At 45.6% G+C, this 57671-nt stretch carries 43 protein-coding genes and 1 pseudogene; 27 read left to right on the top strand and 17 right to left on the bottom strand.

Annotated elements, in window-relative coordinates; translation table 11 throughout:
- Positions 1-508: 508 nt before the first annotated feature.
- From QUB51_RS11885 to QUB51_RS11905, 4 genes and pseudogenes are all read left to right on the top strand, one after another.
- Positions 509-2650 carry a hypothetical protein gene (locus QUB51_RS11885; protein WP_333208738.1) on the top strand — a complete coding sequence of 714 codons (2142 nt, stop codon included), beginning with the start codon at positions 509-511 and terminating at the stop codon, positions 2648-2650.
- Between the two features lie 47 nt (positions 2651-2697).
- Positions 2698-4626, top strand: a complete 1929-nt coding sequence (locus tag QUB51_RS11890; protein WP_333231916.1) for a DUF3685 domain-containing protein — start codon at positions 2698-2700, stop codon at positions 4624-4626.
- A gap of 131 nt (positions 4627-4757) precedes the next feature.
- Positions 4758-5205, top strand: a pseudogene (locus QUB51_RS30395) (DUF6932 family protein).
- Positions 5202-5735, top strand: a complete 534-nt coding sequence (locus QUB51_RS11905) for a DNA-binding protein (RefSeq protein ID WP_333231912.1) — start codon at positions 5202-5204, stop codon at positions 5733-5735. Before QUB51_RS30395 ends, QUB51_RS11905 begins: the two are co-directional and overlap by 4 nt.
- Positions 5736-5863: 128 nt before the next feature.
- Here QUB51_RS11905 and QUB51_RS11910 read toward each other — a convergent pair whose 3' ends face one another.
- The gene (locus QUB51_RS11910; protein ID WP_445251266.1) at positions 5864-6214 is read right to left on the bottom strand and encodes a DUF6984 family protein; all 351 of its coding nucleotides are present in this window, start codon (positions 6212-6214) and stop codon (positions 5864-5866) included.
- Between the two features lie 246 nt (positions 6215-6460).
- On the opposite strand from QUB51_RS11910, the gene QUB51_RS11915 reads away from it, so the two are divergent.
- The 3 genes from QUB51_RS11915 to QUB51_RS11925 all read left to right on the top strand — a co-directional run bounded on the left by QUB51_RS11915 (position 6461) and on the right by QUB51_RS11925 (position 10445).
- Complete coding sequence (locus tag QUB51_RS11915; protein WP_333231908.1) at positions 6461-6946, top strand: CRR6 family NdhI maturation factor; 486 nt, start codon at positions 6461-6463, stop codon at positions 6944-6946.
- Between the two features lie 384 nt (positions 6947-7330).
- Positions 7331-8863, top strand: coding sequence for an NAD(P)/FAD-dependent oxidoreductase (locus QUB51_RS11920; RefSeq protein WP_333231906.1), 1533 nt, complete (start codon positions 7331-7333; stop codon positions 8861-8863).
- 367 nt (positions 8864-9230) lie between these two features.
- On the top strand, positions 9231-10445 hold the full coding sequence (locus QUB51_RS11925) for an FAD-dependent oxidoreductase (protein WP_333056291.1): 1215 nt from the start codon (positions 9231-9233) through the stop codon (positions 10443-10445).
- 146 nt (positions 10446-10591) lie between these two features.
- On the opposite strand, the gene QUB51_RS11930 is transcribed toward QUB51_RS11925, so the two are convergent.
- The 3 genes from QUB51_RS11930 to QUB51_RS11940 form a co-directional block, all read right to left on the bottom strand.
- Positions 10592-11464: a pentapeptide repeat-containing protein gene (locus tag QUB51_RS11930; RefSeq protein WP_333056290.1), complete on the bottom strand. Its 873-nt coding sequence runs from the start codon at positions 11462-11464 to the stop codon at positions 10592-10594.
- Positions 11465-12747: 1283 nt separating this feature from the next.
- Positions 12748-13425: a 5'/3'-nucleotidase SurE gene (surE, locus tag QUB51_RS11935; RefSeq protein ID WP_333261815.1), complete on the bottom strand. Its 678-nt coding sequence runs from the start codon at positions 13423-13425 to the stop codon at positions 12748-12750.
- 64 nt (positions 13426-13489) lie between these two features.
- Positions 13490-13615, bottom strand: coding sequence for a hypothetical protein (locus QUB51_RS11940; protein ID WP_333208747.1), 126 nt, complete (start codon positions 13613-13615; stop codon positions 13490-13492).
- Between the two features lie 675 nt (positions 13616-14290).
- On the opposite strand from QUB51_RS11940, the gene QUB51_RS11945 reads away from it, so the two are divergent.
- The gene (locus tag QUB51_RS11945) at positions 14291-19561 is read left to right on the top strand and encodes an AAA family ATPase (protein ID WP_333298231.1); all 5271 of its coding nucleotides are present in this window, start codon (positions 14291-14293) and stop codon (positions 19559-19561) included.
- A 398-nt stretch (positions 19562-19959) separates the two neighbouring features.
- On the opposite strand, the gene QUB51_RS11950 is transcribed toward QUB51_RS11945, so the two are convergent.
- The 3 genes from QUB51_RS11950 to QUB51_RS11960 form a co-directional block, all read right to left on the bottom strand.
- Complete coding sequence (locus tag QUB51_RS11950; protein WP_333055090.1) at positions 19960-21255, bottom strand: dihydrolipoamide acetyltransferase family protein; 1296 nt, start codon at positions 21253-21255, stop codon at positions 19960-19962.
- Between the two features lie 173 nt (positions 21256-21428).
- Positions 21429-21869 (bottom strand): YlqD family protein, encoded by a 441-nt coding sequence (locus QUB51_RS11955; RefSeq protein WP_333054966.1) that lies wholly within the window; start codon positions 21867-21869, stop codon positions 21429-21431.
- A 154-nt stretch (positions 21870-22023) separates the two neighbouring features.
- Positions 22024-23973, bottom strand: a complete 1950-nt coding sequence (locus QUB51_RS11960) for a long-chain fatty acid--CoA ligase (protein ID WP_333261812.1) — start codon at positions 23971-23973, stop codon at positions 22024-22026.
- 135 nt (positions 23974-24108) lie between these two features.
- On the opposite strand from QUB51_RS11960, the gene QUB51_RS11965 reads away from it, so the two are divergent.
- Positions 24109-25104, top strand: coding sequence for a leucine-rich repeat domain-containing protein (locus QUB51_RS11965; protein ID WP_333054968.1), 996 nt, complete (start codon positions 24109-24111; stop codon positions 25102-25104).
- 8 nt (positions 25105-25112) lie between these two features.
- Here QUB51_RS11965 and QUB51_RS11970 read toward each other — a convergent pair whose 3' ends face one another.
- Positions 25113-25415 (bottom strand): UPF0175 family protein, encoded by a 303-nt coding sequence (locus tag QUB51_RS11970; RefSeq protein ID WP_333054969.1) that lies wholly within the window; start codon positions 25413-25415, stop codon positions 25113-25115.
- 468 nt (positions 25416-25883) lie between these two features.
- Positions 25884-26021 (bottom strand): hypothetical protein, encoded by a 138-nt coding sequence (locus QUB51_RS11975; protein ID WP_333054970.1) that lies wholly within the window; start codon positions 26019-26021, stop codon positions 25884-25886.
- Positions 26022-26800: 779 nt separating this feature from the next.
- On the opposite strand from QUB51_RS11975, the gene QUB51_RS11980 reads away from it, so the two are divergent.
- Complete coding sequence (locus QUB51_RS11980; protein ID WP_333261809.1) at positions 26801-29968, top strand: ABC transporter transmembrane domain-containing protein; 3168 nt, start codon at positions 26801-26803, stop codon at positions 29966-29968.
- 173 nt (positions 29969-30141) lie between these two features.
- On the opposite strand, the gene QUB51_RS11985 is transcribed toward QUB51_RS11980, so the two are convergent.
- Positions 30142-30288 carry a hypothetical protein gene (locus QUB51_RS11985; RefSeq protein WP_333231900.1) on the bottom strand — a complete coding sequence of 49 codons (147 nt, stop codon included), beginning with the start codon at positions 30286-30288 and terminating at the stop codon, positions 30142-30144.
- Here QUB51_RS11985 and QUB51_RS11990 point away from each other — a divergent pair.
- The 7 genes from QUB51_RS11990 to QUB51_RS12020 all read left to right on the top strand — a co-directional run bounded on the left by QUB51_RS11990 (position 30288) and on the right by QUB51_RS12020 (position 37246).
- Positions 30288-32096 (top strand): HlyD family efflux transporter periplasmic adaptor subunit, encoded by a 1809-nt coding sequence (locus QUB51_RS11990; protein ID WP_333054975.1) that lies wholly within the window; start codon positions 30288-30290, stop codon positions 32094-32096. The genes QUB51_RS11985 and QUB51_RS11990 overlap by 1 nt on opposite strands.
- A 59-nt stretch (positions 32097-32155) precedes the next feature.
- Positions 32156-32626, top strand: a complete 471-nt coding sequence (locus QUB51_RS11995) for a HetP family heterocyst commitment protein (protein WP_333054976.1) — start codon at positions 32156-32158, stop codon at positions 32624-32626.
- 723 nt (positions 32627-33349) lie between these two features.
- The gene (locus QUB51_RS12000; protein ID WP_333054977.1) at positions 33350-33610 is read left to right on the top strand and encodes a hypothetical protein; all 261 of its coding nucleotides are present in this window, start codon (positions 33350-33352) and stop codon (positions 33608-33610) included.
- A 109-nt stretch (positions 33611-33719) separates the two neighbouring features.
- Positions 33720-33980: a hypothetical protein gene (locus tag QUB51_RS12005; protein WP_333054978.1), complete on the top strand. Its 261-nt coding sequence runs from the start codon at positions 33720-33722 to the stop codon at positions 33978-33980.
- 128 nt (positions 33981-34108) lie between these two features.
- Positions 34109-34348, top strand: a complete 240-nt coding sequence (locus QUB51_RS12010) for a hypothetical protein (RefSeq protein WP_333054979.1) — start codon at positions 34109-34111, stop codon at positions 34346-34348.
- A 149-nt stretch (positions 34349-34497) separates the two neighbouring features.
- Positions 34498-36420 carry a hypothetical protein gene (locus QUB51_RS12015; protein ID WP_333054981.1) on the top strand — a complete coding sequence of 641 codons (1923 nt, stop codon included), beginning with the start codon at positions 34498-34500 and terminating at the stop codon, positions 36418-36420.
- Between the two features lie 85 nt (positions 36421-36505).
- Positions 36506-37246, top strand: a complete 741-nt coding sequence (locus tag QUB51_RS12020; RefSeq protein ID WP_333208756.1) for a peptidylprolyl isomerase — start codon at positions 36506-36508, stop codon at positions 37244-37246.
- 609 nt (positions 37247-37855) lie between these two features.
- On the opposite strand, the gene recQ is transcribed toward QUB51_RS12020, so the two are convergent.
- Positions 37856-40051 (bottom strand): DNA helicase RecQ, encoded by a 2196-nt coding sequence (gene recQ / locus QUB51_RS12025; protein ID WP_333054987.1) that lies wholly within the window; start codon positions 40049-40051, stop codon positions 37856-37858.
- Between the two features lie 97 nt (positions 40052-40148).
- Between recQ and QUB51_RS12030 the strand changes: the two genes are divergently transcribed.
- Entirely contained in the window at positions 40149-40433 is a 285-nt protein-coding gene (locus QUB51_RS12030; RefSeq protein ID WP_333037862.1) for a DUF427 domain-containing protein, read from the top strand.
- A 333-nt stretch (positions 40434-40766) separates the two neighbouring features.
- On the opposite strand, the gene QUB51_RS12035 is transcribed toward QUB51_RS12030, so the two are convergent.
- Positions 40767-41432: an L-threonylcarbamoyladenylate synthase gene (locus QUB51_RS12035; protein WP_333261804.1), complete on the bottom strand. Its 666-nt coding sequence runs from the start codon at positions 41430-41432 to the stop codon at positions 40767-40769.
- A gap of 75 nt (positions 41433-41507) precedes the next feature.
- Here QUB51_RS12035 and larC point away from each other — a divergent pair, with 75 nt between their 5' ends.
- Together larC and QUB51_RS12045 are read left to right on the top strand one after the other, a co-directional pair.
- On the top strand, positions 41508-42944 hold the full coding sequence (gene larC, locus QUB51_RS12040) for a nickel pincer cofactor biosynthesis protein LarC (protein ID WP_333231896.1): 1437 nt from the start codon (positions 41508-41510) through the stop codon (positions 42942-42944).
- Positions 42945-43195: 251 nt separating this feature from the next.
- A complete protein-coding gene (locus tag QUB51_RS12045; protein ID WP_333205591.1) occupies positions 43196-43759 on the top strand; it encodes a Uma2 family endonuclease in 564 nt (187 codons plus the stop codon).
- Positions 43760-44048: 289 nt separating this feature from the next.
- Here QUB51_RS12045 and QUB51_RS12050 read toward each other — a convergent pair whose 3' ends face one another.
- Both QUB51_RS12050 and QUB51_RS12055 read right to left on the bottom strand, forming a co-directional pair.
- Positions 44049-46397: a PhoX family phosphatase gene (locus QUB51_RS12050; RefSeq protein ID WP_333054991.1), complete on the bottom strand. Its 2349-nt coding sequence runs from the start codon at positions 46395-46397 to the stop codon at positions 44049-44051.
- Between the two features lie 372 nt (positions 46398-46769).
- A complete protein-coding gene (locus QUB51_RS12055; RefSeq protein ID WP_333054992.1) occupies positions 46770-47237 on the bottom strand; it encodes a hypothetical protein in 468 nt (155 codons plus the stop codon).
- Between the two features lie 274 nt (positions 47238-47511).
- Between QUB51_RS12055 and folK the strand changes: the two genes are divergently transcribed.
- The 5 genes from folK to QUB51_RS12080 all read left to right on the top strand — a co-directional run bounded on the left by folK (position 47512) and on the right by QUB51_RS12080 (position 51809).
- Positions 47512-47994: a 2-amino-4-hydroxy-6-hydroxymethyldihydropteridine diphosphokinase gene (gene folK, locus QUB51_RS12060; protein WP_333054993.1), complete on the top strand. Its 483-nt coding sequence runs from the start codon at positions 47512-47514 to the stop codon at positions 47992-47994.
- Positions 47995-48181: 187 nt separating this feature from the next.
- Positions 48182-48730, top strand: coding sequence for an NUDIX hydrolase (locus tag QUB51_RS12065; protein ID WP_333055091.1), 549 nt, complete (start codon positions 48182-48184; stop codon positions 48728-48730).
- Between the two features lie 149 nt (positions 48731-48879).
- A complete protein-coding gene (locus QUB51_RS12070; RefSeq protein WP_333261821.1) occupies positions 48880-50325 on the top strand; it encodes an FAD-binding domain-containing protein in 1446 nt (481 codons plus the stop codon).
- Positions 50326-50532: 207 nt separating this feature from the next.
- On the top strand, positions 50533-51144 hold the full coding sequence (locus QUB51_RS12075; protein ID WP_333054994.1) for a Uma2 family endonuclease: 612 nt from the start codon (positions 50533-50535) through the stop codon (positions 51142-51144).
- A gap of 17 nt (positions 51145-51161) precedes the next feature.
- Positions 51162-51809: a Uma2 family endonuclease gene (locus QUB51_RS12080; protein ID WP_333261800.1), complete on the top strand. Its 648-nt coding sequence runs from the start codon at positions 51162-51164 to the stop codon at positions 51807-51809.
- Between the two features lie 102 nt (positions 51810-51911).
- Here QUB51_RS12080 and QUB51_RS12085 read toward each other — a convergent pair whose 3' ends face one another.
- Positions 51912-52361 carry a hypothetical protein gene (locus QUB51_RS12085; protein ID WP_333054996.1) on the bottom strand — a complete coding sequence of 150 codons (450 nt, stop codon included), beginning with the start codon at positions 52359-52361 and terminating at the stop codon, positions 51912-51914.
- A gap of 97 nt (positions 52362-52458) precedes the next feature.
- On the opposite strand from QUB51_RS12085, the gene QUB51_RS12090 reads away from it, so the two are divergent.
- Positions 52459-52785 (top strand): hypothetical protein, encoded by a 327-nt coding sequence (locus QUB51_RS12090; RefSeq protein ID WP_333054997.1) that lies wholly within the window; start codon positions 52459-52461, stop codon positions 52783-52785.
- 15 nt (positions 52786-52800) lie between these two features.
- On the top strand, positions 52801-54936 hold the full coding sequence (locus QUB51_RS12095) for a pentapeptide repeat-containing protein (RefSeq protein ID WP_333054998.1): 2136 nt from the start codon (positions 52801-52803) through the stop codon (positions 54934-54936).
- Positions 54937-55102: 166 nt separating this feature from the next.
- On the opposite strand, the gene QUB51_RS12100 is transcribed toward QUB51_RS12095, so the two are convergent.
- On the bottom strand, positions 55103-56677 hold the full coding sequence (locus tag QUB51_RS12100) for an FAD-dependent oxidoreductase (RefSeq protein WP_333231893.1): 1575 nt from the start codon (positions 56675-56677) through the stop codon (positions 55103-55105).
- 248 nt (positions 56678-56925) lie between these two features.
- Positions 56926-57624: a Uma2 family endonuclease gene (locus QUB51_RS12105; RefSeq protein ID WP_333055000.1), complete on the bottom strand. Its 699-nt coding sequence runs from the start codon at positions 57622-57624 to the stop codon at positions 56926-56928.
- Between the last annotated feature and the right edge of the window lie 47 nt (positions 57625-57671).

The following is a 57671-nucleotide window of genomic DNA, read 5'->3' on the forward strand; positions in this document are numbered from 1 at the left end:
CTTAGTTGAATCCCTCCCACAATTCATGTGCAGAGTCAATTCTAAAATCTAAAATCTAAAATCTAAAATCTAAAATTATTGCTGGGCGGTTTAAACTGCTGAGTCTGGTCAGGAAAATTCTGACCCGGATTTAATATGAGAGCTTAGTTGAATCCCTCCCACAATTCATGTGCAGAGTCAATTCTAAAATCTAAAATCTAAAATCTAAAATCTAAAATTGCTAGACTGACGGGCTTTATACTGTTTTTTCTGCTAAACTGCCCCGGAATATGTCAATAAATGTTTGATAACTGGTATGATTTACGTGCTTCGAGAGCATAAAATACTCGGAAGCAACCAGTGGGGCCAGACACAAACCTCACTATAAAACGCCGTAGAGGGAAAGATTGCCAGTACCTTGAAGGAAGTTCTCGATCTCCTTAACAGGAGTCAGAAGCCCACATCACAATCTATAGATTTGATGTAGGAGTGTCACATTCTAGAGCGCATTACAGGACAGGCTGAAGTAATGGCGAGACGACAATCTGACCAATTCCACACACCACCGCAATACAACCCATCCCCTAAACCGACGGCACAGTTCAGTGCAGAGGCGACAGGCGATGCGAGTTCCTTCGTAACGGCTGCGCCGACCGAAGGAAAAAGAACTTTTTGGCAGTGGCAGCTTATCTGGCTGAGTCTCCTGGTGGGATTTGGAGTAACGGGGGCCGCTGCATTTCTGTGGTTGCTGACGATGCCTCCACCGCCCAATTGCCAGCAACTGTCGCCGCTGGCGGCGGACGGAGAGCGACTTTACTGCGCTCAGCAAGCTGCTAAGTCGGGCAAGCTAGAACAGCTAGAATCGGCAATGGCATTGGTGCAGGCTTGGCCGAAAGAACATCCGCTATACTCGCAAGGTCAACATTTGATAGGGGAATGGTCGAAGGCCATTCTGGGATTTGCCAGGGCAAAAATTGAGAGGGGCGATTTGAAAGGTGCTCTGGAGATTGTGGCGAAAATTCCGAAAACCAGTCGGTCTTACCCCGAAGTAGAAGAGGCTGTGACTGCTTGGGAAAAAAATTGGCAGGAGGGCCAAAAACTCTACGATACAGCCCTAGCAGCTTTGAAAAGTGAGGATTTAAGGAAGGCTTGGGATTATGCTCAAGCTTTGTTCAAGCTGGAAAATATTTTCTGGAGTCAGAAGCGTTACAACGAGCTGATAGGGCAGATTTCTTTGGAAAGAAACGGCTGGCAGCGCTTGCAAGAGGCTAGAGATTTGGCGAAGGACGAGACTCCGCAAAAGTTCGCTGAGGCGATCGTCCTAGCTCGAAAAATAGACTCGCAGCTTTTTGCCCGCGCTAAAGCTGAGAAGGAAATTGAGGGCTGGAGCCGGACTTTGCTGGCAATGGCGACTAAGCGGTTGGGGGCGAAAGATTTGCCGGGGGCGATCGAGGCTGCTTCAGTTGTGCCGCAGGATTCCCCGCTGTTTGCGGAAGCTCAAGATTTGATGCAGTTGGGTAGGGCTCAGGCAGTGACGTGGAACCAGTCGATATCAACTCCGCTGCCGCAACACATTTTTAGCTTGCTGGAAGGGAAGGGGGCGGCGAGCCAAATAGCTCCGGGTCGCCCTCTGTATAAGCAAGCTCAAGTTCAAATTGAAAGTTTGCAGGTGCAGTTTCAAGATTTGCTGCGTCTGCAAGTGGCCAGCACGATCGCGAGTTTCGGTCACATAGGGACGTTTGGACTCGCGATCGAGCAAGCGCAAACTATCGGAATCAATCAGCCGCGGCGGATTCACGCTCAAACTTTGGTGGCTGCTTGGCGCCGAGAAATTCAGCGGATAGAAGACCAATCTTTTCTGACTCTGGCGAAGCAGTTGGCAGAAACGCAAACGGTTGAAGGACTCAAGGGCGGCATGGCTCAGTTAGTCCTGGTTGCTCAAAACCGGCCCCGCAGAATAGAAGCGCAAACTCTCTTGGCTGAGTGGACGAAACGCATAGAAGTTATTCAAGATCAGCCTTTTTTGGATGAAGCGATCGCCCTGGCGAAGCAAGGAAAACTTAGTGCTGCTATTGAAAAAGCTTCGGCAATTAAGAGCGGTAGGATTTTGTACGCGAAAGCTCAGGATAATGTCTATCAGTGGGTGAGCGAACTGCAAGTGGCTCAAGACAGACCGATTCTAGATCGCGCTGCGGAATTGGCATCTCAAGGCAGTCTAGGAGCGGCGATCGATACTGCTTCCCAAATCGGTTACGGTAGGGCGCTGTATTCAGAGGCGGCAGGTGCGATCGGGCGCTGGAGTGCTGAACTCAGAGCCAACAGTGCGCCCCCGCCGGAACCCGCTCGCGAGTACGCGCCGGAGCCCGCTCGCGAGTACGCGCCAGCTCCAGCAGAGGAGTACGCGCCAGCTCCAGCAGAGGAGTACGCGCCAGCTCCGCGACAGGAGGAGTACGCGCCAGAGCCAGAACCTTACTATCCGCCTGCGAGAGAGCCGGAACCGGAACCTTACTATCCACCCGCTCCGGAGCCGGAACCTTACTATCCACCCGCGAGAGAAGAGGCGCCGGCCCCGGCTCCGGAACCGGCTCCTCCGGCTCCAGCTCCAGAACCGGCGCCACCCTCGATTCCTGAATCGGTTGGGCCTCCTGATGCTAATTTGCTCCCGGAGTAATTGGGTTTTCGCGCGATCGCTCTCTAAAATCTCAAAACTAAAATCAAGTGAGTAATTTCCAAGTGCTGACGATCGAAGGCGACCCCATTTTCCGGCTGGGGCTGCGAATCGCTTGCGAGCAGTATCCAGACTTGCAAGTTGTTGCAGAGGTTTCAACCCCAACCGAGGCTTTGCGAGTTCTAGAAACTCGCTCGCTCGACTCTGGAGCAGCCAAGAAGCCCGCAGATTTGGTAATTTTGGCTGTTGAGACCCTAAATTTGCGATCGGGTCAAATAGAGGCGGTGGCATTTTGTCGCCAACTCAAAAGTTTGTACCCCAACCTGCCTCTGTTGCTGCTAGGCGGGCAGCTGACACCGGATCTGTTGGCGGAGTTACAGGCGACGGGCGCGAATGGCTATTGTCCTAAAGGTAGAGATATTTCCCTGACAATCGAAGCTATTCGCGCTGTGGCGTCTGGTTGCACTTATTGGGCGCCGGATGCGAGAGCTAACTCGGAAATAGAACTAAACGCAGCGGTGGTTCAAACAGTAGAAAAATCCGCAGTAATTGTAGATAAAAATGCAGAGAATTCGACAGTTGATACGCCAGTACACAAAAAAATGCTGGCTCATTTGTGCCTCTCTGGACTGCGCGAAATAGATGCAACTTTGGCGGTTGTTCAAGCTGATTTGCAAGAGATCAGATCCGCCGAACCGACAGATTTGCCCTCTATTTTAGATGGGGTTGTACTCAGCGGGCGCCGCAGGGAATTGCTCGCAGCTCGCTGGATAGTCAGTCAGTTATTATTTGAAGGGAAAGGGGAGAAGGCAGAAGGCAGAAAGCAGAGGAAAGAAGGCAGAGGGGAGAAAGAAGAAATTAGAGGCGAGAATTTGTTAAAGAATTCTCAATCGCAATTAGCGAAGTCCCAAGTTTTGGCGGGATCTTTGGTGGTTGCAACTAATTGGCAAGGTAGCTTGTTTGACTCGGCGGCAGCTAAATTGCAGTTTGATTTGGTGAATTTGACTGGCTTGCCTTTGGAAATCGATATTTTGCGATCGACCAAAAAGCGTGAATTGATGACTTCCATCCTGCGGAAGTTAAAGGATTTGCTGGAGGAATTGCGCTTTTCGCAAGTGCAGGAAACTCAATTGTCGCAAAAAATGCCTGCTATTTTACGGGATTTGTGGCAGGCGACAATCATAGATTTTTTTGGCAGATACTATACACTGCAAACGGAAGAAAATATGGTTTTTGATGGCAGTCAAACCAGCTTGACACTGGGAGAAAGTCAAGGGGAAAGCGCTGCTGATATCTGGGCAGGCAGCGGCGTAGAAGTTGTACCGCAGTTGCTAGCAGATGCTGATGTAGTTGCAGCCGAAATCCTTGACAAAATACCGATGACTGTTGATTTTTTTGCACATTTGCTATTTGAAACTCCTCTCACAGTTGACAATGTTTCTTGTGTTGCTGGCAGCCCGGAAGCGATGCAGCGAGCTGAAGCTTTGTTAGAAAATTTGGCAATTCAAGTTGCTAGCGGAGTGGTACAGCCTCTACTAAATAATTTGGCAAATATTGAAGAAATCAAGCAAATTTTTTACGATGGAAAGTTGATTTCGACGCGAGAAATTGAGAGATTTCGCAATGATTTGTCCTGGAGATATAGCTGGGATAGATATTTTGTGGAACCGAAAGCTATTTTTGAAAGCAGGTTTTGGCTGTTTGTTTTGGGCGATTCAGGAATTAAGAGAATTTCTATTTATGCTCCTAGAAATCTAGAGTTAGCACAGTTGTCTGGGTGGCAGTTAGCCTTGACTTTGCTGCTGGAAACCAGGGATGCGATCGCACCTAGAGTTCGCGCGGTTATTTCGCTGTTGGGTGCTGGCGTTGTTTACGTTTTGACTCAGGTTATAGGGCGGGGAATTGGTTTGATCGGGCGGGGAATTATCCAGGGGATTGGTAATTCTTTGCAGGATAGTAAGTTTGGGAAAAATGGGTAATTAGTTACAGCATATTCTAGGTATAATACTAAATCCTCGTTATTGACCCCAAGGATTAACGTATGCTGAGGAAATCAACAATCATTCAAAACTGACAATGAAATTATGTTAAGGTGTAAAGGCGTGAGGGTATGATTCCAGAATTTGATGAGTATGGTAACTTGCCACCAGGGGTGCATTGGGCAGAATGGGAAGAGTTCAAAGAGCGATTTGGAACAACACCGCGTCGCAGTCGCATGATAGATGGATTGCAAATGGCATTCTTAGCAACTAAAAGCTGCAGGATGCAGGACAATTTACATCAATGGTAGCTTTGTTACTAGCAAAGTAGCTCCTCAAGATTTTGATGCTTGTTGGGATAGGGATGAGGTGGATATGAATTATCTAAAAACTCATGCTCCTCGACTGAGAAATTATGCAGACCGGTCTGCTCAAAAAGCTTTTTATCGCGGTGAAATATTTCCATCCGACCAACCAGTCGGTAGTTACGATCTAACTTCCTATGAACTATTTCAGCGGGACAGAGAGCGCAATCCAAAAGGAATTATTGCTATTGATTTAGTCAGGTGGTCGCCATGATTAGAAATGAAAATCAATATGAATACACGCAAGAGTTACTGAAAAGATGTGAATATACGCTAGCCCAATATGACGCACAAGATGAAGAGGTAAAAAAGAACGATCCTTGGTGGTCAGTGATGCGTGAATCGATCCAAAGTCACCTGGATGCTTTCAATGCAGAAATAGCTGAGTATGAAAGATTGTTAGAGTGCGATCGCAGCCAAGACCTCAAAATTGAAGTAGAATCGATTTTAGAGCTGCCAAGAGTCTTAATTAAAGCTCGGATTGCTGCCAAAATGAGTCAAAAGGAACTTGCGGATAGGTTGGGGCTTGAAGAACACAGAATTAAACAATATGAAGAGTCAGATTATCAATGTGCTAGCTGGGTGGAAATTATCGATATTACGGAATCCTTAGCAGTTGAACTAAAAACAGCTAGTTTTGTGGTGGATTTTCAGGAGATAGAAATTAGGAAAAAAACTCTAGCGGAGTTTGTGGAGCGACAAGGAAAGAAGTTAGAAATTAAGGCTCATCAAGTCGAGAAATAGTCATTAGTTATTAGCGAGGGCGAGCGCGAATTTATTCCTAGAAGCATTAACAACCTAAATTATGTCATTCTGAATGAAGCGAAGAATCTCAAAAAATTGCACCACCATCGAAAGTGCGATCGCCTTTATTAGATTCTTCCTTTAATCACAACTTGTCCCAGGTCTGGCCATCTAGACACACGAGAATAATCAAATTTCCAAACATCAAGCTCAAAAAGTTGACTATGCTCATCTAAATTCAATTCGACAGATACAGGCACTGCATCCTCATCTAAAAATTCAGCTTCAGCGACTGTTCTGCCAAGCCTTCTGCCTGAGTCAGCAGCGCAGGATTTGAAGCGGAGGCTACCCATCCCACCATCGTCCATGTCCTCAACAAGCGCAGTGTTTAGTGTTGGTACTATTACTTCAGCAAGTTGAGAGTTGGTCATAAGTAGAGCTTTAATCAATGCTGATTCACCGGATTTTAGAAGGCGCATTTTTATTATTATTGTGGTGGTGTAAGATGACCTTTGAGAGAACCCTTATTATCATAGGTAAAGGCTAAAAAAATTGATTTTATTGCATTTGCCTTATTCCTCCTTTGTTCTTCCTTCTGCTATAAAATGTTTATGCTTGGTGGTATGATAACTAAATGCTATCAAGTTGACAATCAAGCAATTGGGTCTCTGGCCCCCGAATCCATCAGTGCAAGCAATCTAACATTTAAAATGGGTTGACTTTTTATGAGTATTATGATATCGATAGATGCCGATCGCATAAACAGTTTAGATTTGTCTCCGGTGCGGACTGCGATCGAAAAGTGGCTGGCCGAAGGAGCGATCGCCCAAAACGAACAACAGCTACAATTTGAAATTGAGTATCCGCGCGAAGAGTTAGATCCGCGAGAAATTTCGGAAATTCCCGAAGTGCGGCTGTGGTTTATTCGCTTGGATGCTTGTTATCCTTGGCTGCCATTTTTGCTGGATTGGAAAGCGGGAGAATTGGCGCGCTATGCGGCGATGTTGGTGCCGCACCAGTTCCACCGCACCCAAGGTATTCAGTATAATCCTGAAGCTTTAGAAATGTTTTTGATGAGCAAAATTTTTGTGTTGACTGATTGGTTGAATCAGCAGGGAATCCCCAGTAAATCGAAGTTGATGGCGATGTCGCAGATGTTTGGTTATGATTTGGAGGATGCTTTTTTTGATGTGATTGTACCGCACAAATAAGCTGTAAGTAAGCCCACCTAAATTGTATTTTTTGGGTGGGCGGGACGCCCAACCCCTACTCCCCAGAAGAATTTGCTCAAACTTGACTGTAAAATTTAGATGCTTCACACTATTGTGGGGTGGGCTTCTAGCCCGCCCAAAAAGGACGGGCGGGACGCCCATCCCACAATAACAATTAAAATTGTAAGTTATTTAATTCGCGATCCTAAATTTAGATGCTTCACACTATTGTGGGGTGGGCGTCCCGCCCGCCCAAAAAGGCGTAAGGTACGCAGTGCGTACCCCACAAATAGCGTGGTAAGCCCTCTTCAGAATTTCCTCAGAATTGAGAGCTAGTTTAAATAAATAACGATCGCCCGATTCAATCGATCGAGGAAATTTACCATGAAAACAGATTACCTCATCGTCGGCAGTGGTTTATCAGCACTGGTTTTCGGAGCTTTGATGGCAAACTCCGGCAAAACCGTACACATCCTCGAAGCTCACGAACATCCCGGAGGCTTTGGTCACACCTTTACGATGGCCAAAAAATACACCTTTAATGCCCAATTCCACTACGTTTGGGACTGCGGCGAAGGACATACAGTCAATCGAGTTCTCAAAAAACTCGGTCTCGATCGAGATGTCACCTTTGAGCGGTACGATCCGAATGGCTACGACCACATGAGGATGCCTGGGTATGCACTGGATATTCCCTCGGAACCAGAGGAACTGATCCGCCGATTGTCGGCGCTGTTTCCCGAAGCGGGCGAGAGAATTCGCAAATTCGTCAACGAAGTCGAGAAAACCGGCGAAGGACTCAGAAAACTCGCTCCTCCCGTCAAACCAATTGAATTACTCAAAAACTTCGGTGACGTATTCTGTGCTGTCCAACACCTCAACAGCACGCTTCAGGACGTTTTCGACAAGTTCCAACTCCCGCAAGCCGCCCAAACCCTATTAGCCCTGCAATGGCCGGACTTTTTGCTGCCTCCAAATCAGCTTTCTTTCTATGCTTGGATTGCCTTGTTTAGAGGCTATCAAGAAGGTGCATTTTACCCGACGCAGCATTTTGAATCTGTCATCAATTCTTTAGTTAAAGTCATTGAATCCAACGGGGGGAAAGTTCTACTAAACCATGAAGTCACGAATTTTAGGGTGACAAACAGAACAGTAACGGGAGTTGAAGCGATGGATTTGACCACCCATCAAACCCATGAATTCACGGGCGACACGGTGATTTGCAACCTCGACCCGAAAAGAGCGGCCAAAATGATTGGAGAGGAACTGTTCTCTAAAACAGTGCGGCGGAAACTTAACTATGAGTATTCTGCCTCTAACTACATGGTGTACTGCGTTGTCAAAGATATCGATCTCCGAGATTATGGATTTGGCAAGTGGAATACGTTTCATTCTGAGCACTTGGATCTAAATGAAGCTTTTGCTCAAATGTACGATCGAAATGATTTTTCTCGTCCGAGCTTTGCAATTACGACGCCAACTTTACTGACCCAAGCGCGGCGGGATTGTCCAGAAGATTGTCAAATTGTCGAATTTCTGACTGTTGCTAATTACAGCTATTTTAAACAACTTTGGGAAACAGATCGCAAAGCTTACAGACAGAAGAAACAAGAGATTCTGGACTCGATTTTAGATGTAGTTGAAAAACACTATGTTCCGAATTTCCGCAAACACATGGTGTTTCATATTACTGGAAGTCCGACGACTAACGAGCGCTTCTGTTGGTGTCCTAACGGTAATTCCTACGGTTCCAGCCTGACGCCCCGCAACATGGGGGTCGATCGGCTAAATCATGAAACATCCCTCAACAATTTCTATTTCTGCAACGCCTCCTCGGGCTATCCAGGCTTTGCACCGACATTTTGGACGGGGGCGCTGCTTTATCAACGTTTATCCGGCGATGCGATTTTAGGCTAAGCAATGCCAATTAAATAACGGCGATATCTCGTAGGTTGGGTTGAGGCTTTGCGAAACCCAAAATTTGCTGATATCTGTCAGGAAACGGCAAGATTTGTAGGGATAGATGATTGCCGTTTCGTACCGATAATATCGGCATTCAATTAATATCTATTCAACTAATCAATAGCGGGACAGTTTGCAGTGTGTACCTACATATAAACCTTAGAGGTAAGTGTTGTAATAGCTATCAAATACAATTCGTCAAAAGAATGCAACCGTAGGCAATATTCCGACCACTAGCTTCATCAATTATTCCCAATTATTTCATCAAAAATCGAAAATACAAAATCCACAATGGTATAACCTATCAATCTAGGAGTGAACTATGAGAATTGCAATTGTTGGGGGCGGAGCGAGCGGTATGGCAGCAGCCTACTGGCTCGATAAACAGGGACATCACGTCACTGTGTTGGAAAGTCAGCCGATTTTAGGCGGACACATTCGGACGCTGAACAAAAATGTTGTACCCAACCAATCGGAGTGCAATGAAATATTAGAAAATGGGGTGCTGGAATTTCCCACTGTGTTTTACAATTTCGTGGCTTTTATGCAGGATCTAGGGGTGCAATTAGAACCCGTGCAGATTGGTTCAGCGCTGTTTTTTAAAGATGGCACTCACTTTTTGTCTGCGGTATCTATCCAAAAGAATTTCACCGGAATCCAACGCCTAATCGAGTATTTGCGACTTGATAGTCTTTACGCTCGTTCGGCGGGATTTATTTTAAAAATGCGGTTTGCTAAACAGCATGATTTCTACGATGTGCCGCTTTCTCAGAGTTTGAAAAGTTCGTGCATCCGCAATTATTGGCTGAAGTTGCTGACGATGTACAGCTACTCGATACCGTTTGAATTGCTCGACAATTTCCCGGCAGAATTAGCGATGCCTGTTTTGCGCGAATATGGCTCTGTCAACTGGGTGAGGATTAAAGGCGGGGTGTATTCTTACATTGAAAAGATTTTGGAGCGATTTAAGGGCGATATACGGCTAAATGTGGAGATTGCCAATATTTTTAGAAGTGCGAATGCTGTAAAAATTGTGCTTTCTGATGGGGAAATCCAGGAATTTGAGAAGGTGGTTTTTGCGATGCCACCAGATCGAGTTCTGAGGTTATTGTCTGATCCGACTGATGCGGAAACGAAGCGGTTTTCCGCGTGGAAAGCCAATTATGCAACGACTGTACTGCATTCGGATACATCGATGTACGATCGCTATGGTATCCGCAAGTTATCAGAATTTGATTTTTTCGAGACGGACAAGGGATGGGGATATAATGCGAGCTTGAATCAGCTTTGCGGTATCTCCTCCCCACGAGAGTACAGTTTAGCTTTTCAACTGCAGGAGTCGATCGCCCAAAAGCAGATTATTCACATTCAGAAACATCACACGCCGCTGTACACTGTCGAGTCTTTTCGATATCGAAATGAAGTTATCGAGACTAATGGCGAGAACAACACTTATCATGCGGGAGCTTATTTGGGGGATGGTTTGCACGAAGGAGCCATTACCTCTGCTTTGCGAGTCGCGAAATTAATCGGGTGAGATCAATTGTGATGCTACAAACTCTCGCAAATATCAGTAAATTTCTTGCCGGTGCAACACTCTCACAAAAGTAATGATGTCGGCATCAAAAGTTAAACCAATGCGAGAGTCGTACACTCGGATGCGAAATTAATTTTTGGCCTTGCCTAAGCTGCGACACCACGTGCTGCAGTTAAGTAGACATCATTGCTCAAAGATGGGGGGATTGTTGATCCGGCTAACTGAGTACCCTCAAAGTTGGTTCCCGTGAAACTTGCGCCGCTCAAGTCGGCTTCGCTCAAGTCTGCATAGCACAGCCTAGCCCAATCAAGGTTTGCCTGCACCAAAGAAACCCCCACCAGATTTGCCCTGGTTAAATCTGCTCCCATCAACTGGACGCCCCGCAACTGAGCCCCGCTGAGATTGGCAGCTAACAAGTTCGAGCCTTCCAGGTTTACCCCGTTTAGTTTGGCTTCACTCAGGTTGACGCCATTGAGATCCGTCCTGCTCAGGTCGATGCCATTGATATAAGCTTTGCTGAGATAGATGCCTGTTAGTTGAGCGCCAAAAAGCTTTGCACCGCTGAGTTTTGCCCCTCCGCAGTTTGCCCAGTTGAGGTTGGCTCCCGTGAGGTTGGCGCCTCGCAGGTTGATGAATTGCATGTCGGCTGTACACAAATTGGCGTTCCAGAGGATGGCGATCCGCAGGTTGCTACCGATGAGTTGGGCGCCACTCAACTTTGCCCTGGGCAGTTTTGCTTTGACGAGGAAAGCTCCGCTGAGATTGGCTTTTGTCAGCTCTGCATCGGCTAGTCTGGCTTGACCCATTTTGGCAAAACTCAGATTTGCCCTGTAAAGGTTTGCGTCGTTGAGTTCTGCTTTGGTGAGATGCGCCCGACTCAGGTTAGCTCCCGACAGGTTAGCCCTTGAAAGGTTGACGCCAACTAACATAGCTCCGCTGAGGTTTGCTCCGCTGAGGTTTGCGTCAGCAAAGTCTCTGTTTCCATTTTCGTATTCTTTGAGCAGCTCGGTTACTTCCATACGGGTCACATTCCTTATAGCGGAAATTAATCTAGAAATAAACACTCTTTATAAGTATTTTATCTCAAAAGGAGCGGACTGGATCGCACTTTCTTGAAAGCGGACAATTAACTTTATATTTATACATATACTTGGTGCTTTTTCCCTAGTCCCGATCGTTTTGAGGTCATAACCTGAAACCCTTGATTTACTTAGCCTCTAGTGTGCTTGGGCAAGGGTTGCGATCGTACTGAGATCCGTGAAACCATTATTCTCAGTAGGTAAGCCATCAAACCCTGTCCGAAGTGTTAATCAATAGTTAAAATCAATATTCTTATTGTCCACTGTGGCTAACAGCTTTTTTTAAACGGAGACGGCAAATTTGTTGTTGTTTTTGCGCCCGGTGTCGCGAAGGCTGGCATGGTCATAGCTCCATATTTTATCTACTGTCATTCGATTTTAGATTTTAGATTTTAGATTTTGGATTGACTTGCGCGAGATCAATTCGGGGGCGTGAGGATTTTAGATTTTAGATTTTGGATTGATTCCACGGATAAATCACGTGGCGGGTACCACATGAAGAAATTCGCTTGTCATTTTTCAGGAAAATTAGATGTGGAACAACAGCTTAATCAGCCCGAATTTTTCTCGGTAGTCTCGCAGCAGTTCTGCTCGTGCTTTTCAATATTTCCTTTAGTCGATCGGGTGAAAAGTAATTTCAGACATTGTAATTCTGAGGAATTTATCGATATGCCTAACGGTAGAGGGTATTCGTTCAAAACCTAGCGGATAATATACTGCATATGGTACAAAACTAACAGCGATTAATATCTGTATAGAATCACCCCCTCTACTGGCAGTTAGGCAAATGTGTCAATCTATGTTATGCTGAGTCAAAATTGAGGAAGAATCATGTCAAAAGAAAGAAAAAGCAACAAAGAAGTCAAAAAGCCAAAGAAACAACCTGATGGTGTTGCTAAGCCGAAGGATGACAAAAAAAATTATGGTAGCACGGACGGCCGCAAATAGAGATAGCGGCCACTCTCGGAATTGCGATTAATTTTGTGTAATTGTCATTACTATCGATTTTTAACAGATTTAAATATCCTATTTTGGGATAATCCGAAAACAGGTTTATTATATCTAGGGAATATGCAGTGCTAAACCCAAAGTATAATGAAATCTGTTTTTAGCCATGAATATCAAACATTCTGTCGCCGATCGAATTTAACACCATTTTTTTAGACTTGGTTGAAAAAAAAGATAGTTCGATCGCCCAATCCCATCAAATCCCATCAAATCTATCACAGCGATATCTCAGTCACCGCAATATTACCCTCAAAACACACGTCAACATCAGTCCCCGCCGCCCGATCGCGCGATCCATACTCTCCGGCATAATAAAAGTATTCTCCCTCCACCCGGTAAACCACAGGCAGTGGCTGCGTCGAAGGCTGGCAAAACACAATTTCCGGTTCCGCACTTCCCGGCGCTAAATGCGGCAAATTCACATTCCAGAAACACCCAGACTTGGGTTCCCGGTTGAGCAAATCTGCTAACACCCGCGATGTCCAGCGAGTAGCGACATCCCAGTCAATTTCGAGCGGCCTTTTAATCCGGTGGGAAATTGCGATGCCCGGAATACCGTGCATCGCTGCTTCGCGCACAGCCGCCACCGTACCCGAAATATAAACGTCAACCCCCAAATTGCCGCCCGCGTTAATACCCGAAAGCACCAAATCCGGCTTCGCACAAACGTGATGAAGAGCGATACGGACACAATCGGCCGGTGTTCCCCCTACAGCATATTCCACGGACGATCGCCGATCGACATGAATCGGACTGTGAGCCGTCACTTGATGCCCGCAGCCGGACAATTGCCCCTGCGGAGCCACCATAATTGTTTTGCCACTTACTGCTTGCAAAAGTGCTTGAATGCCCGGAGCATCGATGCCGTCGTCGTTGGTTAAAATTATCGTCATTAAAAATGTGTCGGTTTTATAGAACCGATTTGAGAGCGCAGAGGCTGGCAACCTTCTGGTAGTTCTAGCCTAAATTGGTTGTTGATTGGTGGCGATCGTCAGTAAGCTGTTCGGCATTTAAAGGACTTGCGTAAGGTGCGTCAGCATCTAAGGTTTTCCGTTTCAGCGTAAGGGTTCGCGAATGACGCACCCTACTAGCCTCGTTACTGGTTTAAATGCTCCACAGCTTATGAGCATTGCCACACATTTATATCATCGCATTAATTGAACAATTGCCGCAGAAATGTGGCGCGCCACATTTTAGCCGAGTCGCACCTTGATATGACAGCTAAAGCGACTTGTTACGCTTGCCCCAGTGCAGCATTCATGACATCAGTGTCGATGCAAACATCAATTAATCACATAATTTTTTCCTCGGCTCTCCCCGATGCTTTGTCTTAAAAGTAGCAGATGATACTAAGTATCTGAGACTGAACGTTGAAACTCTCGATCGTGCTAAATTCTTAGCTTGCGTTATCACCATAAGTACGAGAGAGCCGATAATAAGTTAATGTCGATTCCAATTGCGCTTTGACGTAGGGGAGGAGAGAATAAATATCAAATTTTTATCAAAGATAGTATCTAAGTTACTGTCCTCATTTCCCCTTCATAAATCAAATACTTATCTACACTGTTACCATTATTACATTGTAACTCAGGAGAGCCAGATGAACGAACCCACTCAAAGCAATACCAAAGCAGGCTGTCCCCCAGTTCCTCAGTCGATTATGAGCGCCAGTCGGGAAGAACTAGATCGCATCGATTTAGAATAGTTAATGAAAAGGGTAAGGTTAAAAAAACGATCATTCTTTCAGGATACGAAATTATAGAAAATATTTACGAAGGAGTCAGAACCGTTGTTTATCGAGGGATAAGAAATCGGGATCGACAGCTTGTCATCGTTAAAATAATAAAAAATGATTATCCTAGCCTTGAACAAATCACCAATTTAAGGCAAGAATTTATAATCACTCAAAATTTAGAGTGTGAAGGAATTGTCAAAACTTACAAGTTAGAGAATTATCAGAATAGTTTAGCGCTGATATTAGAAGATTTTGGGGGTCTATCCCTTTATCATTTTATGGCAGCCAATAACCTGTCAATAACCGAGTGGCTGAGGGTAGCGATCGCTCTATCCGAAACTTTGATCTATCTCCATCAAGTACCGATCATTCACAAAGACATTAAGCCCTCAAATATCATTATCAATCCAGCGACAGGAAAAGTAAAACTGACTGACTTTAGTATTTCATCGCGCTTGGAATTGAAAAACCAAAGCATTAGCAATCCCAACTTGCTAGAAGGGACTCTCGCTTATATGTCACCCGAACAAACGGGAAGGATGAATCGCGCAATTGACTACCGCACGGATTTCTATTCTTTGGGAGTGACTTTCTATGAAATGCTGACCAACCAGTTGCCATTTAGTACCACCGATCCGATGGAGTTGGTTTACTGTCATATTGCCAAACAACCCGTCCCACCTAAAGAGGTAGCAGAAATTCCTCAAGCGGTTTCAGATATTGTGATGAAACTGTTAGCAAAAAATGCGGAAGACCGATATCAAAGTGCGGCGGGATTAAAATTTGACCTGGAAACTTGTTTGCAGCAATTGCAGACAACTGGAAAGATTGAAAATTTTGCCATCGGTCAACGCGATCGCGGCAACCAATTACTCATTCCCCAGAAACTTTATGGTAGAGAAACCGAAGTCCAAATTCTTCTAGATGCCTTTGGACGAGTCAGCCTCGGTGCCACCGAGATGATGTTAGTTTCCGGTTATTCCGGGATTGGTAAAACTTCAATCGTCAATGAAGTTCATAAACCAATTGTAGCAGCTAGGGGATATTTTATTGCGGGTAAGTTTGACCAGTTTAAGCGCAACATTCCCTATGCGGCGTTAATCCAAGCATTTCAAGAATTAGTTCGTCAGCTATTAACAGAAATTTCCGAACACATTGCTATTTGGAAAGAAAACTTATTAAAGTCGCTAGATAATAACGGTCAAGTTATTATTGATGTTATCCCCGAAGTCGAACTAATTATCGGTAAACAGCCTGAAGTTCCTCAACTGGGTTCATCGGAATCCCAAAACAGATTTAATCGGGTCTTTCAACAATTTATTCGCGTTTTTTGTCAACCCGAACACCCGCTAGTCATATTCCTAGACGATTTACAGTGGGCAGATTCGGCATCTCTAAAGTTAATTCAACTCTTAGTCACTGACCCAGATAGCAAATATTTGTTAACGATTGGAGCTTATCGAGATAACGAAGTCAGTCCCGTTCATCCTTTAATTCAGACAATAGAAAAAATTCAAGAAACTGAAACGGCGGTGAATAATATCACCATTCAGGCGCTGGCTTTGGATAGCGTCAACCAATTAATCGCCGACACTCTCGATGCCAGCGTAAATTCAGACAAAATCAAAGTTTTTTCCGAGTTACTTTTTAATAAAACCCAAGGCAATCCGTTTTTCTTAACGCAGCTACTCAAAACCCTGTACTCGGAAAATCTGCTGGTTTATCAAGTAGATACAGACCGCTGGGAGTGGGATATTCAACAAATACAGGCGATTGGTATCGCAGATTTCAATATTGTTGAACTGGTTGGTCGCAATATTCGCAAACTCCCTGAAAAAAACCAGAAATCATTAAAATTAGCGGCTTGCATCGGCAACCAATTTAACTTAGAAGTTTTATCAATTGTCAATGAAGAATCAAACTTAGCGACGGCTGCTCATTTGTGGGAGGCAATGCAAGCGGGTTTGATTCTGCCGCTGTCTGAAAATTACAAAATTCCTCTAGTCTTTGCCCAGGAAGAGTTGGCATCTATACGCGATATCAAAGTTGACTACAAATTTTTGCACGATCGCGTGCAGCAAGCAGCCTATTCTTTGATTCCAGAATCGGAGAAAAAAGCCACTCACCTGAAAATTGGTCAACTACTGCTGAATAATACAACAGAGCAAGAGCGAAAAGATAATATTTTTGCTCTGGTTAACCAACTGAATTTTGGCACAGATTTGCTAACTAATCAGTCAGAAAAAGATGAGTTAGCCCAATTAAACCTGATTGCTGGACAGAAAGCAAAGGCAGCTACTGCCTATGAAGCCCCTGTTAATTATTTGAATGTAGGTATAGAACTCCTGAGTCAAGATAGCTGGGAAAGTAGATACGATGTGACATTTAATTTTTATCGGGAAGCGGCGGAAGCCGAATATCTCAATGCCAATTTAGAACGTGCGGAAATTTTGTGCGATCGCACTCTCAAAAAAGCCAAAACAATCCTCGAACAAGTCAACTTATACGCACTGAAAATTAGGCTTAACCTCGCTAAAAACCAGAACAATTCTGCGGTAGATACCGGACTGCAAGTTCTAGAAATGCTGGGAGTGACCATATCTCAATCACCGCCGCAAGAACTCAATATTGAGGAGTTAGCTAACCTGGCAGAAATGACCGATCCCTACAAGCTGGCGACTATGCAGTTTTTAGTTCTTATATTCGCACCTGCTTGCTTTGCAGAAAGCCCGCTATCGCTACCAATTCTATATACTATGATCGAACTTTCTCGTCAGTATGGGAATTCGCCACAGTGTACTTTTGCATATTCCATTTACGGAATATTCGTGTCTTGGCTCATACCAGATATAGATTTGGCCTATCAACTTGGTGAACTTTCTTTACAAGTATTAGAGCAGTTAGATGCCAAAGAGTTTCGTTCTAAAATATTGGTTAATGTTTCGATCGGTATTACGCACTTCAAAAAGCATACTAGGGAAACTCTAGAACCCCTTCGTCAAGCAATTAATAGCGGCTTAGAATTTGGAGATATAGAATATGCTTGTCATGCTGCTGATTACTACTGCGCTCATCTGTTTTTTAAGGGCGAGCATCTAGACTACGTGCAAGAACAACAAAAACACTATATTGATTTTGCCGATAACTTGTCCCAAGAACACCAGTTATATTTACTCAAAATCCTCGGTCAATTAGTAGAAAATTTAAGGGGGATGACAGATAATAAACTGCTTTTGATTGGCAGCATATTAAATGAGGAAGAAGCTATCTCTTATTTAAGAGAAGTAAAAAATTTTATGTGCTTATTCAGGGTTTATTATGCGAAAACTGTAGTTTGCTATTTATTTAAGCAATATGAAGAAGCTCTAGAATTTGCTAGGGAAGGGTTGAAATATTCAATTTACGTTCAATCAAATATTAGCTTTATTGAACATAGCTTTTACTATTGTCTGATTCTTTTAGCCCATTTTGAAGCAATTTCAGGAGAGGAAGAAAAGAAACAAAAATACCTTATTCAAGTCGAAGAAACTCAGAAAAGTATAAAAAATTGGGCGTTCCATTGCCCAATGAATCACCAGCATAAGTATGACTTAGTAGAGGCCGAAAAAGCCCGCGTCTTAGGGCAATCTTTCTCAGCAATGGAATATTACGACCTAGCGATAGATGGAGCCAAGGACAATGGATATGTGCAGGATGAAGCCCTCGCCAATGAATTAGCGGGAGAATTCTATTTAGCATTAGGTCGTCAGAAAGTAGCGCGTACCTACATGATAGACGCTTACTATGCTTATATTCGCTGGGGAGCAAAGGCAAAAGTTAAAGATTTAGAAGAGCGCCATGCTGAATTACTCGCACCTATCGTCGGTAGGAAAAATAGCCTGACGAGTGGAAGAGACGAAACGATGGTTCAGAGCAGAACCACTGTCACTTCTACCAATTCAGGTGCTGCACCAGCTCTGGATTTATCAACAATTATCAAAGCCTCCCAAGCGCTCTCAGGGGAAGTTAATTTAGATAAGTTACTCTCCAATTTGATGCAAGTATTGCTGGAAAACGCCGGAGCTGAAAAATTTTATTTCCTCATACCTGACCCAGCAGGTAAGTGGAAAATTGAAGCTCAATGTACGGGTGAACGATGTCAATTAATATCCAAGTCAGCGACTGAAAATCAAGTGATTCCTATCTCGCTGGTTAATTATGTAGAACGGACACAAGAAACTCTTGCGATCGATGATGCAACGAATAAAAGCAGGTTTGCCTCTGACCCGTATATTATTCAGCAGCGACCTAAATCTATTTTGTGTAGCCCCCTGATCAATCAAGGTAAGTTGGTAGGCATCTTATACCTAGAAAATAATTTAACAGCGGGGGCTTTTACGCGCGATCGCTTAGAAGTCCTCAACATCATTTCCGCCCAAGCTGCGATCTCCATCGAAAATGCCCGCCTCTATCAAACTTTAGAAGATAAAGTGCAACAACGCACCGCCCAACTCGCCCAAGCAAACCAGGAAATTAGCAGCCTCAATAACAAACTTAAAGCCGAAAACATCCGCCTCAGTGCTGAGTTAGAAGTCACCAAACGACTGCAACAAATGATCTTGCCCAAACAATCAGAACTAGATAAAATTAAAGGATTAGAAATAGCTGGATATATGGAACCTGCCGATGAAGTGGGTGGCGACTACTACGACGTACTAACCCAAAAAGATCGGGTAAAAATTACCATCGGCGATGTTACGGGACATGGTTTAGAAAGTGGCGTATTAATGATTATGGCGCAAACCGCCGTCCGCACTCTCCAAAAAATGAACGAAACCGATCCGGTGAAGTTTCTTGATGTGTTAAACCGCACCCTTTATGCCAATATCGAGCGCATCGACTCATCTAAAAACATGACCTTGGTTTTGTTAGATTATCAAGATAGTAACTTTACCATCAGCGGTCAACATGAAGAAATAATTGTAGTCCGTACTGATGGTAACATCGAACGGATCGATACAATCGAACTCGGCTTCCCTCTGGGATTAGAGGAAGATATTGCTGATTTTGTTTCCCAAGTTCAAGTGCATCTTAATCCAGGGGATGTAGTAGTGCTTTACACAGATGGAATTACCGAAGCTGTAAATATAAATAAAGTGTATTACGGCATAGAAAGATTGTGCCAAGTGACCAAAGAAAATCGCCACAAAACGGCTGAAGAAATTCGACAAGCAGTAATTGATCATCTGCTGCAACATATTGACAAACATAAAGTTTTTGACGACATTACGTTGGTAGTCCTAAAACAGAAATAACGCAAGTTTGTAATTGGTAATTAGTAATTGGTAATTGGTAAATTGTTTGAGCGTCCGACGATCGAAACCGACTTCACGCCCAACAATTTGGGAAATGGTGCGCGGACTCAGGAAGGTGCGATCGAAAGCTGAGCGCTACGTCTGTGCTAAGTTGGGCGATCGGGCGAATTGGTATTAGAGCTAATCGCAGGTTGAACAGACAAAACTTGCACTTTCATCGTCTTAATGAGTAATATCAAATCCGTTGGTATCGGAATTATTCATCTCTCTCTTCTCTGACTCTGTGTCCTCTGCGGTCTCTGCGGTTAAATCATTCCAAAATTAGACATCTCATTAAAAGCTAAGTCTAAATCCCCCTTTCCTGCCAATAACAGTAAAAGGGAGATTTAGGACGATCGCTAAAGCGTCAAAGACTGAGGATTTGTCTCAATCAATTTCGCTAAATCTTGCAAGAAAGACGCAGCATCAGCACCGTAAATAATCCGGTGATCGCAAGTAATATTCACCTGCATTTGGCGCTTCACTCCCATCAAACCATCTTCATTAGCCACTACTTGCGGCCGCGAAGAGCCGATCGCCAAAATCGAGCCTTGATTCGGCGGCAAAATCGCGTCAAACTTGTCTACTCCAAACATTCCCAAATTGGAAAGAGTAAAAGTCCCCGTGCTGTATTCATCAGGCTTTAACTGCTTGGTGCGGGCGCGATCGACTAAATCCTTCCAAGTGCGGGAGAGCGAATAAATATCGAGGCGATCGGCATTTTGCAACACCGGCGTAATCAAACCACCGCCATCCATCGCCACCGCTACCGCCACATTAATATCAGCGCGGTATTGAATTCCCGACTCCACATAAGAAGCATTCAGCAGAGGATGTTTTTGTAAAGTTACAGCTACAGCCTTCGCCAGCATAGCCGTCATCGTGACGCCCTTCGACTTAATTTGTTTGTAGAGTTTGTCCAGATTATCAGTAGTAATTGTGTAACCGACGCGGAAAGAAGGCACGCTCAAACTTGCTTCCATATTCCGCACCACCGCATTTTGCAGCGCATTCATCGGTACTTTTTGGCCCGAAAGTGCGATCGCCGGGACTGGTGCGGGTGCGGGTTTGGCTGCTGCGGGGGCGGGTGCTGCAGATGCCGGTGCGGGTGCTGCGGGAACTGTTACCGCTTGCTGAACCGGAGCTGGTTGAGCTTTGCCGGCTGCTGCTTCCACATCCTCTGCGACAATGCGACCGTTGGGCCCGCTGCCTTTGATAGAATTCAAATCTACTTTAAACTCTTTGGCTAATTTGCGAGCGCGGGGAGAAACGACGCTGCGGCCGTTTTGGCGACTAACATTTTGCTGTAAACCTGCTGAGGATGTAGCTGCGCTGACAGGAGCGGGGCTGGGAGCCGGGGCTGCGGCTGCGGTTGGGGCGGCGGCTCCTTGCTGCTGAGCTGTGGCGATTTCGGCTTCCGTTTCTGCTACCAGGGCGATTGCCGCCCCCACCGGAGCAACTTCGCCCGCAGGTACGATAATTATTGCTAAATAGCCTTCGTAGAAAGACTCCACGTCCATGTCGGCTTTGTCGGATTCAACGACTACCACCGTTTCGCCTTTTTCTACTTTGTCTCCGGCGGATTTGACCCAGGAAACAATTTTGCCCTCTGTCATGGTAGAACTCAGGGCTGGCATGAAAACTTCGCGAATCATCTGTAAAAAGTCCTTTTGTGTTGGTAATAGGTAATCGGTATTTGGCAATTGAGCATTGGCGATCGGCCACCGGCAATACTTATTATTATGCCAGTGTCTCGCATTCTTGATGTGTGACTGTTGACTCAAAATCAATTGCCAATTACCGATCGCCAATTACCACTTACCAATTTCTAAATATCACCTCGAATTTCTTCGACTATGCCGTCGCGGAGGAGAATTTCTACTTGCATTTTTTGAATCAAGTTTTCTCCCAGCCCGACAGTGAACGTGCCGTCAATTTGACCTTGACTCACTTCTTGTTCCAGGTCTAGCACCTGCACTTGCTGAAGCTGTTGCAGGTTTTGGTTTTTCTGTTCTAGCAGTTCGCTTTTTCTTTGATTCACCTGCACTTGAATGTTTTCTATTTGCTGCATTACTTGCGGGCCTGGGGGCTGCAAATTTGACTTTTGGATTTCTGAAATCATCCGCTGCCCTTGCATTTCTAACTGTTGTAGCTGAGAGTCTATTTGGTTGATTTGGGCTTGGAGTTGCTGTTGAGCTTCTTCTTTCCAGCGAGGAGTAACGACGACTTTAACGTTAATCGATCGCTTCAAGAGTAATTGTGGTTCCATAAAAAAGTTGTTGCTTGTCAATTAGGAATTAGGCATTAGTCATGAGTCATTAGTTGGTAAACCTGAACTAATGGCCCAGGACTGAGGACTCGGAATCGGGACTCGGGTGTTGGGATAATTTTTTCTTTTCCATTCCCCAAGTCCAGCGAATATTTCAAAACATCCCGTCAATCATATCGCGGTAGTGTTGCGTCACAACCGGGCGCTTAATTTTCAGGGTCTGGGTCAACATTCCATTCTCGATCGAAAATGGCTCCTGAATCAAGCGGAACGGGCCGATGCGATCGTCCGCGCGGTATCCAGGGCGATTTTGCACCTCTCGGTTCAATTCTTTGCGGAATAAATCTTGAATTGTCTTGCTATTCCAGTCAATTTCGTGTAAGGGGGGATTTTGAGTTTCTGCCCATTTCTGCACGGCTTCTGCATTGGGGACAATTAAGGCGCCGACGGATTTCTGGTCTTGACCTACTAGCATAATTTGGTCGATGTAGGGGCTGCGGACGCAGGCGTCTTCTATGGGCTGGGGTTCGATGTTTTCGCCGTTGGTGAGGACGATCGTATCTTTGGCCCGCCCGGTCAAGATTAAGTCGTTTCCCGGTGTCAGCCAGCCCAAATCGCCGGTGTCGAACCAGCCTTCGGAGTCGATCGCCTTGGCAGTCGCTTGGGGATTAAGATAATAACCTGCCATGATTTGCGGCCCGCGCGCCAATACTAAGCCGCGCTGGCCTGTGGGCAGTTGCTGTCTGGTTTCTGGGTCTACTATTTTAATTTCCGTATGGGCAATGGGCTGTCCTGCGGAACCTTTAAGATTGTGCCAAGGGCGGCGCACAGTTAAAACCGGCGAAGTTTCGGTTAAACCGTATCCCACCAACAAACCGATATTCGCTATTTCAAAGAAATTGTCTAAATGCGTTGCCAAAGAACCGCCGCCGCTAATTGCCCATTTTAAGCGTCCTCCCGTAGCTTCCCTGACTTTTTTGTAAACCAATTTTTCTGCCAGGCCGTGTACGGGCGACCACAGAATGCTTTTGATGCGGGCGATTAGTTTTTCGGAAGCAGAAGCCGGTTTCAAACTGAGAGTTAATCCTTGGGAAATGCGGCGGTTCTCGATGTATTGCTGGCTGGCAGATAACAGGAAATTCACCAATTTTTGTTTGTTAGGCGGCTGTTCCCGAAATTGCTTTTGTACGGCCTCATAAATCGATTCCCAGATGCGCGGAACGCTGACCATGTAGTGGGGTTTGTAGGCTTTAAAGTCTTGTTTGAAATAGCGAATATTGGTGTAAATTTGGGTGCATCCTTGGGAAAGCAGGAAGTATTCGACGCTGCGTTCGTAAGCGTGCCAACTGGGCAACATACTGAGGGCGCATTCGCCCGGTTCTGGCTGGAGAACTGTACCTAAAGTGGTGACTTGGTGCAGCAGGTTGCCGTGAGTCAGCATGACGCCTTTGGGTTTGCCGGTGGTGCCGCTGGTGTAGAGGAGGGTGGCGAGGGTTTGCTGGCTGTGGTTGGTGGGTTTGAGGGGACGGTTGGCCCCTGTGGTCATGACTTGGGAAAATTTGACTGTGCTCAGGGTTTGGCTGATTTCCGGTTCTTCGTCCGAGAGGAGGACGATGAGTTGAACGGGCAAATCTGGGAGGCGGTGTTGCAGTTTTTTCAGTAATGCCAGGTTTTCGACTACCAAGGCACTGCTGCCGCTGTCTTGGATGATGTACAAAAGTTCTTCGGGGTCGGCGGTGGCGCCTCGAACGGCGTTGGCGCCCCCGGCCATCATGATACCTTGGTCGGCTATCAGCCAGCGGGGACTGTTGTCTGCGAAGACGGCGACGCGGGGAGGGACTGCTTCTTCGGGATTTGGTTCGATGCCTAGGGCTTGGAGGCCGGCGGCGAATTGCTGGATTTGTTGGTACAGGTCGGTGTAGGTCAGCTTGATTTCTGGCTGGGTGTGGGGGTCGTGGAGGGCGACGGTTTGACCGAATTTTTGTTTGACGATCGCCCAAATTTCGGGTATCGATCGAATGGAACTGTAATCGATTAGCTTGCTGAGGTTCGCGCGTTCGCGATCTGCCATTTGAGATGATGCGTAAGATGCTGTGCTGTTCATAAGGTATTTTCCTGAGTTTGTGCAGATAAAGTTATTGGCTATAAGTTTAATATCACAGTTATTTTAGAACTATCTGGCAGTCTCGTGACAGTTTACCAACGTGCCATTGTCTATTCAGGAAATTAGAGGTACAAGATGATGAAACTTATAGTTGCACAGAAACACATAAATTTAGCAAGTTTGATAGTAGTTGCTTTGAGTGCGATCGTAGCATTATCTGGAACTAGCCTCGGAGTGAAGGCCGCAGAAGTGCGATCGGGAAACAGAACGTTTGCTGATTGGTGTCGCGAAAAAGCTTCCTTGAGTCCTGAAGTTAAACATACAGTAGAAGTGCTGTTGGAGAAAGCAGGAGCCACTGAGTGCGATGAAGCTAATCAGAAACTTTCGAGTCTCGCAAACCTCAGCCTCGAAAACAATAAAATCAGCGACATCAAACCCCTAGCATCCTTGACTAACCTGAGTGTACTATCCCTCGACAACAATCAAATTATAGACATTAAACCGCTAGCATCCTTGACTAACCTGAAAGGGCTGAGCTTGAACGACAATCAAATTATAGACATCAAACCGCTAGCATCCTTGACTAACCTGACTGAGATCCTCCTCAGCGACAATAAAATCAGCGACATCAAACCGCTAGAATCTTTGACTAATCTAACTTGGCTGTTCCTCAGCGACAATCAAATTATAGACATCAAACCGCTAGAATCCTTGACTAACCTGACTGTTCTCGGTCTCAAAAACAATCAAATCAAAGATATCAAACCGCTAGAATCATTGACTAAACTGACTAGGCTGTTCCTCAGCGACAATGAAATCAGCGACATCAAACCGCTAGAATCCTTGACTAACCTGACTGTTCTCGGTCTCAACACCAATAAAATCAGCGAGATCAAACCCTTACAATCCTTGACTAAACTGGATTATCTCGATCTCGACAACAATAAAATCAGCGACATCAAACCCTTACAATTATTGACTAAATTGACTAAACTACACCTCATAAATAATCAAATCAGTGACATTAAATCTTTGCAATTTTTGACAGAATTGCGTGCTTTATATCTCAACGAAAATCCAATTTATCCCAAAACTTGTCCTCTCAAGCCAGAGTCTATCTGTAAGTGGTAACTCTAGAATTAAATGCTAAAACTTTCCCACAGTTCGGAAATAGGGTGTAATTTGCCTTCTTTAATTTGCTGGAGGGAGTTACAGAGGCTGGCTAAGACGAGTTCGGCAGGATCGTCATCGGGATCTGCGGGCGGGGGGACAATATGGCGACTGATTAATAGTTGGTAGAAGTCGTCCACAGACATTACAGCGAGTTGAGCGGCTTTATCGAGACTGAGGCTGTGCTGCTGATAAAGTACGATCGCCAATTCTATCCTCACATCGGCTTCAGTCAGGGGGAGATTGTCGGGAAGGTCGATCGTAATTTGCATGATTTATAGTACATTTTAATTTCAATTGTCTCTGAAGTGCGATCTTACAGATTCATTAAACTTTGATTCATTGTTTCTGCCTGTTCCTAACTTTTACAGCTATTGTGCAAAAGGCATTTGGGAAGTCGCAATGAGTAACGTGCAGGCTGCTCAATTACTAGCAGTTGCCTTGACTGAGCACAACTCAGGTGAAGCGGCATGAAATAGGGTGAATTCAACAACAGATGATAGGGCTAAGATGTGCCGAAAAGTACCCTTCCTCCCATCCCCAAAAGAATTTAACTCGATTGTGCGGCGGCAATCGCTGGGGAGCATCTCATATTTGTAAAAACACTTTTTCTGGCTCCTTCCTTCTTCCTTCTTCCTTCTTCCTCTTTTCTCCTGGCTCCTGACTCCTGACTCCTAACTCGAATTTCTAGCGGAGGGCGGCTTTCATTGAGATGCTCTCAATCGCTGGATTCTGCATAGTTAATTAGTCGCCACAAGTGTCTGGCATTGCATCACAGTAATTAACCGCGAAATCACCACCGTCAATCTTGGTTTCAACAGTGTCAGTAATTGAAAATACAAAGACTTGCCACCGCCCGTCGGGATGACAATCATCATATCCAGTTTTTGTAAAGCAGGTTCGACAATTTCCTGAGTTGGTTGTTGGATTCTACACTATTCCATGCTTTTGGAGAACCAATACACTGAGTGCGATCGCACAAAATTCCTTAAGCAGAGAAACCGATACTTTTAATCGGGGTTTAGATTGATAGTGATGGGTAGCGATAGTGATGGGTTTAGGCCATCACAGAAGTCACCCCCAAATGGAAGACCGTTATCAATAGCAAAACTTTCCATCTTACTTTAATCCGTTATATACCCAGACCAGAGGGTCAATTAATTGCTTGAATTGCTGCTACAAATTAACAGCCATCAATATTTCTTTACCACGATCCGGCCCTGGATTTCACAAACAAGCGTCGAAAATTGATGGTTTTTGAGTTGTGAATGTCAATTTCTGTGTATATATACGTATACCCGACACAACACCTGCCTCGCCCAGCTTCACAGAATCTTCACAAATATCCGTATAATTACTGTAGGTTTATAAAGATTACGTAAAGATTGCCCTTAAAGGTAGCCAAAACCACGATTCTGTAAGTTAAACTGAGAGCCAGCCAAAACCACACTTACGTAATCACCACAAAATCCTGAAAAAACGCAATTTTATATATCCTAAAGGCGTTGAAGGGATGCCGTAACTAAGAGGTGTTAATCGGACATATCGACAAACAGTTTGTAAGCCAACTAGGTTGCAACTAAACCAATAAAAATCGCTCATAACCGGGTTAGTTGCCATTCAAAAAAAATGAAACAACTTTTTGACAGGGTAAGTTATGAAAAAAAAATTAGGGGTGGGAAATCAACTTTTTAAAACCCCAGAAGCCTTGGAAAATTTCCCGGCTATTCAGAAAATTTTCGAGGAAGTCGGTGCAGGGCAGACTTTAGTGGCGAAATTAAATACAGCCTGTGAAATTTGCGAGTTTCAACTCGGAGATGAAATCACTCAATATCAAACATCAGATAGTAAAAATTTCCTTGAAAAAAAACAGAGCGATTCCCTACGGGATAGCTTCGCTTCACGCAATTTTTATTTAGTTTGCGAGGGAAGAGTCAGGCTGCTAGCGGTAGAAGCGTCGCAACAGCAGGAGATTTCGGCGGTGGTACTGGAAGTCGGAGCAATATTTGGGACAGATCACCTATTTATTGAAAGCGGACTGCCTTACAGGGCAATTGCGGCTGGGACTTGCCAAATCGGTCGAATTGCGGCCACCACATTGGAGCTGATTTTAGAAGAATTCCAGCAACTGCAACAGCACTGGTGGCAAGAATTTCAAGAGCGACAGCGGTTAATATTTTTCAAGACACAAACAGATTTGCGATCGCTCCCTCCCCACAAACAACAGCTTCTGTGGCCCCACTTAGTTCCTTACATAGAAGAAATCCGAATTCCTGCCGGAGTTTCCCTCACCGAGCACTGCCAAAACTCCAACAATCATTTTTGGCTCCGCAGCGGTCAAATTCAAGGTCAAGCACCGCCCATTCTCGGCAGTAACTGGGAACATTCAGACGTAAAGAGCGACTGGATAGCGGTAACAGACCTGATAATTTACCAGCTTAGCAGCGAACAGTGGGAAATCGCCAACGCCACAATTAGTTCCGAAAGCAATTCCCGCCCTAAAATCATCCGCAAACCTCCAATCTTAAGCTTAGTAACGCCGCCCCAAAAGGCCAGCTCTACCTCACAAACCGAGCCATCAAAATTAACCGCAGTTGCTCAGCAAAAACCCGCAACCGGAATCATCAGCTTTCCCAAACCCAAGCATCGGCGCTGGTTGAGCAGCAGACACCCATTCATTCAACAACAGAGTTCAGCAGATTGTGGAGCTACTTGCTTAGCCATGATTAGCGAATATTGGGGTAAGAAATTCAGCCTAAATTACTTGCGGGAATTGGCAGAAATCGGCCGCAGTGGCGCGTCGCTCAAGAGTCTGGCAAAAGCAGCGGAAAGGATGGGATTTCAAACCCGTCCCGTGCGAGCTTCTTTAACTCCGCTGCGAAATCAAAATCCCTGGATTGCTCACTGGCAAGGCAATCACTACGTGGCAGTTTATCGCTTTAAAAATCAACAGGTTTTAGTGGCCGATCCGGCGGCGGGCAAGCGGTGGATGAGCATTAAAACTTTTACCGAAAATTGGACTGGGTACGCCCTAATTTTAGACCCAACAGCGGAACTATACCGCAATCACACTGCCGAACATCAAGGTATCAAACTTAAAAATTTTGTGGGCATAGTCTGGCCCTACCGGGGTGCGATCGCCCAAATTCTGATTCTCTCCTTGTTGCTCCAATTATTTGGTCTAGTTACTCCCCTATTTACCCAAGTAATTCTCGACCAAGTGGTTGTCAGCAAAAGCGTAGTAACTCTGCACGTTTTTGCGATCGGGCTGCTGCTGTTTAGTGTTTGGCGAACGCTGTTGGGTGCAACGAGACAGTATTTGCTGGATTATTTGTCGAACCGCATTGACTTGACTTTAATTAGCGGCTTTATCAGTCACACTCTCAGTTTGCCGATCAAGTTTTTTGAATCTCGTCAAGTGGGCGATATCTTGACGCGGGTTCAGGAAAATCAAAAAATTCAGGCATTTTTGACTCGCCAAGCTATTACGGCTTGGTTGGATGCTTTGATGGCTGTAGTTTACATCGGACTGATGGTTTACTATAACTGGCGTCTGGCGTTGTTGGTGCTGGCGTTGATTCCGCCGATCGTGATTTTGACTTTAGTTGCAACTCCCTTTCTGCGAAAAGTGTCGCGGGAGGTTTTTACCGAAAGTGCCAAGCAAAATTCATCTTTGGTGGAAATGATTACTGGGGTAGCGACGGTTAAGGCAACTGCTGCTGAGCGAGAAATGCGCTGGCGCTGGGAAGACCAATTAACCTGCATGATTAATGCTAAATTTCGCGGGCAGAAGTTGGCGAATTCTTTGCAGGTGATCGGGGGTGGGATTAATACTTTGGGGAGTACGGCTTTGCTGTGGTATGGGGCAATGCTGGTGATTCAAGACGAGTTGACGATCGGTCAATTTGTGGCTTTTAATATGATGATTGGGAGCGTAATTTCTCCTGTGCTTTCAGTGGTGGGACTTTGGGATGAGTTTCAAGAAGTGCTGGTTTCGATCGAGCGTTTGGATGATGTATTCTCTGCCCAACCTGAAGAAAGCCCTTACAAGCCAATGCTGGTGCTGCCTCGCATTCAGGGAAACGTCAAGTTTGACAATGTTTCTTTCCGTTATTCTCAGGATGAGGAACGCAATACGCTGCAAAATCTTTCCTTTGAGGTGCAAGCTGGAGAAACTGTGGCAATTGTCGGCCGCAGCGGTTCGGGTAAGAGCACTTTGGTAAAGTTGCTGCAAGGTTTCTATTATCCAGAAAAGGGGCGGCTGACAATTGACGGCCACGATATTCGGCACATTTCTTTGCAGTCGCTGCGAGTTCAGTTGGGTGTTGTTCCTCAAGATTGTTTCTTGTTTTCGGGAACGATTTTGGAAAATATTACGCTGTATAAAAACGGAAGCGATGCTGCTTCTGCAAGCTTGGAACAGGCGATAGAAGTGGCGAAGCTAGCAGAAGCTCACGCTTTTATTCAAGATATGCCGCTGGGTTATCAAACTCCTGTGGGGGAAAGGGGAACGAGTTTGTCTGGGGGCCAGCGACAACGAATTGCGATCGCCCGCGCTCTTTTGGGCGATCCCCGGATTTTGGTTTTGGATGAAGCAACTTCTTCGCTGGATACCGAATCTGAGCGCAGGTTTCAGCAAAATCTCGCCCGCATTAGTCGCGATCGCACTGCGTTTATTATCGCTCATCGGTTGTCTACGGTGCGTAATGCCGATCGAATTTTGGTTCTAGACAAAGGCATTTTAGCCGAACAAGGCAACCACGACGAATTGATGGCTGAACGCGGACTTTACTATCACCTCGCTCAGCAACAACTGGATATTTAAGTCATTAGTCATTAGTCATTAGTTATTGGTCATTAGTCATTGGTCATTAGTCATTGGTCATTAGTCATTGGTCATTAGTCATTAGCAAGACAAGGCTAAAGATAATTTTCATATCATGTCCGATCGATTAACCATAATATCCCGGTCGGGCGGGTTTTTGAGATTGTCAATTATTAGCAGGTATTGTTGGTGAGGGGAGCCCCTACAAAAATCGCGATCGCTCGACCGGACATGATATCACTTACTTCTGACTCCTGACTGATAGCTCCTAACAACTCCCAACTGCCAACAGTCAACAGACTAATTTGGAGGAAAGACAATGTTTTCAGAAGATGCCAAAGAATTAGGCCACGCTCCTAACGAAATAGGCGAAGTTTATGGGGGCGTAGCTTCTAGGCAAGAAAACGAAATCCGAAAAAAAGAGCGCTCTTTAGAAGTTGTCGAATCTCAAAATCGCTCTTCTCAAACTCATGACGGTATCAATATTGCAAAATTACAGTTACGACAGCCTGATGCGAATAATTGGTCTACTTCTTTGCACTCGGTACTCGACCAGCCGCCAGTATCTTTTCCCCAGCGGTTGATATTAGGAGGAATGGTTTTTTCCGTAGCTTTTGGAGCGTGGGCAACTTTGGGAAAAATTGACGAGGTTGGTCATGCTCAGGGCAAATTAGTTCCCAAAGGCGCTGTTTACAAAATTCACCCGACGGAGACGGGAAAAATTATTAACCTCGCTATCAAAGAAGGTCAAAAAATCAAAGCTGGACAATTATTGGCGGAATTAGACCCGTCGAATGCCGAGAGCGAGGTGGAGCGTCTTGAGAAAATTCTGGACGCTTATCGGATTCAATTGATGCAAGAGATGAGTTCGATCGAGAGAACTCGACTGGAAGTTGAAGCGAGCCAAGCTATTGCGGCTGCGGACAAGCGGGGGGCTGAAGCTGCGATCGCCCGTGCTAGCGCTTCAGCGGCCACCACGCAGTCTCAAATCGAGCAATTGCAAGCAGATGTAGTGTCTCAGCAAGCGCGGCAACAACAGCTCAAACCTCTGGAAAACAATGTGCAAGACTTGCTCTCGCAACTGAAAACAGATATTAACTCCCAGCAAGGGCGGCGCGATCGGGTGAAACCATTGCAACGCAAGACTCAAGAATTGCTGGCCGGGTTGCAAGCAAAAGTGGTAGCTCACAAAGAGCGGATCGCGCGTCTCAAACCTTTGGTAGATGAGGGAGCACTGTCTAAAGACGTATTGTTTCAAGCTGAGGAAGCTCTGCGGGAAAGCGAAAATGCGGTGATTAGAAGCCAGTTGGGAGAGACAACTCAGGCTGACGATCGCGCCTTTGAAGTCGAGCAAACCGTTCGCGACAGGCAAAGTGCTGCCATCAGGAGTCAACTGTCTGATGCAACCGTGGTTAAGGAAAGGTTGTTTGAAGTCGAGCAAAATTTGCGCGATCGAACTAGCGCCATTTCTAGAACCCAAGGTGAATTAACTCAACAACTGGCAGAAGTCGATCGACTGCAAGCCGAAGCCGCCAGCAAACAAGCCGCAGCGCGCCAAATGCAGTTAGAAAAAGAGCAAAAAATTCAGCAGTTGGAAATGCAATTAAATCAAGTCAAATCCAAAATTGCCGAAACCCAAACCCTGCTCGATCAAGCAAAAAATCAGCTCAAACAAAGATTTCTCTACGCACCCGTCAGCGGAGTCATTTCCGCACTCAACGTTCACAACAAAGGCGAAGTAGTTCAACCGGGTCAAACTATTGCAGAAATGACTCCGAATCACGCTCCTCTGGTGCTGGAAGTGAGTTTGCCGAACCGAGAAGCGGGATTTGTCAAAACCGGAATGCCGGTGCAAGTCAAATTCGATGCTTTTCCTTATCAAAATTACGGCGTGATTCCGGGAAAAGTTTTATCTATTTCGCCGGATGCCAAAACAGACGAGCGATTGGGTGTTTTTTACCGGGTGGAAGTGAGTATGGATCGAGACTCAGTGAAAGCCAAAAACCAAACCTGGAAACTCAAAGCTGGCCAAACAGCTTCTGCGGAAATTGTCATTCGCCAGCGCAGCATAGCCGACATTTTGCTTGATCCTCTCAAGCAGCTACAAAAGGGCGGCATGAGTTTGTAGAACTTAGTTAAGTGGTTGTTGTCCTTTGTCACTCTTTATACACAAAACAGGATAAAATAATGAATTCCCAATTTCACCATTCTGCCAATCATTCCCAAGTTGGAATCAAACCAGAACAATTGGATGAGATAATTTCAGCCATCCTGGCAGGAAAGTATTCTTGGGCTTGTTTTTTACTTTTGCGGTGCACGGGTTACAACCCCCTCGACTATATCCCTTACCGTACTTCCAACCGCTTGCTTAAGGAAAACAGTCAAATCGGCAAGTCGAGTAAATCGGAAGCTAAGCCTGCATTGGGTAAAATTGCTGATTTAGATTATGTGGAAGTGGTGAGGGAAAAACGAGCCGGAGTTCGAGGGGGTTATGTAACAGAGGCTTTTACCGAGTTGCACTCAGATACCGCAGGTTTTGGACTTGAAGTCAAGGAAGGGCAATATCTCTCGATGCCGAAGGTTGAGTGTTTGCCAATTCCAAGTCAAGGATTTTTTGCGGGATTTAAGACGCGCTTGTTTAATTTGGCGGGTAAGTAATTTAGTCGAGAGATCGACAACCCGATTGCGGGCGTTGGGTGTACCAATTCTTTGGTTGACTCACCGCGGGCGATCGGGTTTTTGAGTGTCGAACATCCGCACTTCCGATAAATCTGCCAAAATGGCAACCTCGTGTGGCGATCGTACCTAATACTTTGTTAAGTAGGTCAACCTAAAAAAAGGGAATACCCAGATAAGCTGTTCGGCATTTAAAGGACTTGCGTAAGGTGCGTCAGCATCTAAGGTTTTCCGTTTCAGCGTAAGGGTTCACTCCTGACGCACCCTACTAGCCTCGTTACTGGTTTAAATGCTCCACAGCTTACCCGACTTCTTTAAGAAGTCGGGTATCTAAGATAATAACCTTTTACGTTGACTCAATCTCAAATCTCAAATCTCAAATCTCAAATCGGTTGACCTGTAATTCCTGCGGTTTAGCCTGGGCAGTCTTTATCTATACAAGTTATCAATTGAGCTAAATACTACAATCTTCCAGTCTCGTTAATAAACTCTAAAACGAGGCTGATTTTTGTATTTCAAAATACCTCGATTTTTTGTAGCTTTTGGACGAATAATTTACAAATATTCATGAATTTGAATTTACATTTTAATTTTCACAAATCTGCCAAATTGGCAACACAGCTCTAATTAGTCCAGATATATTAGGTACATCGAAAGCAAACAAGATTGCTTCGAGCAAGCACTTAACCAACAAGGGAAAAAACCATGATTATCTCTGACCTGAACCATGTCGAAGTTGTTTCCGAAGCAACCAGAATCGAAGGCGGTTTCACTGAATTTGATTTGATTGTCGGCCTAGTTTCATTCGGTTCATTCACTGCTGGCGTAGCAATTGGTAACGTAGCGGTAGCCGACGCTGGTGCCGATGCGATCGGTTATGGCTCATTTACCAAGGCTGCTACCAGCACATTTACGACTCCTTTTTCGAGTTCATCCGGTGCATTTTCCGTATCGGTTTCCGATTAAAAATTTGTCGCCAGTTGCTAGTTGAATAAGTCCGAACTGCTGGCAGCAAAACGATAGAATTACACAGTTTTTTAGTTAAACAAACCTGCAATAGTAAAGGCAAAAAACCATGATTATCTCTGATCTGAACCATGTAGAAGTTGTGTCCGAAGCAACCAGAATCGAAGGCGGTTTCACAGAATTTGATTTGATTGTCGGCAACGTTTCTTTCATTTCACTGACTGCTGGTCTAGCAATTGGTAACGTAGCTGTAGCCGACGCTGGTGCCGGTGCGATCGGTTATGGCTCATTTACCAAGGCTGCTACCAGCACATTTACGACTCCTTTTTCGAGTTCATCCGGTGCATTTTCTGTATCGGTTTCCGATTAGGAATTCAGTCGCCCGCTGCTAGTATAATTAAGTCCGCACTACTGGCAGCGGAACGATAAAATTACACATTTATCAAGTCAAAAATACAGGCGTATCCAAGAATAATAATCAGATAAAGGTAAAAATCAATGAGAATTGAGGATTTGACATATTTGGATAAATTTTCTGACGAAGGCAATATTGTTGGCGGTTTTGCTTCAGTCGATATCAGTGTTTTTACCTCCGCGATCGGTGCATTCACCTCAACTGCTGCTAATTCTCAGTCTTGGGCAGTATCTTCGCCTTACGGTGGTTCTCTAGCGGTTGGTTACGGTCAGGTATTTGCGATCGCCTACACTCCCCCGTCATTTCCCAAGTTCCGAAACTAGATTCCGTGAATAATAGAAATTAAATAATTTTTATTATCTCGATAGGGTAATGAAATCAAAATAAAAATGTATAGCTCCATTGCTTTGACCCAGAGCAATCTTCAGTTGATTTATCCAGCTTAAAACAAATTTTAAGGAGATTAACAGCGATGCCTCAATTAGACGCATCTGCTCCTCCTACCCTAACGGTCGGTAGCAGCAGTCCAAGTGGCTCTAGCTTGTTAGCGGGTGGAACTGGTGCAAGTAATAGTGAACTTACTAACTATTCAGCATCTTCAGAACCAGCCCCAACAGCTAACATTTCTACTCCCAGCGAGGTTTCAGGAGGCAGCAGCAGTTCTGCCAAATCCACTTCATCCACTTCGGACAGCGGTGCAGGGAGTACAAGTAGTGCGACAGGTACTTCTCCAACGGGAGAATCTAGCAACAGCAGCCAAACAGTCTATACTCCGGGAGCCACCTCCAGCAGCGGTAGCGCTACAGCTACAGCCTCGGCGGGGGCTTCTCCGACGACAAGTGCCACAACTTCAGCCCCGGCAGCAACACCAACACCAACACCAACACCAGCACCAGCACCAGCACCAACACCTGCACCTGCACCTGCACCTGCACCTGCACCTGCACCAGCACCTGCACCTGCACCAGCACCTGCACCGTTAGGAGACAGCAGCGGTGCCAGCAGCAGCGCGACAGCGACTTCTCCGACAGGGAACAGCAGCAGCAGCAGCACTCAGACAGCATCGACTCCCGGCGACACTTCTAGCAGTGCGAGCGCCTCAGCTAGCAGCGGTTTAGATGCTCCGCCAACTACTAGCGCCACAGCCCCAGCACCAGCGCCAACACCTGCACCTGCACCTGCACCTGCACCGTTAGGAGACAGCAGCGGTGCCAGCAGCAGCGCGACAGCGACTTCTCCGACAGGGAACAGCAGCAGCAGCAGCACTCAGACAGCATCGACTCCCGGCGACACTTCTAGCAGTGCGAGCGCCTCAGCTAGCAGCGGTTTAGATGCTCCGCCAACTACTAGCGCCACAGCACCTGCACCTGAACCAGCACCAACACCTGCGCCCTCAGAGAGTAGCAGTTCGAGCGAAACGAGCTCGATCGCCAATAATCAAGGCGTTACTAACAACAGCAGCGCGACAGTAACTTCCCCCGCAGGCAGTAGCACTAGCACTCAGACAGCCTATACTCCGGGAGCTACTTCTGGGAGTGCAGAAGCAACCGCTGCTACAGGCGCTCCACCAACAACTAACATCGCAACACCAGCGCCAACACCAACACCAGCGCCAACACCAGCGCCAACACCGCCAACACCCTCAAATAATCAGGATGCGGGTACGGGTGGTGGTGGCAGTAGCGCGATCGCTTCTAATCCGACAGATAACAGTAACAGCAATAATTCGATCGCACTTCCCGGTAACAATGCCAACAGCAATGCTGAGACAACGCCGCCTCCAGAAATGATCGCCCCAGAAAACTATCCTGACGCATTAACTATCAGCTATGACAGCAATGGCGACGGATATTGGCTCGGCACCAACGAGAGCGATGTGATTACTGGCGATAGCGGGAGCGATCGAATTTTTGCAGGAAGCGGCGACGATATTGTCACAGGTAACAAAGGTGATGATGCGATTCATGGAGGCGATGGCAACGACACTTTGCGGGGAGGAAAAGGTCAAGATTTGCTAATTGGTGACAACGGCGACGATTTTCTTTGCGGCGACTTCGGCACCGATACATTGATTGGAGGTAGCGGCGCTGATACCTTTGCCTTTAGATCCGAAACAGCGAGTGCAGCAGCTAATCCATTGTTAGCCGATCGAGTCGTTGATTTCAATTTCGCTCAAGGCGATCGAATTGGGCTGACAGGGGGACTTTCGGTAACAGACTTGACACTCGTCGCGTTTGATACTGACGGTGACGGTACGACAGACGCCACTCTGCTTAAGTTTAGTTCAAATAATGGCGATCGAATTTTAGCTGTTGTTTTGGGAACAGTTAACGCAGCGGGTGCAACAACTTTGAGCAATGCTGATTTTATTAGTTTGCCAAATGACATCTTGTAGCTAACCCTTAACCGTTAACCCCAACTACCCCGCAGGAATCTTCGGGGGATGAAGTTAATAAATTCATATAGGTTGAGAGAGAAAGATGAAAGACTTTTACGGGCCAATGATTGAAGCAAGTGAAATCATCGAACTACTCAAACAAGAGATGCAATTAAAAACATTTAGTCAAAAGGTTTTGCATAAAAAAGTTATTGAGAAAGCAGCCAAGGAACGGGAGTTAACTGTGACTCCAGACGAAATTCAAGCTGTGGGCGACCAACTCCGCCGCGAGAAGCGTTTGGAGAAAGCGGCGGACACGATTGCTTGGCTGGTCGATCAGATGATTTCTGTAGAAGATTTAGAGGCCGGGATTCGCGATCGGCTTCTCAGCCAAAAACTAGCCGAACACTTATTCAGCAAAGAAGTAGAAAAGATTTTTGTTCAAAACAAATTGCAATTCGACCAAATAATTCTTTATCAAATAATTGTTGCCAACCCCCAGCTTGCTCAGGAACTATTTTATCAAATTCAAGAAGGAGAAATCAGCTTTTTCGATGCTGCTCACCTTTACGATATTGACGAAAATCGTCGGCATATATGCGGTTGCGAAGGCAAGGTTTATCGGTGGGGTTTAAAACCAGACATAGCCGTCGCCGTATTTAGCGCTCAACCCGGAGAAGTAATTCGTCCAATTGAAACAGAACTAGGATATCACTTGTTTCTGGTTGAAAAGTTTCTCCCAGCGGAATTAACCCCTGAACGGTATCAAGAAATTTTGCACAATCTGTTTAACGAATGGCTGGCTAACGAAGTCAACCATTTATTGTACACTTCTAAAGTGTAGAAACTTAATTTCTCGCCGTCAAAAACCCCTATATATAATTTTGCCAAAACAAAGTACAATGCTAAAACTTAGGGTACTTCTGGGTGAAGAGAGAGACTTAATATCGTTTCCGGCTGCATCAATATTATTCAATCCTTGGGGCTGTGCGTGAGTGTAAACAGTCTCATGCTTGTGCATTTAAATATTCCTCCCTCTCACGCACTCTACTACTTAGATAAAAACTGGTTTTACGAGGTACTTATAGCTCAATAAGGTTCAGTTAAAAAGGTATTTTATCGCCCTAGCAGCTCACGAAAATTGAGAACAAAAGAAAGTCTCGGCGATAGCTTCTGGATTGCTTCGTACCCTCGCAACTGCGCGAATCATAGCGAACAATGACACACTTAGCTAACCCAAGCTTACTGACTTATAGCCCTCTTAAAATCACTTGTTAAATTTAAGTTTTGCCCACCCCCTATACGCCAGCTAGCAAAGCCAAATGAAAAAAATATATCTGTTAAAAACGCCACTCTAATATATTATCCCAAAAGCTACTTTTTGCATTCTCATTTTTCCCTCCTCTCTATTAATTATCTGCGTCCATCAGCGTACATCTGCCTACATCTGCGGTTAAAAACCGACATAATTTTGCCGCCACCAAGCCCGCACAAACTTAATTTCCTCAAACGTATAACGTTCTTCCAGAAAATCATAAATTGCTCTCAGTTTTTCATCCCCCATAACTTCAATAGCGTACACTATCGCCTGCTGGCGTTCCGATTCTACCAACAAATTTATATCAACTTCCCGGCCCATTTCCATCAATTCTATCAGATGCCCAGAAATAGTATTAGGGCTCATCCCCCGCGCATTAGCTATTCCTTGAACAGTCAAACCTTGTCGGTATAATTCCCAGGTTTGCATCTGCGAATAAGACGCAACGTTGGAAAGATTTGGAAGATTAGCGACATCAGAAGATGCAGCACCACTTGGCAATCCTTGTTCTTGACAAAAAGTGCGTATTGCCTCCAAGAAAACCTTACCGTACTTATCTCGCTTGTTGCTACCAACGCCGTAAACTTCCTCGAATTCTCTGAGATTTTGCGGGCGTTTTTCTGCCATATCTCGCAAGCTTTTATCGGCAAAAACTACGTAAGGTGGCACAAATTGTTCGTCGGCAATTTGTTTGCGTAGTGTCCGCAGTATGCTAAATAAAGCTTCTACTTCTACTGCCAAAGACCGAACTTTCGCCTGTACTTCCCGTTGGGGTTCAATGGCGATTTCAACTGTGCGCTGACGTTTCATAATTTCCCAACTTTTTTCATTCAGTTTCAAAATGGGAAATCCGTCTGTTCTTTCCTCTAAAAAACCTTGATTTAACAGGGAACGACTCAATTTTTTCCAATCGTCTGCACTTCTATCTTTGCCAATTCCGTAAGTAGAAAGTTTGTGGTGCTGGTATTGCAATACTTTTTGATTTTTGGAACCGCGCAGCACGTCAATAATGTGATTCATGCCGAATTTTTCTTGGCATCTGGCGACGCAAGAAAGAAATTTCATTGCCTCAATCGTCCAATCTTCTACGGGTTTTTGGTTGCAACAGTTATCGCAAGTACCGCAGTTTCCGGGGAATGAATCGCCAAAATAACTTAACTGGATTGTGCGACGGCACTCGGTGGATTCTGCATAGTTGATTACTCGACGCAACTGTTGGCGGGCAATTCGTTGTTCTTGCGGGTCAGGTTTTTGCTCGATGATGTAGTCGATCATTTTGACATCGCCGTAGCCGAAAAATAAGCTGCAATGGGCGGGTTCGTTGTCTCGGCCTGCGCGGCCGGATTCTTGATAGTATCCTTCGAGATTCTTGGGTAAGTCGTAGTGAATTACAAACCTCACGTCTGGTTTGTTGATGCCCATACCGAAGGCTATTGTGGCTACCATTACTTGCACGTCGTCGCGAATGAAGCGGGTTTGATTGGTGGCGCGATCGACATCGTTCATGCCGGCGTGGTATGGTAAGGCTTGGATGCCACTTTGTTGCAATTTATAGGCAACTTCGTCAACTTTTTTGCGGCTGAGGCAATAGATAATTCCCGAACCGCCTTTTTTTTGGATGATTTGCAAAACTTCGGCAAAACTGTGTTTGGTTTTGGGGCGAACTTCGTAGTATAAATTGGGGCGGTTGAAGCTGGCGACGTGGATGTAGGGATTTCGCAGAGTTAGCTGCTGGATGATGTCTTGGCGGACGCGCTCGGTGGCGGTGGCGGTTAGTCCCATAATGGGAATGTCGGGATATCGATCGCGCACTCGCTGCATTTGCCTGTATTCTGGTCGAAAGTCGTGCCCCCATTCCGAAACGCAGTGGGCTTCGTCGATCGCAAATGCCGAAATTCCTAACTTATTTGCTACTATATCTAAAAACGGTAAAAATCTCTCACCGAGCAAGCGTTCGGGTGCAACGTAGAGCAATTTAATCTTACCTTCGAGAATTGCTGTTTCGCGCGATCGGGTTTCCTGAGAGCTCAAAGTGCTGTTGAGAAAAGTCGCCCCAATTCCATTATCCTGCAAAGCCTCCACCTGGTCTTGCATCAGAGCAATTAACGGCGAAACAACCACTGTCAATCCCGGTTTCAACAGTGCCGGTAATTGAAAACACAAAGACTTGCCACCGCCCGTCGGCATGACAATCATCATATCCCGTTTTTGTAAAGCAGCTTCGACAATTTCCTGCTGTCCCGGACGGAAAGAGTCATAGCCAAAAAAATGTTTAAGAGCTTGTTCCAGGGACAGTGGCACAGAAGATATTGGCGGATGAGACGCTGGCATTTGCAGTAGTTGGTTGTTGGCTTCTCAACTATTCTATGCCTTTTGAGCACAAATACAGTTACAATAATTGAGAATCTCAATTTAACCAGAAAAACAGATGCCGAAAGCAATTTGGAATGGTGCCGTTTTGGCCGAGAGCGACAAGTGCGAAATTGTAGACAACAACTATTATTTCCCCGCCGATGCCATCAACCGTGAGTATTTCAAAGACAGCAGCACTCACACTACTTGCGGTTGGAAAGGTGTTGCTAGTTACTACAATGTCGAAGTCGGCGGACAAGTTAATAAAGATGCTGCTTGGTACTATCCAACTCCAAAAGATGCTGCTAAAAATATTGCCGGATATATTGCTTTTTGGAAAGGAGTTAAGGTAGAGGCTTAGGTTTTTTCCGCAGGTTTGTTAGCTGGCGATTCCGACAGGCCGCCAGGGAATTAATTCCCTGGCTCATAGCTGAAGTCGTCTTAAGACGACTGTGGAAATTAGGGAGGAATAACATAAGTTGCGATGAGTTCAAATAGAAATAATATCTAATATCTACTGATAGCGATTGCTCCTATGATAATTGTCAATCCTTTAAAATATAGGACAGAGCTTAATTAAATTCAATACCATAACCGCTATATTTAACAGTCCTCTTTGAGAGGACTTTCGCTCTCTCGACGGGGGTTTTGAACCCCCGGCGGACTGTTGGAGAAGCGAAAGCATCCTCAAAGTTTAATCGTTTTCCCAAACGGCGACAGCTTCCGAACCCAAACCACGGCGAACAACAATCGGTTCGCTTTGTGTCAAATCGAGAATGGTAGAAACTTGATATCCCGGATCGGAACCGTCATCGACAATGATATCTACTAACTTTGAAAAACAGTCAAAAAGTTCAGCTTTGCCAAAACTTTCTGCTTTTTCTGCTGGCACCGGTGCAGCACCTTCATCATCCGTGGTAATGTGAGCGGATGTTGAAATAATTGGATTTCCCAAGGCTTCCAACATGGTAAAACAAAGCCGCTGGTCTGGAACGCGAATTCCAGTGGTTTTGCGCTTCGGGCTCATTACCAACCGTGGCACTAACTTGGTAGCAGGCAGCAGAAATGTATAAGGCCCTGGTATTAACCGCTTGATAATTCTGTATGCTTCATCGCTGACGGCTGCATAGTCGGTGATATTTGATAGAGAGGAACACAGGAACGTTAAAGGCTTATCATTGGATAGTTGCTTGATCTGCCTGACTCGTTCTACAGCAGACTTGGAGTTGAGATCGCAGCCGATCGCGTAAACTGTATCTGTCGGATAAAGCATCACGGCCCCATCTTTTAGAGCTTTGTTAATTTTCTCGATCCGGTCTCTTTGGGGTGCAACTGGATGCACTTCGTAAATAGTTGCCATGTTAAGATATTGCAGGCTAAGTGGGCGATCGAAATATCGAGTGAAACAATCAATGCTAAAAATTAATTGTTAACAATGAATAAAATAGCTTATTTTGACTGTCCAACCGGCATTGCTGGCGATATGTGCATCGGAGCTCTCGTCCACGCCGGCGTTCCTTTAGAATACCTAATCGAAAAACTCAATTTGCTCGGCATTTCGACAGAGTACCAGTTGCGGACGGAATTAGTCCACCGGAATACTCAACAAGCAACTAAATTTTATGTCGATTTAGCTGCGGATTTGTCGTTAAAACCAGAAAATCCCGCTACCGAACTCGATCCCTCGGAAACCGAATCCCCGACTTTCGACGCCCGCCACCACCATCATCACGGGGAAGAACATTCTCACAGTCACGGCGAAGCAGATGCCGAAATTAGCCACAGTCATCACCGCAATTTACCCGAAATTGAGCAAATCATCGTCTCTGCAAAATTGCCTCCGCGCGTGGAAGCCTGGAGTTTGGCCGTATTTGGCAAATTAGCAGAGGCAGAGGCTGCAGTACACGGTATCCCCGCAAGCGAGGTTCACTTTCACGAGGTGGGGGCGACGGATGCAATTATTGATATTGTCGGTACTTGTTTGGGTTTGGATTGGTTGGATATTCAGGAGTTTTACTTTTCGGCGATGCCGACTGGTGGCGGTACGGTGAAGGCTGCCCACGGCCGATTAGCGGTGCCGACGCCGGCGGTGATGCGGTTGTGGGAAACGCACCGAGTGCCGGTTTATAGCAATGGGATCGATCGCGAATTGTGCACTCCTACGGGAACTGCGATCGCCTGTACTCTCGCCGCTGGTTTCGGCCCGCCACCGTCGATGCAAGTTCAGGCGATCGGTTTGGGTGCAGGTTCTCGAAACCTGGCAATTCCTAATATTTTGCGCCTCTGGATTGGGGAGAAGTCAGAAGGAAGTTCGGCAACGGATTCTGTAACGGATGTAACGGATGTCAGAAAGAGGGCAGAAGGAAGAGGGAAGTTTTTAAACAATACTCAATTCCCAATTACGGATTCCCAATTACCAATTACCAATTCCATAGAAACTATTACGGTACTGGAAACGCAAATTGATGATTTGAGTCCGCAGGCGATCGGCTATGTTTTTGATGCTTTGTTTGCCGCCGGAGCTCTGGATGTTTTTACTGCCCCAATTGTGATGAAAAAGTCGCGGCTTGGGGTTTTGTTAACTGCCATTTGTCATCCAGAATTTGAGGATGCTTGCGAAGCTGTGATCTTTCGCGAGACTACTACTTTGGGAATTAGGCGATCGACTCAACAGAGAACTATTTTGCACCGAGAAATCCAGACTGTTCAAACAGAATACGGCGAAGTCAAGATCAAAGTGGCGAAGTCTGGACAAACGATTGTTAATGTACAGCCGGAATACGAAGATTGCGCGGAAATTGCCAGACTTAAAAATATTAGCTGGCGGGAAGTTCACCGCTTGGCGCTGCAAAGTTGGTACGATCGCACTTAATCAATTACAGTGACTTACATGAGGAATTTAGTCCCTGACGGGCTGACAATCAGTCAGACCCAGCAGGCTTGAGGAATATCTAAATCAGAGGAATCAAAACCTCTGATATCATGTCGGGTCGATTACCCCTAATACGATAGGGGCGGGTTCACGAAAAATATCTGCCAATAATTGACCATCTCAAAAACCCGCCCTTTTAATCGCTTTTTCTTCAAGCTATTATAGAAACATACTTGATTCTCGATCGCATTATGGTTGCCTTACCCGATCGCCCATCGATGAGTGCAGAAGAATACCTGGCTTGGGAACCCACCCAAGAGGAACGCTACGAGTATTGGGATGGCGAAGTCGTCGCCATGAGTGGGGGCACCCGCAATCACAATCGAATTTCAGGAAATTTCTTCAGAATCCTAGATGATGCCCTTGTCGATCGCCCTTGCGAACCTTACATCGCGGATGTCAAAGTCCAAGTGGAACGAGGGCAAAAATATTTTTATCCTGATGTTGTGGTAACTTGTGATGAGCATGATAACGATCCGCAATTAGTGCAATTTCCTTCCTTAATTATCGAAGTTTTATCGCCTTCCACTGAAGCAGCAGATCGCGGCATAAAATTTGCTAAATACCGCCAATTTTCAACACTGCAAGAGTATGTATTGGTGCAAGTTGAACAGCCAGGAGTAGAGATATTTCGGCGCAATCAACAGGGGCAATGGGTTCTCTCCGAGTATGGTTTGGGCGATTCCTTGCAACTTGAATCGGTGAATCTAGAAATTGCGATCGCCGATTTATATCGCCAAGTACAATTTTCTTAGTCTCGTATTTGTGTGTTACTAATTTGTAGGGTGCGTCGCTACCAGATGAGAAATGGAACTTGCAGATTGACGGGTGGCGACGCACCTTACCATTTGTGTGGTGCTAATATTTCAGAGCCCCGACTTCTTCAGCCAAGTCGGGGCTTTGGGTGTTCAGTTTTTTGAAATGAGCTTACTTAACCAGGATTTACGCACTCGACAAAAGAAACCGGGTTTTTTACCAAATCTTCGGACTGCAACGCGTCTTTTCGTAAAAAACCCGGTTTCTGAGCCCCATCGTAAGTCCTATTTAAACAAACTGGCCCGTTGGAGTCGATCGCACCCGACGAATTCCAATCACCGACGGCATCGGCGAACGACGCCTGTCATTCTCAATATTACTCGGCCACAAACTGCCGCGAGAAACACTACGAGTCTGATTAAAAACAGCACCGTTCAAATCCAACATTTCAATTTGCCGACTCAGTACAGTACCATCATCGATCGGACAATCTTCCCCAGGATGCTGCACCGCAAGCAACAGCGTATCTCCCACAAAAGTCGGCCCCGTCATTTCGCATCGGTTCGGGCCGTAAGCAAACGGAATTACTGTTCCTGCATTCGGCCCAGAAGTGGGAATATAAAACAGCCAATTGTTGCCAAAAACACCAGTCAAATCTGACACATTTCCAGTCTTGTTGTGGTCGATCGTCTTTGGCTCTCCACTCGCACCGACATCAAAACCGTTGTGCGTGCTCGTAGACATATCAGTGACGACCCAAACATTGCCTTGAGGGTCAAAATCCAAATTGTCTGCATTAGCAAATCCCGCCCCATCTACCGCACCGGCTTCTCCACCCTGAGCCAAACGCTGCCAGCGGAACGTCAAACCCGCACCGTCGGGACTGTCTTCAATTATTTTGTAAAGTCCTCCCGACTGCTGATTGCTGTTGACTGCGCTACCGTATTTAGCAACATTAAAAATGCGAGAATCTGGATAGCCGTCGCTTCCCGGTGCGCCGTCAGTATAAGCAATGAAAACTTCCTTCGTAGTAGGATTAACTTCCAAATCTTCCGGCCGCGCCGTCGGAGTGCCACCAATCAAATTAGCAGCTAAGAAAGCATCAACTAAAACCGCGCCTTGGCTGCTGTAGAAATTAGCCAGAGTTTTATTTTGGTAGCCCGAAATTGCTGTTGCTTCATTGGTTGTATCTACTACAAAAGAACCGCCGTCTTCGGTTTGACCAGCAATTCCGGCGCGTTTGGGCAAGCGAGTAGCGGCATCTCTTTGAGCTTTGCCAAAACTTGCTAATTCCGCCTCGCCAACTCTAGAAGGACGCACCGGATTTGTCGGGGTATTTAATGTCAGTGGCAGCCATCTTCCAGTACCGTTGCGGTTATATTGGGCAACGTACAAAACCCCATCTTCAAACAATCGGCTGTTGTTTTTATCTGCGGGATTGGTGACATTACCGTTGCTGACAAATTTCCAGGTGTGTCCGCCGCGCCGATCGTCCCCCATGTAGCCTATTAACTTGCGGCCTGCTTCAGCGCGAATCGCGACGTTTTCGTGGCGGAAACGGCCCAACCATGAGTGCTTCCGGGGGCGGAAACTTGGATCTAGGGGATCGACTTCTACCATCCAGCCGTATTTTTCGCCGACTAAGCCAAATTCCTCACCGATAGTGCCCTTGGCGTAGCTGGTTTGGCCACCGTTGGGTTTGACGTTTTCCTGAACCCCGACGAAAAATGCTTCGCTACCTTGGAAGTTTTCTTCGGCGGAGAGGATTGTTCCCCAAGGGCTTGTGGCGCCGGAACAGTTGTAGGCTGTACCGATGATGCGGTTGCCGAGTCCGTCGGTGTTGACTTGCGCGAAGACTTGGGTAGCTGCAGGGCCCGTGCCGATGAGGTAGTTGTCGTCCCCTTGTCTGGTTCCCCAGGAGGTGACATCTTTGTATTTGTCGGTACGCTGGCTGTTGATTCCGAGGCCGGAAAGTCCGTGAATACGGCGGTTGAGGGGGTCGCCGGCGATCGCCTGAAATCTGCCGTTGGCTTGTTTGGTGATGCGGACGATCGAACCACCGAGATTGTACAGGAATTCGCCGATGGTATCGCGATTCTTTACGGATAAGTCTATACCGAGGACGGCGCGCTCGGTTGTTGGAAATGATGCCAAGTCTGACGGGGTATCGGGTGCCTCTTTCGACATTGGGAAGGATACGTACTCGTGGTTAACCCAGAGATAACCGTCGTCATTGCTGCCGCGAAGGCCTACAAAGCCGGTGTAGTCGCAGTTGTAGCCGAAATAGTCTGCCGGATTGGGAAAAACTCGATCGCCCCAGCGGACAATCACATAACGTTCGTATTCCGGCGGCACAACCACATCGTCAACAATGCTGTAACTCGTTAATCTAGTATCCTGTGAGGCAGCCATCACAGTTCCCTGTCCGTTTAAGCCCATCGGCATAAAGCTGGACAATTCTCGATAAATCGGCAGCGGGTGGGGAAGTCTTAACGGAGTGAAAGATAGCGGAACTACAGCTTCGGCCGAGGTGGAATTGATGCCGAATAGTGTTTTAGTTACTTGAGGGGCAAGCACAGTGGTAGCTGCACTGCTGCCGAAGAAAATTAGCAGTTGTCGGCGAGTTATTTTAGACATAAATTCCTGTTCAGCCCAACTTCCCTAATCAGATGATTCCGTATGAAACTATATCACTGTTCAATTAAGGGAAGTTAACCTGAAGGTTAATTAAAATTGGGAGATATTTAGGTTAACAACAAGTTAAAAATAGGAAATTATAGCAATCATAAATCATTTGTGAATTTCTTACTCCCTCCCCTTGATAAGGGGAGGGTTGGGGTGGGGTAAAAATTTCACGAGTCATTTAGGATTGCTATAGTATGAGAGAGATATTTAGGAAAAAATATCTATCCGTGTATCCGTGATTTCCGTGTCGTGCTGTTGGTTATTTGTTATTTGTTATCTGTTACCAATGCCCGATGCCCGATGCCCCATGCCCGATGCCCGATTTCAATCATCTCGAAAACCTGGATCATTTTCTCTGGAGGTCGATCGACTAGGCGCAGGTACATTCCTCACTTGCGAAAATCCAGAATTTGGGGACGAAATACCGCCGTTTCTGAATCCCAGCAGCAATTGAGCATCGGCAAAATATCTAGTCCACTGTTCGATTCTCGCATCTTGTTGCCAGTCGCGACGGGATACTCTCGATCGCAAAACTGGAACTCTTTGTCGGCTGCGATCGGCTGTAATAATGACTGTAACTTCTGTTAATGCCGGATTTTCTTGAAACTCGCGGGCGATCGACTCTTTCGCTAAATCTTCCGCCTGCTGCACTAAACTCGCAAAAGATTGACTACCGTCCGAATCTAGGGTAAGGTAGCGCTCTTTTGTTTCAGCCAAACCTATTGATATACTTGCTGTTAAACTGATAATTGCTAGAATGACAGCCGACAATAAGCGTAGGTACAAATTCATTATGTTTGAAACTAAATACTAACACTTGTCAATAATAGTTAATAAAATTTAACATACTGTTAAGCTTAAATTAAAATAATATTTTGTGTTATCAGAATGCGCCAAAAATGCAGGCTTTAGGGGGAAAGTTTCGTAAAAATACAACTTGTATGGGCGGGTTAAACCCGAAATCTGTTTAGGAATCAAAGAATATTGATAAACCCGCGCCGCCTTAATCTTCTCTCTTCCTGACATCCGTTACATCCGTTACACAATCCGTTGCCGAACCTTCCTTATGAAACTAACAAAATGTGCGATCGCCCTCGGTAGCAACTTAGGCGACTCCCTAGCCACACTCTCTAGCGCGATCGTAACCCTAAACAACACCCCAGGAATAGCAGTAAAATCCCATTCAAGCTGGTATCAAACCGCCCCCGTCGGGCCGCCCCAACCCGATTACATCAATGCCTGTGCCATCCTAGAAGTTGCACTAGAACCCGAACAATTACTAGCAAAATTATTAGAAATTGAAATAAAATTTAATCGAATTCGCCGAGAAAAATGGGGGCCAAGAACCCTCGACCTAGATTTGCTGCTGTACGACAATTTAATCCTAGAAACTCCCACACTGACTCTACCTCATCCCCGGATGACCGAAAGAGCTTTTGTATTAGTACCTTTAGCAGAAATTGCCCCGGATTGGGTGCATCCGGTGACGAAAAGTGCGATCGTCCAACTCCTGCAAACCGCAGACTGTTCGGGAGTGCAAAAATTGTAACTGTAAAAAGTGAGTACAATTCACCGATCGTACCAGTTTCAAAAAAAATGCAACCGTAGCTAAGCTGCCAACTGTGATAGTCATCAGTCATTCCCAATCTAAAATCTAAAATCTAAAATCTAAAATCGTATTAGATCGCCTATGATGTCTTAAATCGGTGCACCCTAACATTATTCGCTTGTCGCTTATGTCGATCGGTCAAGAACTACCCCAACTCCTCAAACAACGCCTATTTTACCAAGGGCGCAAATTCAACTTTGACGTAGCCACCCTCCGTCTTCCCAACGGTTCCGAAGGCGAGTGGGAATGTATTCGCCACCCAGGCGGAGCACTTGCAGTTCCCGTCACACCCGAAGGTAAACTCGTCTTGGTACGCCAATATCGCTTTGCCACAAAAGGGCGAATTTTAGAATTTCCCGCAGGTACAGTAGAAATCAATGAAAATCCCGCCGAAACTATCAAACGAGAAATCGAAGAAGAAACCGGATATCGCGCCGGAAAATGGCAGAAATTAGGGCAATTTTTTCTCGCCCCCGGTTATTCCGACGAAATCATTTATGCTTTCTTAGCCCAAGATCTGGAAAAACTGGAACAGCCGCCAGCACAAGATGATGACGAAGACATTGAAACAGTTCTATTCACTCCAGAAGAATTAGAAAAAGCTATCTTAGCTGGGGAACCCATTGATGCAAAATCTATTTCTAGCTTTTTCTTGGCACGTCCCTTTTTGATGTAAATCTGACTGACGGAAAAACCCGGTTTCTTATAAAAATCGTGCGTCCAACCGATAAATATTAACTTAGAAACCGGGTTTTTGAACCCGCTTGTGTCCAGAACTGTAAAATCTAAAATCTAAAATCTAAAATCTAAAATCGAATGTCTGATATATCCAATCTAATTTTATTTTGGCACCGCCGCGACTTGCGTATTTCTGACAACATCGGACTGGCAGCAGCGCGCCAGCAAAGCCCGAAAGTAGTCGGAATTTTTTGTCTCGATCGCAATATCCTAAATCGCGATGACGTAGCCCCAGCCAGAGTCACATACATGATCGGCTGCTTGCAAAAACTCTCCTCGCGTTACAGGGAAGCAGGCAGCCAATTGCTGATAATTCAAGATGACCCGATCCTAGGAATACCGAGATTAGCAACAGCTATAAATGCCCAAGCAGTATTTTGGAACTGGGATGTAGAACCCTACGCCAAACAGCGCGATCTGGCCGTCTCAAACGCCCTCCAACAAGCAGGAATTCAAGTTCAAAATTTCTGGGATCAACTCCTGCACGCCCCAGATGAAATTCGCAGCGCTACAGGGACTCCCTACACAGTTTATACACCATTTTGGAAAAAATGGAACAGTCAACCAAAAGCCCAACCAGTAGAGACACTGCCGATAACTTATCTGGAATTAATGACCGGATTAACCGCCGAAGAACAAGCAATCGCCAACCAAGCAGGTGCAAGGGAAACAGTGCCAACTGCCTCTAGTTTAGGATTTATTTGGGAAAACCCATTAGTAATAGAACCAGGAGAAGATGCAGCGCAAAAAAAATTAGAAGAATTTTGCGATCGGGCAATTTACAAATATCAAGGACAGCGCAATTTTCCCGCCATTAACGGCACATCCAAACTCAGCGCAGCCCTCAAATTTGGTGCAATTGGCATCCGCACTGTTTGGCAAGCTACCCAAATAGTAATGGACACTTGCAGCAGCGAAGAAGCGTCTACAAGCATCCGTACTTGGCAACAGGAAATAGCGTGGCGAGAATTTTACCAACACGCCATGTATAACTTCCCAGAATTAGCAGACGGCCCCTACCGTCAAGCATTCAAAGACTTTCCTTGGGAGAACAATGAAAAACTCTTTCAAGCTTGGTGTAAAGGCAAAACAGGCTATCCTATTATCGATGCAGCAATGCGGCAGTTAAATCAGACAGGTTGGATGCACAATCGCTGTCGCATGATAGTCGCCAGTTTCCTCACCAAAGATTTAATTATTAACTGGCAGTGGGGTGAAAAATACTTCATGCAAAAATTGATAGATGCCGACCTTTCTGCTAATAACGGCGGCTGGCAGTGGAGTGCATCTAGCGGCATGGACCCGAAACCTTTGCGAATATTTAATCCGGCGAGTCAAGCTCAGAAATTCGACCCGGAAGGGGAATATATTCGGCACTGGGTTCCCGAATTGCGTCGCGTTGATACTAAATTTTTGCTAACAGGAAATATTTCGTCTTTAGAACGCCGACTTCTTCATTATCCCTCTCCGATCGTAGATCACAACGAGCAGCAGCGCAAGTTTAAGGAACTGTACACGCAGCAAAAAATTTAAACATCACACCCAGAACCCCGACTTTTTGAAGAAGTCGGGTTTCTAGCTGCCCTTATTACACCTACCTAATTAATATGTGATATCATGTTCTGTTAATTCCCCTTAAAAAAATTGTTTGTAGTAAGGACTTGAGTCCTTGTTGACTCTATTCGAGGACTCAAGTCCTCACTACGAACTATTGATGGCTATATGAACGGAGAATTTTTCATGATTCAAACCATAATCAAATCTATAACATTTGAAGACTTTTTAGAATGGTATCCAGATGGAAAAGGACGTTTCGAGCTACGCAATGGAGTAATAGTTGAGATGAACCCAAATGGAGACCATGAGGAAGTTACAGGTTTTCTGCTTCGTAAAATTAACGTAGAAATTGACCGTTTAAATCTTCCTTATGTAACACCTTCAACTTATTTTGTCAGACCTCCCGAAACGACCACGGGCTACCAGCCGGATATTATAGTCTTAGACAAACCAGCCTTAATGTCAGAGCCACTCTGGAAAAAATCATCAGTTATTTCTCAAGGTAGCTCTGTTAAGCTTGTTGTCGAAGTAGTTAGCACTAACTGGCAAGATGATTACCTGGTAAAAGTGGCTGAGTATGAAAGATTGGGTATCCCGGAATACTGGGTTGTTGACTATGCTGCCTTGGGTGGTCGGCGGTTCATCGGCAATCCCAAACAACCTACTGTCTCGATTTACCAGTTGGTAGAGGGGGAATACCAGGTTAGCCAGTTCCGAGAGGGCGATACGATTATTTCGTCTGCCTTCGGGGAACTTAATCTGACTGTTGAGCAGGTTTTTAGCTCTATAATTTAAATAAATCGGAGGTTGAAATGGTAACGCTGCAATTAAGGCAAATCATTGTACCACCTGGACAGAGAGTGCTGTTAAATGATGTCAACTGGCAGGAATTTGAAGCAATTTTAGAAGAGTTGGGAGAACACCGTGGCTCTAGAATAGCTTACAGTCAAGGAACTTTGGAGATTAGGATGCCACTACCAGAACATGAATTCAATAAGGAAATCATTGGCGATATGGTGAAAATATTACTCGAAGAACTTGAAATCGATCGAGAATGTTTTGGTTCGACGACTTTTCAGCGAAAAAGTATGTTACAAGGAATTGAACCTGACAATTGCTTTTACATTCAGAATTATGCTCTAATGATTGGCAAAAAGCGGATAGACTTAACTATCGATCCGCCGCCTGACTTAGCTATTGAAGTGGATATAACTTCCAAAACTCAACTCGATGCTTACGAAGCTTTGGGAGTACCTGAAATATGGCGCTATGAAAATAAAAAGCTTCAGATTAATGTGCTTCAAGATGGGAAATATGTTGAATCGGAAATTAGTCCGACTTTTCCAAATCTGCCAATTATTGAAGCTATTTCTCAATATTGCGAACAAAGCCAAACAGTGGGCACGAGTCAAACTCTCAGATTGTTTCGCAAGTGGGTTAGAGACCAAATACAAAATTGATATGAAATCGGTCTTCCACGGACTTGCTGTAAGGAATCCGGCTTATTTACGATCGCCAAAAAGCAATTTTCTCACAGCAAGCGTCCTAATTCCGTTTTATTTTTAATTTCGCTTTTGGGAAATAGAGAGAGAGTAAGGGTGTTGACCTTGAGCTCGATCGCCCACAAAAATAACATAAGTCCCCTTGTCCCCATAACCGGAAAATTCTACATTCCCCGCAGCAGCATTCGCCGGCAGCACGCAGAAACGCCCCCTCGGCCCTTGAATCATCAAACTCGGAGCTCCAGCGGTTTGTACTGCAATCCGCCAGTAAGGCAAATCCTGCGTTACTTCAATGACGTGGTTCGGCCCTTGGGAGACAAAACCGCAGTCGCCACTATTGTTCGGGCCGCCGGAAACTCCAGAAACTCCCAGCGGTTCGGGAAATCCCGGAGCAATTTGTAGCGGTTGGCTCCGAAGGGCACCCGCATCCGCTAAAATCATTGCCAAGGCTACGGTCACGATCGAGCTAAACCACAGTTTGCCGCGATCGCCCGGATAATTTATCTTCATGTTTCCTCACACAATGGCATTTGGTTATAGTTCTTTGACGGTAGGGGATAATGGCAGTTCCAAACACATTAATCTAAAATAACTTCCGAATTTTTTTATGAATCCTCAAAATAACTTCAATTGGCAGCAAGCGTTCGGAGAACTAAAAGCTAAAGTAGAACGATCGCGACTCATCACACAAAATCCAGACAGCTATCAAGCCGTCGGAACCTTCTACAATCAATTACTGGACAAGTTTCAAAGACTCCCCAAACCTGGGCAGGTGGCAGCCTTTGCCGTCGGAGCGATAATTGTCCTGACAGTCTTCAATAGCGTCGTACAGCTAATTTCAGCGCTGATGACTCTTGCCGTTCTCGGAGTGCTAATCTACATAGCGTATAAATTGGCAATTTCCCCCCAGTCCTCAAATACTAACGACAAATAATAGGAATTTCTAAATATGGCTAACCCCACCGCGCCCAGCGGCATCAATCAACCCGATCCGTCTTGGCAAACACAATCCAAGCAAATGCCACTGCTGGTTCGCAGGTGCGGCGCTTGGGCTGTGGAAATTTCGTTAATTGCGGCCAGCGCCCTCGTTCCCTTCAGTATCGGGGCATTAGTCAACCAGGAATCTCAAACCGTACCGCTCAATTCCTCAGTAGCAGCAGCATCCGAAACCGTCGCCCGTACCTTGGGCATACCCGTGCGCGATCGCAGCCCCAGAGTAGCACCCCTAACTAATCTATTCTGGTCGGGGGCGCTGCTGGCACCGGCAGTTTTAGCGGGGTGGCAACTGTTTTTGCTCGCCAGAACCGGTCAAACTATCCCCAAACGCTGGTTCGGCGTCAAAGTTGTCACAGCGTCGGGTACTCCTCCGGGTTTTGGGCAAGTGCTAATTCGCGAAAGTTTGGGGCGCTGGGGAGTGCCTCTGGGCGTCGCTTACGGCATTTGGCGCTTGACGGGAGCGTTTCCTGATTTGCTGATTTTAGGGGGGCTCAGCGGCTTGGCAGTGCTCGCAGACGGGGCTTTTGCATGGCGCTACAAACGGCAAACGGGACACGATCGCCTCGCCAATACTTTGGTCGTCAACGCTCGATCCCATCAACTGTCTGCCAATCCTGTCAAGACTCAAGATTGGACTGAGGAAGACGCGCAGATTGCGGCTTTGGTTGTGACTCCACCAAGCGGCCTGAAAGTAAATGCCAGTTTGTGGAATTGGATGCGCCAACACCCAGGCACAACTTTAGTAATAGTTACCGTCGGCAGCGCGGGATTGATTTTAACTTTGTTTGTCGGCACTCTCATCTACACTCAAAGTCAAGCAAATATGCGGGATTCCCGGCAGCGGAACGACGAATTATTTGTGGCTTTAGTCAGCAAATTGTCTCCCACATCGGCTAGCGGGGCATCGGGCAGGCGATCGGCAATTTTGGCTTTGGGGGCGGTGGAAGACTCCCGCGCCCTACCCCTGCTATCGGATTTGCTAGCTCAAGAAGACAACCGGGCCATGCTGGACGCGATCCAGCAAGCTTTAGTCAGTAGCGGGCCGAAAGCTTTGCCTGACTTGCAGCGGTTGAACCAAGCCCTCAGCAACGACCTCGATTCCCTGCGGTTTGACGGCAAGGCCCCGGAACGCGAGTTAGCGGCCGCCCGCCAGCGAACAGTACAAAGGGCGATCGGCAAAATTCTCACAGTGTATAGCAGCCAACTCAACGGTGTCGATCTCAGCCGCACGGATTTAGCTCAAAGTCCTGCCGGCCCATCTCAGTTTACTTTAGTTTTAAACAAAGTTGACTTGTCGGGAATTAAGTTGAGAAATGCCAATTTAACCAATGCCAGCTTGCAGGGATCTCGCTTTTACGGCACCGGCGAAGACAGGCGTCCGGGTACATTTGACGATTGGATTTCTGACTTGAGCGGCGCTAATTTGGAAGGAGTAAATTTGACCGGGGCGTCTTTGAACAGTGCTGTAATGAACGGGACTAATTTTGTGCGCGCTGTCATGAACAAAGCTAATTTGTCAAACGGCAATTTGAATTCAGCTAATTTCAGCAGTGCTATTTTAATTGGAGCCAATTTACAGGAAGCAATGTTAAAAAATGCCCGTTTTACCGGAGCCGATATAGGAAGCGCGAATTTGTCGCGAGCGGATTTGTCCGGTGCACGTTTGGGCAAAGTTAAGGCTCAAGGCGCTCAGTTGTCCTTGACAAATTTGTCTAAATCGGAATGGCAAGGTGCTGATTTATCCGGTGCTGATTTGAGCGGCGCAAACTTACAAAATGCCAATTTGACTTCGACTAAACTCGCCAACGTGAATTTAAAAGATGCTCGGTTGCAAGATGCCAATTTTCGGAATGCAGAGGTGAGTTCGGTTGATTTTCGGGGCGCGAATTTAGCGGGAGCGGATTTTAAAGGCGCGGTGTTTCTGGGGAAAGCAGCTTCGGAGCAATTTATTCAAAATCCCACGACTGGTAGTAAATCAGGTAGATTCCTAGGAGTTGATTTTGCGGAGGCTAAGAATTTAGATAAAAGTCAAATTGCTTACATTTGTTTGCAGGGGGGGATTCATCCAAAGTGCCCGCAGAAGAAGTAAGGATTTGTTGTTAGCGAGTAGGCTAATACAGTTGAGCATTTAAATTGTATATTCACGGCGGGTGGGACACCCCAAAAAAGTTTGATTATTTTTTGACATACAATTTAAATGCCACAACAGCTTAGTCAACAATCAATAATCATGAGGAGTGCAACCGGGATTGAGATTATGCAATAGCATCCGAAGTGACAAGAGTCTCGAATTGCGCCAATAGCATTGCCTCACCACTATTGGGAGTTCCAAAAATTTTAGGTAACTGGCCTGTTTGGGCGAGAACTTGTCTCACTTCTTGGTTAGATACATCGGCTAGATTTTTGTTATTTAGAATGGCATTAACCGCAGCGATACCCACACCTTGACCAACTGCAGCGTTGAATTCAACTATTCTGCCGACAGAACAGGCTAACCCTTCAAATCCCGAACACGGACTGACTACTGCCAAGTTAGGAACGTTTTTAATTAATGCGTGGCGGATGCCAATATTAAAGATAGGCTGTTTAAAACTCAGACTTTTAAACCATCCTAGACTGTTTGCTTTCTCGCCAATACCCTGGATGCCTCCCCGTACATCAAAATGATAGCTAAATGTTGCCAGGGCTTCATTAGCAGGTACGCCACCTAACAGCATTTGTGCGCCAGTTAAAGGTTCTACAACTCCCGTCACATTGCCAGCGTGTCTGATATAAAGTTCTGAGGCATAAGTAACAGAAGTAGCCCCCAAACTCCTCAGCCAAGTTGTAATAAATAACATCTCTCTTTGCATATTAGCCGTGGGTTTGCTCCCGCTTCTAGCTAAGGCTTCGGCTTCGCTGGCTGTGACTGCAAATAAAAGCGCATTCCACGAAAGTCGGTCATTTGGAAGTATTGCTATATTTCCCTCATCTAAAATTATGCCAGTTTCAGAAAAAGATAGTTTTCTTCCTCTAAATGAGTGGTAAGCTACAGACAGAGCCGGCGCGCGAACATCGATGTAATCGTTACCCGCCCACAGAGTTTTGAGATTGCCTTGAGTGTCCCTCATTTCCCGCCGCAGCTCTTCTGCTAGTTTGGCATCCTTGCCTGCGGCGTACAGCAAAAATTTTTGACTCTCTGCATCGGCCAGGTTGGTAAAGCGTTTTAGATAAATATAATCGAATTCTTTCAGTGCTCTTGCACTGAGTCCTTGGGTTTCAAAAACGAGGGTGACTGGAAGTTCTGAATTAGGCAGACCAAATGTTTCAAATCCCTTCAGCTTTCTCACACCGGCAGCTTGAGCTAATTCGGCATTGACAGTGGCATCAATAAATTGCTTGCCGGCATAAACTACGCCTTGAGAGGTGGTTATACTGACAATTTTTTGACCTTCTTTACTGACTGATTTAATTTCTACTTTGCTCAGGAGATCGGCCCCAGCTTTTACCAGCATTTCTTTCAGGGCTGCACTGGCTTTGCGGGGGTCAAGTGCAATTGCGGTGACACCGGATTTTTGTAAGAATTCTTTATAGATTGTCGCTGGTGAACCAAAGGTATCTAACTTTAAAGATTTTTGAAGTTCTTCACTAATCTGACTTCTATCTAAATAAGCAAGACCGCCTCTTACCAAATGCCCGCCAATTCCTTCTTGCAAGCTTCCTTTAGACATCAGTAGAATTCGCGGATAACGCTTTGTTCGGCGAAGATATTCTCTGGAGGCAGAGATAACAGCTAGAACTCCTGGAACTTCATCACCAAAACAGATGATATCGTAAGAACGCAGATTCATGACCATTATTTAATAACCTCTGTTGATTTTCATGTTTTCGAGCTGCATCTCAATGTTTGCCGTCCAACTTTCTGTTTTTCCCAAATCTAGCTAGATACTTCCTGATTTTTGCGATAATATTCACACATTTCTGGAGGCAGAAACCGGGTTTTTTCCAGAAAATCCTCCTTTGAGGACGATCGATCGGGCGTTGCAAAACCCGGTTTGTGAGCGTCTAGAGTACAACACTGAGGTACTCTTGATTGCCATCAGCCCAGATTATCAGGATCTATCCCCAACTCCCGCAATCGCTGAGCCAGTCGATCGGCGCGCTGGGATTCCTGTTGGGCGCGCTGCGCTGATTCTTTCACCTGTTCTTCAGGTGTCAGATAACGTTTTCCATCGGCATCATACCAATACAACCACTCTCTTGTCACCCCAGAATAACTTCCCCTTTCACAACCAATCCCCAAACCAATTTCAGGCATCCAAACTGGATGTTCTGGCTGTAACTCGTACTTCCCATTGACTAACTTGTGTACTTCCAAATGAGGTTTACGGCGGCGGCGGGAAGAATAAATGACGTAATAAAGTACGCCTAAAGCTTGATAAGTGTCTAATTTTGTGCTGTATTCCTTGCGATAAGTTGGGGAAACAACTTCCAGCACAAAAGTAGGCAGAACATTTTCATCCCACAGCACGTAACTGGGGCGCAATTCTTCGTCGTAAAATCGTTCTACTCCTAAACTTAAGAAAGCATCGGGGACAATGGGCGGTTCGTCAGGGTGATGATAAATACCCATATCTATGCCAAAAAACCAGTCCATGCGTTCTGCCCAAAGTATGAGCAATATTGCTTTTAACAACCCTGGTATTAGTTCTTGCAGTTCGTTATCCACAGGAGTTTCATCTGAGTCTGGTAGTTCATCGGCTGAGGGCCAGTGCCTCGGAAATTTGTAATCTAACATGGCGGCTTTCCTCAAAACTCACTAATATTATACCGTTGATTTGTTGG

The sequence above is a fragment of the Microcoleus sp. AT8-A3 genome (assembly GCF_036705675.1).
GTDB lineage: Bacteria > Cyanobacteriota > Cyanobacteriia > Cyanobacteriales > Microcoleaceae > Microcoleus.

Bases quoted from the DNA above. Each gene is read 5' to 3' on its own strand.
- QUB51_RS11885 (WP_333208738.1), top strand. From the start codon at position 509: ATGGCGAGACGACAATCTGACCAATTCCACACACCACCGCAATACAAC.
- QUB51_RS11905 (WP_333231912.1), top strand. From the start codon at position 5,202: ATGATTAGAAATGAAAATCAATATGAATACACGCAAGAGTTACTGAAA.
- QUB51_RS11910 (WP_445251266.1), bottom strand. From the start codon at position 6,214: ATGCGCCTTCTAAAATCCGGTGAATCAGCATTGATTAAAGCTCTACTT.
- QUB51_RS11915 (WP_333231908.1), top strand. From the start codon at position 6,461: ATGAGTATTATGATATCGATAGATGCCGATCGCATAAACAGTTTAGAT.
- QUB51_RS11920 (WP_333231906.1), top strand. From the start codon at position 7,331: ATGAAAACAGATTACCTCATCGTCGGCAGTGGTTTATCAGCACTGGTT.
- QUB51_RS11925 (WP_333056291.1), top strand. From the start codon at position 9,231: ATGAGAATTGCAATTGTTGGGGGCGGAGCGAGCGGTATGGCAGCAGCC.
- QUB51_RS11930 (WP_333056290.1), bottom strand. From the start codon at position 11,464: ATGGAAGTAACCGAGCTGCTCAAAGAATACGAAAATGGAAACAGAGAC.
- surE (WP_333261815.1), bottom strand. From the start codon at position 13,425: ATGACGATAATTTTAACCAACGACGACGGCATCGATGCTCCGGGCATT.
- QUB51_RS11950 (WP_333055090.1), bottom strand. From the start codon at position 21,255: ATGATTCGCGAAGTTTTCATGCCAGCCCTGAGTTCTACCATGACAGAG.
- QUB51_RS11955 (WP_333054966.1), bottom strand. From the start codon at position 21,869: ATGGAACCACAATTACTCTTGAAGCGATCGATTAACGTTAAAGTCGTC.
- QUB51_RS11960 (WP_333261812.1), bottom strand. From the start codon at position 23,973: ATGAACAGCACAGCATCTTACGCATCATCTCAAATGGCAGATCGCGAA.
- QUB51_RS11965 (WP_333054968.1), top strand. From the start codon at position 24,109: ATGATGAAACTTATAGTTGCACAGAAACACATAAATTTAGCAAGTTTG.
- QUB51_RS11970 (WP_333054969.1), bottom strand. From the start codon at position 25,415: ATGCAAATTACGATCGACCTTCCCGACAATCTCCCCCTGACTGAAGCC.
- QUB51_RS11975 (WP_333054970.1), bottom strand. From the start codon at position 26,021: ATGATGATTGTCATCCCGACGGGCGGTGGCAAGTCTTTGTATTTTCAA.
- QUB51_RS11980 (WP_333261809.1), top strand. From the start codon at position 26,801: ATGAAAAAAAAATTAGGGGTGGGAAATCAACTTTTTAAAACCCCAGAA.
- QUB51_RS11990 (WP_333054975.1), top strand. From the start codon at position 30,288: ATGTTTTCAGAAGATGCCAAAGAATTAGGCCACGCTCCTAACGAAATA.
- QUB51_RS11995 (WP_333054976.1), top strand. From the start codon at position 32,156: ATGAATTCCCAATTTCACCATTCTGCCAATCATTCCCAAGTTGGAATC.
- QUB51_RS12000 (WP_333054977.1), top strand. From the start codon at position 33,350: ATGATTATCTCTGACCTGAACCATGTCGAAGTTGTTTCCGAAGCAACC.
- QUB51_RS12005 (WP_333054978.1), top strand. From the start codon at position 33,720: ATGATTATCTCTGATCTGAACCATGTAGAAGTTGTGTCCGAAGCAACC.
- QUB51_RS12010 (WP_333054979.1), top strand. From the start codon at position 34,109: ATGAGAATTGAGGATTTGACATATTTGGATAAATTTTCTGACGAAGGC.
- QUB51_RS12015 (WP_333054981.1), top strand. From the start codon at position 34,498: ATGCCTCAATTAGACGCATCTGCTCCTCCTACCCTAACGGTCGGTAGC.
- QUB51_RS12020 (WP_333208756.1), top strand. From the start codon at position 36,506: ATGAAAGACTTTTACGGGCCAATGATTGAAGCAAGTGAAATCATCGAA.
- recQ (WP_333054987.1), bottom strand. From the start codon at position 40,051: ATGCCAGCGTCTCATCCGCCAATATCTTCTGTGCCACTGTCCCTGGAA.
- QUB51_RS12030 (WP_333037862.1), top strand. From the start codon at position 40,149: ATGCCGAAAGCAATTTGGAATGGTGCCGTTTTGGCCGAGAGCGACAAG.
- QUB51_RS12035 (WP_333261804.1), bottom strand. From the start codon at position 41,432: ATGGCAACTATTTACGAAGTGCATCCAGTTGCACCCCAAAGAGACCGG.
- larC (WP_333231896.1), top strand. From the start codon at position 41,508: ATGAATAAAATAGCTTATTTTGACTGTCCAACCGGCATTGCTGGCGAT.
- QUB51_RS12045 (WP_333205591.1), top strand. From the start codon at position 43,196: ATGGTTGCCTTACCCGATCGCCCATCGATGAGTGCAGAAGAATACCTG.
- QUB51_RS12050 (WP_333054991.1), bottom strand. From the start codon at position 46,397: ATGTCTAAAATAACTCGCCGACAACTGCTAATTTTCTTCGGCAGCAGT.
- QUB51_RS12055 (WP_333054992.1), bottom strand. From the start codon at position 47,237: ATGAATTTGTACCTACGCTTATTGTCGGCTGTCATTCTAGCAATTATC.
- folK (WP_333054993.1), top strand. From the start codon at position 47,512: ATGAAACTAACAAAATGTGCGATCGCCCTCGGTAGCAACTTAGGCGAC.
- QUB51_RS12065 (WP_333055091.1), top strand. From the start codon at position 48,182: ATGTCGATCGGTCAAGAACTACCCCAACTCCTCAAACAACGCCTATTT.
- QUB51_RS12075 (WP_333054994.1), top strand. From the start codon at position 50,533: ATGATTCAAACCATAATCAAATCTATAACATTTGAAGACTTTTTAGAA.
- QUB51_RS12080 (WP_333261800.1), top strand. From the start codon at position 51,162: ATGGTAACGCTGCAATTAAGGCAAATCATTGTACCACCTGGACAGAGA.
- QUB51_RS12085 (WP_333054996.1), bottom strand. From the start codon at position 52,361: ATGAAGATAAATTATCCGGGCGATCGCGGCAAACTGTGGTTTAGCTCG.
- QUB51_RS12090 (WP_333054997.1), top strand. From the start codon at position 52,459: ATGAATCCTCAAAATAACTTCAATTGGCAGCAAGCGTTCGGAGAACTA.
- QUB51_RS12095 (WP_333054998.1), top strand. From the start codon at position 52,801: ATGGCTAACCCCACCGCGCCCAGCGGCATCAATCAACCCGATCCGTCT.
- QUB51_RS12100 (WP_333231893.1), bottom strand. From the start codon at position 56,677: ATGAATCTGCGTTCTTACGATATCATCTGTTTTGGTGATGAAGTTCCA.
- QUB51_RS12105 (WP_333055000.1), bottom strand. From the start codon at position 57,624: ATGTTAGATTACAAATTTCCGAGGCACTGGCCCTCAGCCGATGAACTA.